This window comes from Pseudomonas sp. PS01299, from assembly GCF_029960145.1.
GTDB lineage: Bacteria > Pseudomonadota > Gammaproteobacteria > Pseudomonadales > Pseudomonadaceae > Aquipseudomonas > Aquipseudomonas putida_A.
On sequence record NZ_JASCPO010000030.1, the window covers coordinates 1 to 43417 of the forward strand.

A 43417-nucleotide genomic window follows, 5' to 3' on the forward strand; every position below is an offset into this window, starting at 1 on the left:
ATAGGAACCGAGTGTTGGCTGCATGAAATACCCGTTTAAAAGGCTAGATCTGGTGCTCACTTAAATTTGAGTGCACACGATGTCTTGGCTTTGCGGGGCTGGGTAGATGACATGGCCGGACGGTTACGAGCCACCAGAGCTAAAAGTAGGATCGACCCAATTTAAGCACGTGGCATCTAAAACGAATTTCGCGTTACGTCTGCCCGTAGGCTGTCATTTGATTATCAAGATTGTATGAAGGGGCTATCAATTATTTATTAAGGGCTGGATATTCAGAGGCCTGGGCGATGAATGGCCGATCAGATTGCGGTCAGCATTCGAATGCGAGCTTTTGGCAAAGACTTGAGCTTGATCACTAGACATTAATTTGCTGGCCGGGGGAGGCGGTTGGAATCTTAAGCATACCGACCCGGTCTTGGCCCAGATCTACTGTAGATCAACATGAGCCTGTTTAGGGCGCTATGAGTCTGAGAGCTCCTAGTGCCAGCGCAGCCATTCGCCACGCCGCCGGAATATTTAACATGTGTGTGTCTTTGGTTATACGATATTTCTTTATAAATCAATTGGTTAGTAGTTTTAGAAAGGCTGAAGTTAGTTGTAAATCAGCACCTTGACGAAATATTGACAAAAGCTCGACCGATTATTCAAAAGATCGAGATAGTTTAGAGGCCATGATCATAAAAAGAGGTGTTGTGATGGCCCAGATGTCCAAGTTCGAGCGCTCGCTTATTATTAGCAAGCTTGAGTTGTACGCCGAACGGCTTGCCGAGCTAGCGTTCGATCTTAAGCGTTCTAGCCAACCACACAATGGGGTGGAGCTTATGGCCCAGGTGGAGCAGTTGATAAATTTAATTGATAGCCTTAAGGCGATAGATATCGATTAATCTGCGTGTTGCGCTCAGGTTACGCCTTGTCGTTTCGAGGTCATTTTAAGAATCTACGCGTCGCTGGTTTACCTTTTGTTAGGGTAAGCGCCGGCCAAGTGACCTACCTAAGCTAAAGGTTTGTGGTTACTGCATGAGATCGAGTACCAGGAGGACTACCGTTGCTATTGAGCATCGAGCCGATCGCACTGTGAGTGCTACGCCTGTAAGCATCCTGTTGCCTGTCCATCTGCACAGCGCTTTTTTCCGCTGGGAGAGGTGCGAGTGTCTCCTCAAGCCTAAAGCTGTCGGTGCTGATCTGTCTCTCCTAGAGTATCAAGTCCTAGCCGGACGCTTACGTCAAGATGAGTTGGCCGTACGCTTAATTGTTAGGCCCTGTACTACAGGGTGCAAGTGTTGGTGACAATGGTTATCTAATAGAATGCATTCGCATGCATGCAACGGTTAGCATTTTTGGGTAAATGTTCGCCGAACAAGCCTAGCGTAGCTAAGCGGAGTGTCACTCGATCGGGATCGTCCTGTTCTAGTCTCTGAGTCTCTGAGCAATGTGGGGCGGGCGGGTAGGCGAAAAAGACCGGCAGTTAGTCGGGGGCCACGATCTCGGACTCAAACTGGTGATTGTATTAGGCCGTTACTGCGCAGCGGCAAACCAGCGGCAGCGATCATGAGCTTGATCCAGTCTGCACGGCTGGATGGGCATGAGCCGTATGCCTATTTGAAGGGCGTTCTCACGCGTCTACCGACGCAACGGGCAAGTGATATATTGTAGCTATTGCCCCATCGGTGGTGCGTTGGCAGCATACAGTAACCGTTGCCCTCTCATAAAAAAATCTCCGGTGCTAACATTTACAGTGAAACTCTTCGGAATGTTTCAGGATAGTCGAGTACAAGGCTGTGCTCATCCACTTCGAGATCAGCAGTAAATGCCCGAAAAAATCCCTCATATCGGTACTGTCGATTGAGTATTAGGCACCTATAGCGTTGCTGGGCAGACCTAGGTAATAAATCACCTGTAACTTGGGAAAGTAAAGGAACATACGCTACAACGATATCTTCACTAGCCTGCTCCCGTAATTTGAGGCGCTTGATAGGCAGCGTGTTCGTTGCAGGTGTCACGCCGATATCGACATCCAAACAACCCGCTAATGATGGTATTGACTCGTCGCGAAGCAGATCGTGCCAGCGCCCCTCGCCATCAGCGCTTACGTGCATACGTGGGCCGCCGACATACTCGACCCGCACCTCGCGTGTGCGGAAATGAGCGTCAGTACGGACATAGTAGTGCGCACCGTAATCTCCTTCGCGAGTACCGATGACAACGCCTTCAAGGATTGAATGATCACCACCCTCAAAAAACGAGCAATGATCCAGGCCATGCCCGGCCCAATCGCACCATTGAGCAACTGTCTTCATCCGTTTCTTCCTTTGCGGAGCGTGTTAGCAATGTTACTAGGTGAGCGAAGCTTGCAGCGTAGAGAGGCTCATGGGTTTGATCCTATCGCCGCGTCTGAACTTAGATGATACGTATGGGGCGCCGCAGGAATACCTCGCACAACTGGTGAGAAGTAATGCAAAATTACTGCCGAAATTCGTTATCGATAAAGCACGCAAAGTGAGTCGGCTGGTCGCTTACCGCCCTTTCCCTCCGAGCTTGGCCTATCTGTGAGCCATCGGTCGCATCGAAAATTGGACGCGACCGACGCCCGCTGTCGCCTATCACCGGCCCGGGGAGGGCGTTATGGTGGAGCGCTTTCGATTAAGCGCTTGCTGTAAGTCTAGACGTGGTGTTCTTTTTCCTTGTTGGTAATCCGCTCCCCGATGCTGCCTGCGAAAAGTAGGTCATACAATACCGGGATCAACCCTAATGTGACTAAGGTGCCTAGCGCCAAACCGCCAATTAGCGTAATCGCCATGCCTGTCCACAAAGGGCCGGCGAACATCATCAACGGGATCAGTCCGACAATGCAGGTCAGTTTGGTCATCAAGATCGGCCTTAGCCGTTCTACGGCTGCCGTCAGTACAGCATCATGGCGGGATTGGCCTTCGGCGACACCCACCTCAATTCGCTCCAGCAGCAAGACCGCATTATTCACAATGATCCCTGCCAAGGACAGTAATCCAAATGTCGCCATAAATCCAAACGGATAGCCGGTCACCACCAATGCCAGTGCGGCTCCAATAAGTACAAATGGGATGCTGGCGACGATGATCAGCAGTTTTCGGAACGAGTTGAATTGCCAGACGAACAGTAACAACATCGACAATACGGCAACTGGCATATATTGCACTAACGACTCATTGGCCTCTGCGGACTCCTCCATTTCCCCGCCAATTTCAATGTGATATCCAGGTGGAAGTTTAAACTCTGCCACCTTCGGCGCAATCTGCGCGACTAGGGTCGCCGCCGTCAGCTCGGGATTACGGCCTGAGATGGTAATGGTCCGATTTAAATTCCGACGCTGAATCGCAGAGGGCTCTGAACTGAGTGTCACCTGCGCTACAGCAGCCAGCGGAACCGGCGAGCCGTTCGCTTGCGGATAGATCAATGTGCTACCCACGTCTTCAGCTTGGTCACGCTCAGTCGTCGACCCACGTAGCATGATGGGCACCGTCGTGTCATCGTCATGGATCTGAGACACCTGTGCGCCTGAGTACCGAGTCTGTAGCGCTTGAGCGACATCGGCGCTGGTCACGCCAGCGCGTCGGGCGCGCACCTGGTCAACCACCACTTCGTAACGTGAGATTCGAGCATCCCAATCGTCCTGCACGTTGACCGTGCCTGGCAGACCATGCAAAGCCCTAGCTATATGGTCGGCCGCTGCACGTAATACGGTCTCGTCCGGTCCGCTGACGCGATAGACCGCCTTTCCAGATTCGGTAGTGCCAAGGGAAAATCGTTTTGGCTCAGCACGCACTTGCGGGTAGGTCTCAAGCATATGATTGCGCACGCGCGCGATCACCGCATCCATGTCGCTACCTTGGCGCACACTGATGGTGAAGTAACCGGCGTTCGTCGCAGGCAGCGGTGGATTCAATCCCAGTACGATACGTGGGCCACCGTCTGAGACATAGCCGATGCTGTCGACAATTTCTGGATTTTCCTGGTCATTCGCTAGCCAGTTGCTGATGTCCTTGACGGTCTGCAGTGTCTTACGAGAATCGGTACCCGGTTCTAGCGTCAATGGCATCTGAAATTGCAACCGATCTGACTCAGGCAAAAAACTGTAGGGGAGGGACGCGAGTACCGCAACGGCTCCAGTCAGCATAACCAGCATCACGGCAATGAACATCAGTTTATGGAGCATGAGCGCTTGGATAACGCGTCGATAGCCCCGATACAATTTTGAATCGTAGGCAGCCTCATTATTGTCTGCTGGGGCGTGAGCCTTGGCAAAGTAAAGGCACAACAAGGGTGTCACCGTCAGGCTCAATACCCACGACCCCAGCAGCGTTACAGCGAGCACTATCGGAAGTGATCTCAAGTACTCGTTTGTGCTGGTCTGACCTAGGAAAAAAGGTGAAAACGCCAACACAATAACCAAGGATGAAGTCAACAGTGGAATGGCTAACGTACGCCCTGCCTCTATGCAGGCGGAGCGGCGCTCCTCTCCAGCCTGAAGACGTCGTTCAATGTCTTCGGCAATCACAATGCCGTTATCCACCAGAAGTCCCAGGGCGATGATGATCGCTGCGATGGACACCGTTTGCAGTTCGACCTTCAGAGCGCTCATAACAATTAATGACCCGAGAATGGTTAGCGGCACGATTGCTCCCACCACAAGCCCGGTGCGCCAGCCCAGGAATAACATCACCACAGCCATCACGATAATGACCGTCTCGGCCATCACGCTGTTCATCTTGCCCATTTCACGCTCAACCACGTCGGCCTGGAAGGTCACGACGTGTTGGGAAAAACCGGCAGGCAGTTGCTTGGCGATTTCGTTCAATCGTTGACGTAATTGGAGGCCGAAAGCTGCAATGTTCTGGCCGGATGCCATCGAAACGGCAAGTACGACGGCCGGTTGCCCCTCATAAATTGCCGCCGTTTCCGGCGGATCGGCTGGCATCAAACGAACGTCTGCCAATTCACCCAATGCCACAACTGTTGTGTCATTGCCCCTCGGTGCGGAGATTAGAAAGCGACGCAGGTCGTCCAGAGTACGCATCTCACCGGTAGTCATAACGGTGAAAGCCGATCCGGAAACAGAGGGCAGTCCTCCAGGTGTCACAACGTTTTGAGTACGCAGTTGCTCCAGTACAGCGTTGGGACTTAGCCCGAGGCCAGCCAGGCGCTGGCGGTCAAATTCGAGGTAGATGCGTTCTTCTTGCAAGCCGTATATAGAGACACGTTCAACACCTGGTAAAGCGTAGAGCTGCTCACGAGTATTTTTAAGCTGCTCGCGTATTTCGCTCATGCTAAAACCGGGTGCCGTGACTGCGACTGACGCTACCGCCACGCGGCCGAAATCATCATCGACAAACGGCCCGAGGGTGCCCTGCGGGTATCCTGCAGCTGCCTCGTTCGCCTTAGCGCGTACTCGCTGCCACAGCGCGCTAAGATCTTTGACCTGGTCGTAGGCCGTGATCTGAATCATTGCGCTTCCGGGGCGCACAGTTGTGATGATCTTTTTGATGCCCGCCAGTTCACGTAACTTTTCTTCGGTCGGTCTGGCTAGCAAATTTTCTATGCGCTCTGCCGGCATACCCGGGAAGTAAATTGCGACAAGCGCGTCACGAATGGTGATCGTTGGCTCCTCTTGAGAGGGGAACCGAAGAAACGTTAGTACGCCGCCTATCAAAATCAGAAGTGCGGTAAATAAAGTCAGCCGGCTCGCGCCGAGTGCGCTTCGCGTCAGGTTCATAAGGCTTTGTCTCGGCCAATGTGGGTGGCGGGTTGATACAGACGCACCTCCTGACCATCAACCAGGAATGCGGCGCCTGCAACCACGACGGTTTCGCCGACGGCAAGGCCTTCATGTACAAGCACTCGACCGTTCTCCACCGTTTCGGGGGTGACCTCACGACGGCTGACTTTGGAGGTCCTTGGGTCATACACAAAGACACTCGCTTGTTTGCTCTGCGTTTGTGGGAGAAGTGCTGTCACCGGTACAGAGGGTGATTGTGCTTGCGCTATTGGCAACGTAATTAGGACTGCCTCGCCGCTTCGCAGCTCGCTGTTAGGCTCGACGGGACGAAAGATGGCTTGTACCAGCGCGCCATTTTCCAAGCGACTGGACAGGCTTTCCAATCGGATGGAGACAACTCGCGTGGGGTTTGTATTTGTATAGGCTGACGCGACATCCCCAGGCTTGAGTTTAGTGACCAATGTCGCGGGAAGCATACCGACGACTTCAGCCTTCTCGGCGCCCTCAATCTGAAGCACGCTTTGTCCCGCTGTCACATCTACGAAGGGCTGAACTGAACGAGCGACTATGCGTCCATTAAATGGCGACACAATGGCGCTGGTGCGCACGGCTCGACTGGCCAGGGCCTCTGTTGCCTTTGCGCTGTCCAACTGCTCGTTGGCACTCAGGTAGGCCGCACGCGCACCAGCGAGGGTAGCGGGTGAGATCACGCGATCATCAAACAATGCTTGTTGCTGGCGAAAATTCAGCTCTCGTTCAGCTTTTTGCGCTTTTGCAGCGCTCACATCCGCACGGGCTTGTTGTAGTTTAAGTTGTGCAGGCTCTGGATCCAGCCGTGCGAGTGTTTGTCCGCGCCGAACCGTATCGCCAACATCCACGGCGATGGAAGCTATACGGCCTGAACCTTCAAAACTCAGATCAGCGCGTTGTTCAATCCGGATCCGACCCATAATAGGGAGGCGATTGCCATCGCTATCACGCACGGTTTCAACCTTCACCGAACGAGGTGGGGGTTGTGGGGGCGGTGTTGAACGACCGCATCCAGCAATTAGACTTAACATCATTATTAAAGGTACAAGAGGCGCGCGAGGGGCATGGATCACGACATGTATTCCCGATGTTTGATAGTTGAGCGGCTGCCGTCTAGCAGGGTCAGAACGTATAACTAATGGAGGTAACGGCGCTCACAGCGCCTTTGCGTTCGATTAGAGGGCTGTCCTCAACTTTTCCGCCCAATTCCGATGCGGTTACCAGCACATACGTTGACCAGTTTTCGTCAAATTTATGAGTCCAGTTCGCGTTCAGAGCGTACTGATTCAGGCCGCCCCCAGGGGTAAATGCAGTAAACCTCGATTGCTGAGATTGCTGGCCAGTTACGCCGAAATAGGCCTGGTTGTAGCGATGATCGGCAGCTCGGACGTCAAGCCCAAGCACAATGATGTCTCTGGACTGGTTCAATACCGTCGCTTCGAGCCCGGCGCGATAGCGTGTGCCCCTTTCTCCACCATCCAGCGCAAATTCGGCTTCGCCATTGACCGAGAGCCACGGCGTCACTTGCTGACTTAGATACAGAATACTGGTTGCTGTGTTGTTGACTTCGCCCATGCCTGAGAGTCGGTTAGACCCAGGCCTGAAGTCGTTATTGCGATCATCCCTGCCAGCGTCGTAGAAAAATGACTGACTGATGTAGAAGCCGGAAGGCGACTGCCATTGCAAGCCTAACCCTCGGTAGGTATCAACAAAAAAAATGCCACGGCTCAGCGAGAGCACCGGGACCGGCACACTTCGGTAGTCCTTTGAGCCCATGTAGCGGGGCCCACCCGCAACACCGACACCGATGCTAGCTTGAGTTTCGCCACCAAAGATGCTGTCGGTAATTGAGGCCGTTTCAGCCTGCACTTGAAGCGCCAACGGCAAGGACATGACCGTACCGTAGAACACGTGGGCAGCTGAGCGTCGTAATGCGTATGCAGAAAGTTTTTTCATGATTTTTTTCCTAACGTTGCTGGAGCGTTCATGCTTACGCCATAGAAGGCGTGGAAAAGGGCGATACGATTAAGGGCTAAGTCCCGTTGCGCGAAAATACCGTCGATGCGGGTTTGGTGGAGCCGCAGGCGTGCCGACAATAGCCGCGGTTGGTCCTCCCATCCCGCGTCGAAGCGCGCAGTCGCTCGCCGAACACGTTCATCCTCTGTGATCCCCAGTCCACGCTCGCTACGCACTCGTTCAATCAGCGCGGTGCGGGCAATGAGCGCATCGGATACTTCTCGGAACGCTGATTGCACGGTTCTTTCGTAGTCGGCCACTGCCGCCTCTTTACGTAGCTGGGCCAGATCGAGATTGGCGCTGTTGCGGCCATAATTGAAAATGGGCAGTGTGATTTGAGGAATGAAGGTCCAAACGCGGCCACCTGCATCGAACAGGTTTCCCAGACCATCGCTAGCAGTACCCAATGAGGTACTCAACGTAATTGATGGAAAGAACGCGGCTCTGGCCGCGCCGATGTCAGCATTGGAGGCCCGCAGTTGCTCCTCCGCCTGAAGGATGTCGGGACGTTCCAGCAGTACCTCAGAAGGCAACGAATTTAGCCAGTCGAGCGACTCATTCGGATTGGCCAACTCTTCGACCTTTCCTGCGGGGGGCGCGCCGGCGTAGCCAGTCAGCAGCTGCAGCGCATTTCGTGCGCCAGCCGAGTCGGTTTGAGCCTGCTGCATGCTTGCGTATGAGTGTTCGGTGTCGCTGCGTTGCAGGTTCACTTCATCTTCAGATAATGTCCCAACGTCTCGTTGGCGTTCGGCAAGATTGAGCAGGGTCAGCGTATCGAGATATGCGTTTTGCAGTTGTTGTGCTTGAGCCGCAGCTGCGCGATCAATGACGTAGGCACGTAGGACTTCTGAAATAAGAGCACCGCGAAACGCGCGCTGTCCTTGAGCACTTGCCAAATACCGATGCCTGGATGCGTCGGAAAGGCTGCGGACCCGACCGAAGAAATCCAGCTCGAAATCCGATGTACCAATGGTCGCAGCACTCAATTTCTGTCCGTAGCGAGCGTCGAGGCTGGGATCATTGAATTTCTGACGGAAGCGTTGGACTGAGGCATTCACGCTGGGCAGCTGTTGTGCGCGATCAATGCGATTTAGCGCGCGTGCTTGTTCGACCTGGAGCGTCGCGACTTTAAAGTCACGATTGTTAGCCAAGGCACGTTCGACGAGCGGGACAAGATCATCGCTTGTCGAAAACGCCGTAAGGAAAAGGCGCTCCTGGGTAGAGAGCGGTTCCGATCTTCCTTCCGGAGCCTTAGAGGAGGGAACCGTCGAAGTATCAAATCTTGCAGGAATCGGTGTTTCAGGTCGCTGGTACGTTGGAGCCAGTGAACATGCAGATAGACTGATGACTACAGGGAGCAGCACCCCGAATACGAGTGTCCCACCGCGTCGGAAGAAACCGGTCTGATTCTCTGTTGGTAAGAAAGTAGCCATCAACTCAACCATTCGCTGTTATCTTGGAAATAGATGGTTGCATATGACTTTCAAGAAACGTTGCGGAAATTATCAAGGTTTCATCAAGAGGCTATTATGGTAGGCAAAAAGGTGCTGGTGGTTGAGGACGACGCCTTAAGTGCAAACACGCTCGAGGCATATCTTCGTCGTGATGGGTTTGAGGTGGCTATCGCCGAGGATGGCGAGCGCGGTGTAGAAATGCATGCCCGTTGGAGACCGGATTTGGTCCTGCTGGATGTGATGCTGCCTAAACTTAGTGGTACAGAAGTTCTTTCAATCATTCGCCGTTTGGGAAATACACCCGTAATTATGGTGACTGCGATTGGTGATGAGCCAGAAAAATTAGGTGCACTTCGTTACGGTGCAGATGATTATGTAGTTAAGCCTTATAATCCTAAGGAGGTGGTTGCCAGGGTAGTCGCAGTTCTTCGTAGAACAGATGCCGGCGTCCTTGCGCCAAAAAATCAACTTCGAGACGGTTCCCTATTGGTTGATCTCCAAACATTTACCGCGCATGTAGAGGGAGGAAAAATGGGGAGCGCATTGTTGGATCTCACTCCGACTGAATTTAATTTATTAGCAACCTTGCTCCGCGCCCCATTCAAAGCATTTACGCGCAATGAGTTGTTAGAGGCGTGCTTGCCTGAAAGTGGAGCTTTAGATCGCGTCATAGACACTCATATTCACAATCTTCGCAAGAAGTTGGAAGTGAATGGTATAACTGATGTGTTGGTCACCGTCCGAGCCGTCGGTTATCGGTTTCGGAGGGCACAATGAAATTCCCCTTTTCGCGTAAAACTCGCTCGACACTTTGGTATTGGGTTTGCCTGCGCATGAGCTTGCTTGCACTAGGTGTAGTTTTCAGTATTACATTTGGCATGTGGCTGCGATTCGCGATTTGGGACTACACGACGACTCAGCAGATCCCCGCGTCGGTACGGCCCGAACTCGAAGAACTTCGCGCAGATCCAAATTACAATCAAGCTCGATTGTGGGAGCTATTTCAACGTTATTATGACGTAGGAGACTTTCTCCCAGGTATGGCAAACCGTGATTGGTGGTGGCTTGCACTATTTGTCATGGTCTCAATTCCGGTCGTGATTTTAGGTGGCTTATTGGCTTCTCGGCCATTGTCTCAACAATTTTCAGATGTTGCCCGCGCTGCCCGCAAAGTTGCACAGGGGGACTTTTCGGTACGGGCGCCAAGTGTCCCTGGTGCTCCCGCCGAGCTTAGAAAACTGGCGAAAGACTTCAACAGGATGACTGCGAAGCTTGAGCAGTATGAGCGCGAGGTTCGTGTGTCCAGTGCGGTGCTCGCCCATGAGCTTAGAACTCCGCTCAATGCAGCGATGGGGCGCGTGCAAGGCATGCTGGACGAGGTGTTCCCCAGTGATCCTCAACAGCTAATGCTGGTTAAAGGTCAGCTTGACCAGCTGAATCGACTGGTGGGTGATTTGCATTTGTTGTCTCTGGCCCGGGCTGGCCAGTTGGCCATGGAGAAATGCCGGTTTTCCATGAATGAGCTGATTTCTGAGCGCCTTGAATGGGCTGCGCCTCAGATTGTCGCTGCGGGTGTTGTGGTGCAGGTTAATGCTGTACGTGAATTCACGCTGATGGCTGATCGAGATAGGATTGGCCAGGCGTTGTCGATTCTGATTGACAACTTGCTGCGCTATGCCGCTCAAGGTAGACATTGCGAAGTGACAGCAAGTCAGTTTGACGGTGCTTTTTTCTTGGTTGTCGCCGATAGAGGCCCAGGAGTTGAGGAGGATCAGCTATCACGCATGTTTGACCGTTTCTGGCGAGCTGAAAGTTCTCGCGCCCGGCCTTGGGGCGGTACGGGGTTGGGGTTGTCAATTGCCTCGGCGATTTGTGAGGCACACGGCGGTAATATCAGTGCGTCCAACCGCGAGGGTGGGGGCTTGGCTATTCAAATATCAATCCCGGCGCTTAATTGAGAACCTCCACACGGTGATCGTGGCGTTCGCCGCGCACTGCCTCAGCGAGTATTGCTACATCTTGATAAAATCTTGATATTTTCTGAATCGTTTATTGAAAAGCGCAGTGTAGCCTTGCCCTGTGCTTTTCAAATTAGACCATTGCTCCTCATTTACTGACAGCTTGTGGGTTCCTGGTTAAGAATCTTTGAGTGTTCTATACGTTTACGTAGTCATTCAGTAAGAGTGAATGGTGTGTCGAACCCACGTTTAGGAAAACTTACATGCAGCAAAATTCTGACTGGATTATCTGTGAGCATTGCGATTTAGTTTTCGAATCTGTAATGCTGGAACCTGGTCAGACCGCGTTTTGCACACGGTGCGAGGGAGTGCTTCAACAGGGTTCATCATTTACGATTGAGCAATTGTTTGCCGTCTCTATCGCCAGTGCGCTTTTGTTCGTCTTTGCCAACGTGTTTCCTGTCATAGATGTGAGTTTTGAGGGGGTGGGTAATCAGGCAACACTGTGGTCTTCGGTTTGGGCATTAGCGCAAGGCGAAGTTACCCCGATCGCTTTTGTGGCTGGGTTATGCATTATTTTGGCTCCGGGTCTGCAAATCGCTTTACTGTGCTGGTTGCTTGGATTTGCTAACCGACATCGACGTGCGCCTGGTTTTGAACGCTGCATGCGACTGTTAGTGGATTTAAAACCTTGGAGCATGCTCGAGGTATGCTTGCTGGGTGTTTTAGTCGCGCTCATTAAACTGAATGGGTTGTTAGATGTTCAGCCAGGAGTGGGGCTATTGGCGTTAGTGTTGCTTTGCGTTATCAGTATTGTTGTAACCAATAAAAGCATTCAACGGTTATGGGGCGAGGCGCACTACTTATGATGACTCGAAGTCCTCCAAGCGCGTCGGAACTACAATTGGTTCTTTGTCACACCTGTAAAAAGGCGTGCTCCATTGTCGCGATTATTTGCGATCGTTGTGGCGCACAACTTCACCACCGTAAGCCCAATAGTCTTATTCGAACGTGGGCGCTGCTCCTCACTGGAATGATTTTTTATGTGCCGGCTAATTTAATGCCGGTCATGCGTACTGATATTTTAGGTCATGGTCGTGACAGCACCATCATGAGTGGTGTGATCGAACTGTGGAAAAGTGGTGCTTGGGACATAGCGTTATTGATATTTGTAGCCAGTGTGGTAGTGCCGTGTATGAAGTTTCTTATTATGTTCCTGCTACTCACAAGCACCCAGCGCCGCAGCCGATGGCGCACATTAGAGCGATCTAATCTCTACCGCATTGTTGAACGCATTGGCTATTGGTCCATGCTCGATGTGTTGGTCGTCGCGGTGCTGGCTGCACTTGTACAATTTCAGTTATTGAGCAATATCGAACCCAGAATCGGGATCGTTTTTTTTGGCCTCGTGGTGGTCTTCACCATGCTGGCTTCTATGAGTTTTGATCCCCGACTTATTTGGGATTCTGAGGTAGAAAATGTCTGATCAAGTGAGTGTCAGTGCTAACCGAGCGCCTGAAAGGCCTCATGTAAAAGATCGAAGCAAGGGCTTCTCACTGGTTTGGTTGCTTCCTATAGTTGCGGCGTTGATCGGCGTATCGATGGCCGTGCATAACCTTCTGTCAGAGGGACCAGAAATCCAAGTCAGTTTTTCAAGTGCCGAAGGTCTGGTGGCGGGCAAAACTCAGGTGAAATACAAAAATGTAGTCATCGGCCAAGTCGCTAATATTTCTTTGAGCGATGATCGTGATCACGCTGTGGCGACTGTTCAATTAGAGCGTTCAGCTAAAGCGTTTACAGCTCAAAATTCGCGTTTTTGGGTTGTTCGACCTCGCGTCGGTGCACAGGGTATTTCGGGCATCGATACGCTTTTGTCGGGCGCTTTTATTGGCGCAGATCCCGGTGAATCAAGTGAAACTAAGGTGGCTTTCAAGGGATTGGAAAGTCCGCCGCCAATTACCTATGGGCAGAAAGGGACGCGTTTTACATTGAGCGCGGATGATCTTGGCTCGCTTGACATTGGTTCTCCCGTTTACTACAGACGCATCGAAGTCGGGCAGGTTGTCTCTTACCAGCTGTCTGTTGATGGCAAAGGTGTCGAAATCGAAATTTTCATTAATGCACCAAATGATAAATTTATCACCTCTGGAACTCGATTCTGGAATGCCAGTGGGGTAGACGTAAGTTTTGGCGCAGAAGGGCTGAAGGTTAATACCCAGTCAGTCGCATCCATCGTATCGGGCGGCATTGCTTTTATGGAACCGCCCTATGGTGCCGATGCTAAAAATACTGAAGAGCGTAGCGCCTTCCCGTTATTTAAAGACCAAGCAACTGCTTTGGCTCCACCAGATGGTGAGCCCTTCTTCATTCGAATGCATTTCGATCAGTCAATGCGTGGTTTAGCGGTAAATGCGCCTGTCGAATTCTTAGGCGTGAACATTGGAAAGGTTGTGTCTACCGATCTGGACTTCAACCCTTCAACCAATAGTTTCGCGGTTATGGTTGGCGCGGTTATTTACCCCCAGCGCTTAGGCCAGGCTTATGACCAAATACTAACGGCGTATGGTACAGGCGAAGATGAAGATGGTAAAAAGTCAGCACAGTTAATATCAGCATTCGTCAAAGAGGGGCTGCGTGCTCAAGTTCGCACTGCAAACTTATTAACGGGGCAACTTTATATTGCACTTGATTTCGTTCCAAATGCTCAGCCTGTACGTTTCAATTTAGCCGCTCGTCCTATGGAAATGCCAACGGTTCCCGGGAGCTTAGACAAACTGCAAGACCAGGTTCAGCGTATCGTGGAAACGATTAGTAAAGTTCCGTTCGAGCAGATTGCAGGTAACCTCAATAAAAACTTAGTAGAAATGCGTAAGACATTGCAGCAGGTTAATGGACAGGTACTGCCGCAAATGCGTGATGCGTTAGGCCAGACGCAAAGAACGCTGACCATAGTCAATGAGAGTTTTGCTGAGGACTCCCCACAGCGCCAGCAATTTGGTCAGGTGATGGATGAAGTACAGCGTTCTGCACGGTCAGTGCGTGTACTTAGCGACTTGCTGAGTCGACACCCAGAAGCGTTGATTCGCGGCAGAGTGAAGGATGGGCAACCTGATGGTATTCGCTCCAGCAATTCCTCGTCACCCGCCCTATCTTCGGAGTCATCTGAGTGAAAATAGGTTTTTATGTCCTCGTAGCGTGCTTAACACTGACTGCTTGCAGCTCTGCGCCCACGCATTATTACACGCTGATGCCTGCAACGGATTCACCGACCACCCAAACAGTGGTGCCGTTTCAGTATGAACTGACGACCGTTAACGTACCGGCTCAAGTTGATCAGCCTCAGATAGTTGTTCGTCAAGGAGAGAGTGGCGTCCAGATACTGGAGACAGAGCGCTGGGCCTCGCCCTTGGCAGATGAAGTGAGATCTGCGCTACGTCATCACCTAAGACTGCAGATGGGGCGGGCGGACAGGGCAGGTGTCGCCCGCGACTCAGGTTTGCAAAATGTGTCCATACAGGTCGACATGCGTCGTCTCGAGATGGTTCCAGGGCGCTATGCTTTGATTGAGGCAGTTTGGAGCCTGAGAAATACTGGGGGCGCTGGTCCACGCAGAAGCTTGAGCTGCACATCAGTGATTCGTCAGGAGGCGACCGCTGAAATGGGCGCGTTGGTTTTGGCGCATCAACAATTGATAAGGGAGCTCAGCGTCCGCATTGTTCAGACGGTGATACCTTGGATGGCAAGCTCGGACTACGCTTGCTCAAATTAAATCTTGGATTTCTACAAACTCTGGCTGTGCGGCGGCTACAGCAAATTAGCTAACGAGGAAACCGAATGAAACAGTGGATATGGCTTGTTATGGCGATAGTACTTGAGGTTGTGGCGACGCTCTCACTCCGCGCTGCGGTGGATAATCCTCAGTGGATCGTTATCGTTATCTGCGGCTATATGGGGGCGTTCGTAGCGCTTTCCATGGTGCTGCGAGAAGGAATGGCTATTGGCGTCGCCTATGGTATCTGGGCCGCTTGCGGAGTGGCGTTTACCGCCGTGGTGGCGCATATTTTGTTCAGCGATCCCCTTACTTGGATTATGGGATTAGGCATCGTTTGCATCATCGCTGGCGTCTGGCTAGTTGAAGCGGGATCTGTCGCATCTCATCGCAAAGTGGAGGAATGACAATGAGTTGGATCTACTTGATTGGCGCCATTTTGTTCGAAGTCGCAGGCACGCTCTCAATGCGTGCTTCAGATGGTTTTCGCCGTAAATTTTGGATTTTACCAGTTCTGGCTTCCTATTTAATTGCGTTTTCATTGCTCAGTTTGACTCTTGCTGAAGGGTTGAGTGTCGGAGTAGCTTATGGGATATGGTCTGCATGTGGTGTGGCCCTGACTGCAATTGTTGCGAACTATCTTTTTAAAGATCCACTTACTAAATTAATGGGGTTGGGTATTATCTTAATTGTTGGTGGGGTTTTGCTAATTAAACTAGGCGCTCAGCAGACTGGTTGATTGTGTCATGCTCGCAGTTAATGCTGGTCATGGGGGATGCAGTAGGATAATTTTTCACTAGTACTACGCATCTCGGAATATCCCCTGGCGGTATTTTTATAGAAAAATCTAAAGTGATGGAAGAGTTAGATATCTGAGATTAAGGGGTGTAGGTATGAAAAGAGCCATCATGGCAACACTTCTGTTTTTATTTTTTTCCTCTGCCTCGCAGGCCGTTGAGTTGTCCTCGTCTGTTGGTTCGACAAGTCAGGGCGGCCTGACTGCTCGCGCTGGTGTGAACGTGAATTGGGGCAGTTCATGGTTGCAGAGTCGAATGGGGAAACTTACAGGATATTGGGATTTTGGTTACACCTTTTGGGAGGCTGGTAGAAAAGCTGGTGCTAGACATTCCTTATCTTCTGCTCCCGTTTTCGTCTACGAATTTGGCACCTCTCACATCAAACCTTTCATAGAGTTGGGGGTGGGTTTAGCCGTTTTCTCCGGAGGAAATGCAGGTGATAGGGCTCTGGGGTCCGCTTTTAACTTTGAGGATCGTCTAGGTGCTGGCTTGAAAATCGGTGAGACTCAAAAAGTTGGTGTTCGGGCAATACATTACTCAAATGCTGGGATAAAAGAACCGAATGATGGAATTGAGTCTTTTTCTTTATTCTATAGTCACGATTTTTAGTCCACCTATGCAATTTTTTTTGAGTTGTGCTGATCAGTCTGCTGGCTAAATTTATAACGTCTGATATCTGAAGTTTCTAGATATAGTTTCTTACACAGTGATTGTTGTTTCGGCTTGTTCAATGCGAGGCGTGCGATCGCGCTGCATCCTGTTTTTTACGAGCGTTGGTTTTGTGTGTTCGCGCTATTTTTGCGCGAGACCAGGTGTATCAATCATTAAGGGCTAATATATGAATGCTTCAAAGAGTGCGCGGCGTGCAAGTTTGGTATGTGGGGCTTCGCATAAAGTCTCAGATAAAATCCGTTATTTTGGGAAAGGCTGTTTTTTGATCGCGGCGGTTTTCGGTATTAGTGCGTGTGCCTCGCATACTCCACTAAAATCTGACCAGGCGACGTCTTATCAGGGCTTGGCAGCAAGCGGTGAAAACGAGATGTCGATTCCTCCCCAGCCAGCCGATTTTGGTCGGTATAGAGTGGCCGTGATAGAGTCGGTGCAGGTTGCTCCTGCCGTTGCCAAGGAAATATCTCCTGAGGTCTGCACAGAAATTTCAGGCGTGCTGCGTGATGATATTAATGCGCAGATGCGAAAGAAGTTTGATTTGAAGGGTGACCCTGCTACTGAGCCTGTTCTTCGTATAAAAATTCGTATTACACGAATTACAGAGGCATCTCCTGTGATCAATACCGTAACTTCCCTGGCCATAGGACCGCTACTGAACGGCGCCTTGGCTGTCGAATTGGAGGCGTTGGATGGCAATACTGGCGAGCAAAAGGCAATGTTGTTGTGGGCGGACTCGGGAGGACTTAAGGAGTTTTTTGGGAACTATAGCCGTACCTCCCACGCTCGTACGCTAGCTGGACGCTTTGCCGTTGATGCTACCTCGTTTATCTCCCCGTTGAGTAAACGCTGACGATGAGCCGATTAGGCGGTGAATTAATAATTGGAAAAGGTGGCGTGTGATAAAAATTTTCAATGATGATGTAAATACTGGCGGCCTCACACGTATTACTAGCAGGATGGCTGCTAGTGATACTAACAACAAAGATGCAGCAAAGTTACAGCTCTCTGATGTAGCACCTGCCAGAGGTGCGAACAGTTCAGAAGCCGATAAAGAAACGAATAGGGGAGAGGGCAACTCTGGCGCTTCATAATCTGATATAATGTCGCAATTGAAACGTCAGATAGCTGAGCTTCAAAAACAGCTCCAGCAAGAACAACAACAGCTACAAAAAATTCAATCTAGCCAACAGGCTGCCGAGTTGAAAGCGGCCGCCGTTGGCGCTGTTCAGACTCAGATATCAAGCACGTCAGCAGCGTTACAGACTGTAATGGCTGCATTGTTGCAAGCTGTAAAAGGCGCTGGGAGTGAAAATTCTGGGAATATGGTTAACGTCACTGCATAAGAGAACGGCCACTCTCATTAGAGAGTGGCTTTTTTACGGTGACCCTTGTGGCTTTTGGAAACCTAGCTCGCTGCTAATGCTAAAGCTGCAATGCAATAATAATTCTCGATATTGCGTTTCAATTCCGACGGGATCCATTACTGCATCGGGCCCTGACAGATTGATAGCGGCCACTACTTTCCCGCTATAATCTTTTATTGATGCTGCAATAGCTGTCGAATAATCGGACCGATGCAGTACCCAGCCTCGTGCTCTGTCTTCGGCAATTAAGCTTTGTAATTCCACTAGTGTACGGGGTGCTGGGTTCGGATAGTCGTCCAGACGGATGTGTTGATAAAGTTGTCCTAGCTCTATTTCGTCCAGCGCGGTCAACAGCATGCGGCCCATGGCGGTGCAGTGACAGGCGATGCGCGTGCCCACCGGAATGTTCACGGACAGTCGTTGCGCCGCAAAAGCGCGATACAGGTACAGGCTGTCGGTCTGCTCGCGGATGCTCAGGTGGCAGGACAACGACGTCCGATCACGCAGCTCGTTGAGGTGCGGCATCGCCACTTCAACGATGTCGCGGCTGGCCAGATAACTGAAACCATCGCTGATGACCCGTGCGCCGAGTTCATACTGGGTGTTGTGCTTGTTCAGGTAACCCATGTGGGTCAGCGTGAACAGAATGCGATACACCGCCGAGGTGCTGACCCCCAACCGCTCGGCGATTTCCTGAATGCTCAGGCTGCGCGTGCGGGCGTTGAACATGCCCAGCACACTGAGCCCGCGGGCGAGGGCAGGGACGCTGTAGTCGGTGTCTTTGTCGGGCGTTTCAGCCATGTTCATCGGGTGGCTCCTTGATTACAGCCCTCATCGCACTTAGCACCACGGCGTTCCGGCGTTGACAGATTTGAAGTGGCCAGCCCCTGCAGGGTTGGCGCGGCTTCCGATCAATCCAGCGCTTCAATCCCCAGCACCTGCCCATCGAACTCGGCCATGGCATCCAGCACCGCGCCTTTGAAGTACGCAAGCGAGGCGCGGTCGAACATGATCTGGAACGCCGGTTGCCCCTTCGAGCCCAGGTTGATCACGATGACGTTGATGCGCGCCGCTGAAGTCTGCGCGACGGCGCCTAGCGGAAATGCGGCGGGGCGCAGGTCGACGCCGCAGAGCTTGGCCATGACCTCGGCAATGCACACGCCGCTCAAGTGCAGCCAGGCGTGGCTGTCCTCTCGGGGCAACAGGTAGTTGGCGCTGTGATCCAGCTCCCAACGCGCCTCCTCGTCGGCGATGCGTTCGCCACGGTCCGCAAGGCTGCCAAGGATGAAGTACTCGGTTTGCGACAGGCGCGCCACATGGCTGCCGTCTGCCTGGGTAACGGCCTGGTTCGGCGCATCCGGCAGAGTAAACCCTCGCGCCTGCAAGTACGCGGCGCTCTGTTGACCGCGAAAGCCGACCCTCGGTACGTCGGTCAGATCGACCAGCACGCATTGGTGTAAAGCTCCGAGCTGAAGCGGAGCGGGTTCGATGTAGGTTTCTGTGTTGAGGCTCGACATGTCAGAGCTCCTGGCGCTGGTTTTCAGGATCCAAGAAAGGCAGTTTCACCACCGTGGCCTGGACGATCACACCGTCCTCGACGCGGATCGGGATGTGCTGCCCCGGTTGGCTTTGATCGAATGCGGCGTAGGCCAGGCCGATGATCTGGTCCAGGGATTGCGAGTACTCGCAGGAGGTCACGTTGCCGCTGATGTCCGGACCGCTGAGCACCAGATGGCCTTCCAGCGGTTGCGGGCTGGCCTTGGGCAGCGTGAAGCCCACCAGTTTGCGTTTCTGCGGCTGGGCTTCGAGGATATCCACCGAGCGCCGGCCGACGAAGAACGGCTTGGTCCGGCTCACCGCCCAACCCATGTCGATTTCGCCGGGATGGGTCATGCCGTCGGTGTCCTGACTGATGATCACGTGGCCTTTTTCCAGGCGCAGCAAGCGTTGAGTTTCAACGCCGAACGGGCGGATATCGAACGCCTTGCCGGCTTCCATCAAAGCGTCCCAGAGCTTCAGCGCATGGCGCGCCGGAACGTGAATTTCATAACCCAGCTCGCCGACGAACCCGACCCGCAGCAAGCGCACCTTGATCCCGGCCACGGTGCCCTGACGCACCCCCAGATAAGGAAAACCTTCAGCGGACAGGTCCAGGTCGTGGCAGACCTTTTCCAGCACTTTGCGTGAATCCGGGCCTGCCACGTTGACCGCCGAAATCGCCGCCGTGACGTTGGCGATGTCCACATCCAGCCGCCACTGTGCATTCCACTTGAGCATTTGCTGGTAGATACGATCGACACCGCTGGTGGTGGCTGTGACGTAAAAGTGGTGCTCGCCGAAGCGCGCACACACGCCGTCGTCGATGACCATGCCCTGCTCGTTGGTCATCAGCGCATAACGGGAGCGACCAATCGGCTGCTTGAGGAAGGCGAAGGTGTACATGCGGTTAAGCAGTTCGGCAGCATCCGGGCCACGGACATCGAGCCCACCGAGGGTCGAAACGTCGATGATGCCGACCTTGTTGCGCACGTGCAGCGCTTCGGCCTGCATGCAGGTATCGCGCTCGCTGGCCTTGCCGTAATACGCGGGACGCTGCCAGATACCGGCGGGCATCATTTTCGCGCCCGCTTCCACATGCCGTTTGTGCATCGGCGTCTGCCGGTACGGATCAAATGCACGTCCTGCGACGTGGGCCAGTTTCTCGGCTTCAAAAGGCGGACGTGCCGTGGTGACGCCGGTTTCGCTGACGCTGCGTTGCGTAGAGGCGGCAACCAGTCGTGCGGTTGGCAGCGCCGAATGACGCCCTTGGGACGGGCCCATGCCGACCGTGGAGTAGCGCTTGACCAGTTGGATGTCGCGGTAGCCGATTTTGGTGGCGTTGACGATGTCACGCACTTGCAAGTCTTCATCGAAGTCGACGAAGTCCTTGCCTTTGGGGTGCGGGAAGATCGGCCACGGGAAGTTGACCTGGGCTTCCGTGCGCATCGCCAGCGGTTTGGCCGCCAGCTCCAGATCCAGCGCAACAACGATGTCGGCGGCGGCATGAATGGCATCGGCCAGCACGTTGTCCAGCGCGTGATAGCCGTGGGCCGAGCCAGCAACGGTGAGATTTTTCGGCAGACCGCTGAGGGTGAATTCCGCCAGTTGATCGTCGTAGGCCAGCTTGCCGCCGGCCTGGCACAACAACTGATAGACCGGCATGTAGCCGCCGGACATGCACAGCAGATCGCAATCGATGATAAGACCGCCGTTCGCGACCTGACCTTGCCCGGTGATCTTGCGGATGTCTGCGCCGCTGACGTGACGCATGCCTTTTTCGTGCAGCGCCTCAAAAACGGTGCTGCCGAGATGACAGGTGATGCCGCGCTTTTCCAACGCCAGCAGCAGGGCGCGGTTGGCGGGGTTGCTGCGCATGTCCACCAGCGCGGCCACTTCGACGCCTTGTTCGTACAGGTCCAGCGCAGCCAGATAACCATCGTCGTTACCCGTCAACACCACCGCGCGTTTGCCCGGTTTGACCGCGTACAGCTTCATCAGGCGTTGTGCGGCACTGCTCAGCATCACGCCGGGCAAGTCGTTGTTGCGGAAGATCACCGGCTGATCGAACGAGCCGCTGGCGATCAGGCATTGCGTGGCGCGCACCTTGTACATGCGCTTGCCCTGAATCACCGGCAGGTAGTTGTCAGTGAACCAGGCGTTGCAGGTGGCTTTTTTCAGCACGCGAATATTGGCGTGGCCTTCGACGGCGTCGACCAGTTCACGACGCAGGGTCTCGGCGCGAGTGCCTTCGAGGTCGAAGCGGGCGTACGTCAGCGAGCCGCCGAGGACCGGCTGTTGCTCGATCAGCAGCACCTTGGCGCCCGCGTTGGCGGCAGTCAGGGCGGCCTGAAGACCGGCCGGGCCTGCGCCGATGACGGCCAGGTCCGCGAACAGATAGGCTTTGTCGTAATACTCGGGCTGGAATTTCAGGTCGAGCACGCCCAGGCCGGCCTTCTTGCGAATGATCGGCTCCCAGAGTTTCCACGCGCCCTTGGGCTTGTAGAACGAGCGGTAATAGAAGCCCACTGGCATGAATTTGGAGAACTTGCCGAGGTAGGCGTCCTTGTCGTTGTCCAGCGAGCCGTTGAAGTTCTGCCCGGTGACCTGCACGCCGCTTTCCAGCAGGTGACTGTCGGCCAGTACGTTGGGTTCACTGGGCAGTTGCACCAGCGTGTTGGCGTCTTGCCCGGCCATGGTCAGTGGCCCGCGTGGCCGGTGGTATTTGAACGAGCGCGACAGCAGAAAACGGCCATTGGCGAGCAGGGCGCTGGCGATGCTGTCACCGGCAAAGCCTTGATACGGCTTGCCATCGAAACTGAAATCGAGTGGCTGACTACGGTCAATCAGCAGCCCCATCGGGGCGGGAAGGCGGCTCATCGGGTGGTCTCCCTGGCGGCAACAGCGGTGAATTCCACGCGGGCGTTGAACAGTTCTTTCGGGTCGAAGGTGCGCAGGATTTCGTCGCTGCCGGTGTGGCGCTCTGCCAGAAACCAGTAGCTGGAGGGGTTGTGCATCCACCATTCGCGCACCACGCCCAGAGTGTCATCGCTGTTGAACACGTAATCGGCCCACTCGGCGTCGCTGCAAGTCTGCGGATCAGGCATCTGCTTGAACTCGCCGCCGTAGGTGAATTCGCTGATGTTGCGCGGCCCGTTGAGCGGGCAATTCATCACTTTCATGTCCTGCTCCTCAGTGACTGGCGGCTGTCGCGCCCATTTCGTTGACTTGCTGGAAGGTCGAAAAACGCTCCAGACCAAAGGGTTTGATCAGATCCGGCACCTTCCCGCCGCTGGCCACCAACTCGGCCATGGTCTTGCCGCAGATCGGCGTGGCCTTGAAACCCCACGTCCCCCAGCCCGCATCCAGGTAGTAATTCTTGACCGGCGACAGGCCCATGATCGGACTGTAGTCCGGGGTCATGTCGGTAATCCCGGCCCACTGGCGCATCAGCTTGGCGTTGGCCAGAAACGGGAACATCTCGATGGCATGCGCCAGCAGGCTTTCTTTCAGGTCGAGCGTGGAGCGGGTGTTGAACAGCGGGTACGGATCGGATCCGCCGCCGAACACCACTTCGCCTCGGCTGGTCTGTTGCACGTAGCAGTGCAGCGCAGACGAACTCACCAGCGGGTCGAGGAATGGCTTGAACGGCTGGGTCACCATGGCTTGCAGCGGGAAGGTCTGGATGGGCGAGCGAATCCCGGCCTTCTTCATCAGCTGCGAGCTCATGCCTGCGACGGCCTGTACCGCGCAGCCGCACTGGATGGTGCCGCGATTGGTTTTGACGGCGGTGATGGTGCCGTTTTCGATGACCAGTTCCTGGACTTCTGTCAGCTGATGAATCTCCACGCCACGCTTGGCCGCCTGCTTGGCGTAACCCCAGGCCACGGCATCGTGCCGCGCCGTGGCGCCGTCGATGTGCCACAGGCCTGCGAGCACGGGAATGTGCCCCGGATCAAGATTGAGTGACGGCACCAGTTCGCGAATCTGCTGGCGGTCGATCATCTCGGTGCGCCCACCGAAGTGTTTGTTGACCTCGGCACGCTGACGGAACGAACGCACGGTGGCGTCGGTGTGGGCCAGGGTCAGCTGGCCCCGGTGCGAGTACATGATGTTGAAGTCGAACTCGTTGGAGAGGCCTTCGAACATGCGCACCGATTCAGCGTAAAAACGCACGCCTTCGCTGGTCAGGTAATTGGAGCGGATCACGGCGGTGTTACGCGCCGTGTTACCGCCACCCAGATAGCCTTTCTCCAGTACCGCGATATTGGTGATGCCGTGGTACTTCGACAGGTAGTACGCGGTGGCCAGGCCATGGCCGCCGCCGCCGATGATCACCACGTCGTAGGAGGATTTGAGTTCTTTGGGCGCAGGCAGATCGACCTCGACCGGGTATTCCGAGCTGAGCCCGTATTTCAGGAGATTGAAAGGCATACGGCCTCCGAGGGGCTGCTTTGCATGTGGGAGTGCTGCGCCTGCTGAAGCGCGGCAGTCACGGTGTTTTTCATCAGGAAGGCGATGGTCATCGGGCCAACGCCGCCCGGTACCGGCGTGATGGCGGACACCTGTGGCAGGGCACTGTCGAAATCGACATCACCCACCAGGCGACTGCGACCCTCTTCTTCAATACGGTTGATGCCGACGTCGATGACCACCGCGCCGGGCTTGAGCCAGCTGGCGTCGATCATCCGTGGACGGCCGACGGCGGCGACGACGATATCGGCCTGTCGGCACAGGCCCCTGGCATCGGCACTGCGTGAATGCACCACGGTTACCGAGCAGTGGGCCTTGAGCAGCAGGGCGGCCATAGGTTTGCCGACGATGTTCGAGCGGCCGATGACCACGGCGTGTTTACCGCTCAGGTCACCGCAGGCGTCTTCGAGCAACTGCATGCAGCCGCTGGGCGTGCAGGGCGTCAGCACATCGCGGCCCTGACTCAGACCGCCGACGTTTTCACTGTGAAAACCGTCGACGTCTTTGCCCGGCGCGATGGCCTGCAGGGCGCGGGTTTCCTCGATGTGGGCAGGCAGCGGTAACTGCAGCAGGATGCCATTGACGCTGTCGTCTGCATTCAGCTCGGCAATCAGTTTGAGCAGTTGCGACTGGGAGGTGTCTGCGCTCAGGCGGTGCTCCAGCGAGCGAATCCCGGCCTCTTCGGCGCGCAGGATCTTGTTGCGCACGTAAACCTGACTGGCCGGGTCTTGACCCACCAGAATCACCGCCAGCGCAGGCTCGATGCCTTGGAGTTTCAGTGTCTGCACGTCGGCTTTGACGTGGGCGAGCACGCGGGCGGCCGCGGCCTTGCCATCGATTATTTTGGACGTGTTCACCGGAAGATCACCGTTCTGTCCTTGTTGAGGAAAACCCGGTGCTCCAGGTGGTATTTCACCGCCTTCGACAGGGCCACGGTTTCGGTGTCACGGCCGGTGGCCACCAGATCGTCAGGCAAATAAACGTGATCCACGCGCTGCACTTCCTGCTCGATGATCGGGCCTTCGTCCAGGTCGCTGGTGACGTAATGCGCGGTGGCGCCGATCAGCTTCACGCCACGTTCGTACGCCTGGTGATACGGCTTGGCGCCTTTGAAACCGGGCAGGAAGGAGTGGTGAATGTTGATGGCCCGGCCCGACAGTTGCTTGCAAAGGTCATCGGAGAGGATCTGCATGTAGCGGGCGAGGACCACCAGGTCGGTGGCGGTTTCGTCGACCACTTTCATCAGCGCCGCTTCCTGCTGGGCCTTGGTGTCTTTGGTGACCGGCAGGTAGATGAAGCGGATGCCTTCACGTTCGGCCATCGGGCGCAGGTCCAGGTGGTTGGAGACGATGGCGGTGATGGTCATGTCCATCTCGCCCTTGTGGTAGCGATAGAGCAGGTCGGTGAGGCAGTGATCGAACTTGCTCACCATCAGCAGCACACGCATGGGCTCGCGGGTGTCGTGCAGTTCCCACTGCATGTCGAACGCCTTGGCGACGTCTTCGAAACCGGCCTTGAGCTGGGCGATGTCGCCGGCGTGACCGTCGTTGAAACGGAACACCGCGCGCATGAAGAATTTGCCGCTGAACTCGTCGTCGAACTGCGCCATTTCACCGATGTAGCAGCTGTTGCCCGCCAGGTACGAAGTGACCGCCGCGACGATACCGGAGGTCGCCGGACAGCTGATCTTGAGAATGAAATGGTTCTTTTCGTGTTGCATGGCATGTCCTCTGGAATGTGGCGGCAGTTCAGCGAATGGCTAACGATCAGCGCGAATATTCAGGGGTGAACGGGTATTTCGCTGATGAATAAAAATTCCTATCAGGAAATAAATATTCTTGAAGGTTGTTTTATAGGCGAAAGGAAATGAAGCGTCCAGAGGTTTCTGGAAACTTTTTAAACTGGTGGGAAAATTTTTAAGGTCGTGGGCCGCACGACCTGAGGAAGGTTGCCAATCTAGATCAAAGTCACCAGGTCAAAGCTTCTGGCGCTTGAATGAACAACCGGTTGATCTCTGGATGCGCCGCATGCGACCTTTTCATCTCGGCCCATACTGCTGGATTTGCCATCGCCTTCAAACCGGCAATCAGTCTGAGCAATTCAGCGTCTTCGGCGCCGTCGTCGCGTTTATGGATGTACTCAAAAAGCCGCGCTCGGTATGAGCCGAACGCTACACGTCGGGCTTCAATGAGTACATCACGATTGTTCAGCGCCAAAATCTTGCAGGTATAGGTGGCCCTTCTCTCCGAAAGGGTTCCTGGATCAGCCAACGCGACAAAGTTGAACGTATCGACAATATCCAGCCATAAGAAGTCTTGAGGGTTTTCCAATCGCGGGTTGATCAGCGCGTGTGTTCCACCCATAGGAGGGGTGACTGCAGCACCCTTAGCTCGATTGACTGGCTGTAGCTCGCCGTTGGCTGTTACGACCGCGTACTGGCTGCCTTTTGGGCTGTTGCACGGCCCGCAAGCATATAGATAGTTCTGCCAGTCAAACACCCGTTCAGGGTAGAGGTCTTTGGGCGCGATATGCTCGACTTCGTCCGCCATCGAATCTTCGCAATAGCAGCAGCGGCGGGTGTTCGTGCACATCCTCGACAGTGCAGCCCGCACTTCTTTGAATACCATGTTGGTTTTTTTGTTACGTGCGGAAAACTCGGATTTGGCCTTGGCAACTTGCTCCGCATACGAGGTTTGACTGTCGACAACCCTCTGGTAGTCGGCCAAGCCAGAAAGCATTTCCTGCGGAACATCCGTGTAAGGGAGCTGAATCATTCCACCTCCAGTCCCGACCGTTCGGCCACCGATGCCGTAGTGGGCATCGTTGCACGCAACGTGGCTATTCTAATGGACTCGTCTTCGGTCAATTCACCAAATGCGTGCTTGCGATTAAGCTGCGCCAACTCCAGCAACTGGGAGCGCGAGGTTTCGGAGCGGCTCACATCGGTTCCAAAAAAGGAAGTGTCGTAAGCTTCAAGAATGTTGCCGAAGATCAAACGATTGAGTGTATCGCCTTGGATTTGCCCACCCGATTCATCAGTGCCTGGTGTCGGTAGGCGCCATACGGAGCCGTGTTCGGCGGCTTGACAGATGATAGGGCTGTGAGTGGTCACGATGAATTGCAGCCTAGGAAACACGCTCAAGAACCAGGGTGCTATACGTTTTTGCCAGGATGGGTGCAGGTGCGCGTCGACCTCATCTATGACTACGATACCTGGCAGGCTTATGGCGCCGGTCTGAATTTCCTGTGCTACAGCCGCCTGGCCGTAACTGATGGTCAATTGGCGAATCAGCTCAAAGGTGAGGCTGAGAATTGAGCGATAGCCGTCGCTGAGGAAATCAACACTGACCTCGTTGCCGTTCCCATCGACAAAGATTATTTCCTCGGAGCTGATTCTGCTGATTCGTGACCCGTGGGGTAAAAGTTCGCCGTTGTTGATGAAGGCAATCAAACTGTCCAGGAACTGCGAGTCATCTCTGCTTTCGAGTTGTTTGATGTGCAGCGATTTAAGCCATTCCAAGCATTCAGTCAACGCGATGTCCTCACCAAAGGCGGTAAGGTGCGGTGCCAGGCGAGGGTTGGTGTAGAACATGCGCTCGTAATCACGATTGCCGCCGGTGAAGCGGCGAAATGGTCCGAAGGATGCGGAAAACCACCCACTGCTTCGGCCCCATAGGGTGCGTTCGAGCCCTTTCGACTTGTGCTTCCCCTCCACTAGAATTGCCCCGGTACTCAGGGCCTCGTCGTTAGATTCGATCATGATCTGGCAGACCAGCTTCTTAACCGGGGCACGGCCCTGACCTGTGATCGAATCAACGTCAGGATTCCATGTTAGATGAGCAGTCACAATGGCTTGCTCGCTGCCTGCTCTCAACCAAGTGCTCCAGTCCTGACGCAATGCTCGGGCCTCAGTTGGGCCTGCCAGCGCCAGCGCCAACGATTTAACAAAGCTTGACTTACCGGCGCCGTTATCACCGAGGATAACGTGCCAACCCCAAGGTTTTTCTTCGGGTACTTGGAACACGAAGTTTTTGTGAGAGCGAATGCCGGAAATTTCGAGTTTTGTTAGGTACATGATGCAATCCGGTTCTAGGCTAGAGGGGCATTTTGCGTCACGCTGAGAGGATGGTCCATCAGCAACCGCTACAAAACTATGCGATATCCCTACGTCGAGGCCCTGACTTACTCTCCCTGTGCGCCGTAATTCATGATTGATAATAAGCGGATTGGCACCTGCACCAGCTCTTCCGGACCATGAGGGATGTCGCCGTCGAAGGTCAGGCTATCGCCCGCTTCCATGTGGTACAGCTGATTGCCGTGGCGATACACCAGTTCGCCTTCCAGCAGATGCAGAAACTCGGTGCCGGGGTGAGAGAAGGTCGGGAACTCTTCGCTGGCGTCGTCCATGGTCACCATGTAGGCCTCGAAACTCTTCTTCGGCCCCCGGGTATGGTTGAGCAGGTGATAGGTGTGGCCTTTCTCGGTGCCGCGTCGCACCACTTCCAGTCCTTCGTCATGCTTGACCAGCAGGGCGCTACTGCCTTGCTGGTCGTACTGACTGAACAGCTTGGACATGGGCATGCCGAGCACGTCGCACAGGCGGCTCAGGTTATCCAGGCTGGTTGAGACTTGAGCGTTCTCGATTTTACTCAACATGCCCTGGCTGATTCCTGCGATGCGCGCAACATCGGACAGTTTCAATTCCTGAGCTTGCCGCTGGCGCTTGATTTGAATACCCAGATATTGCTCAAGCTTCAACTTCGGTTGTTGTTCTACGGGCGTATTCATCGACTGTGCACGGTTTCCGTTCAGTAATTTTAAATTCGCACCAGGAATGTGCGATGTGGGCTCTGACTGCTCTTTCTGTGACAGCATTATTCCCCTAATGAAAACGAGTTTCCCATATATGGAGGGGAAATTCCCCTTTATCAGCCTTCGTTGCGCGCGGTGCCAAGTTGGCAAGCTGCTTGCATTCCTTATGAGAAACTAAGTTTCCTGGCTGGAATAAATCCCATCAGGCAACAAAACTCTCATGCGTATTTTTTCACCAGGAGTGACTGAACATGTTGCCACCCGATACACAACGGCTGATCAAGGAGCACGGCATCAAGTACGTGCTGGCCCAGTTCGTCGATATCCATGGATCGTCCAAGACCAAATCGGTGCCGATATCGGGTCTGGAAATGGTCGCTGAAGATGGTGCCGGTTTCGCCGGGTTTGCCATCTGCGGCATGGGCATGGAACCTCACGGGCCGGACTTCATGGCCAAAGGCGACCTGTCGTCCCTGACCCCGGTGCCATGGCAGCCTGGCTACGGCCGGGTGGTCTGCATCGGTCACGTCGAAGGCAAGCCATGGCCGTACGACAGTCGTTACGTGCTGCAGAAGCAGGTCGAGCGACTGAGTGATCGTGGCTGGACCCTCAACACCGGTCTGGAGCCGGAATTCAGCCTGTTCCAGCGTGATGCCGGGGGCAAACTGCAACTGGTGGACGCCAGCGATAACCTCGACAAGCCGTGCTACGACTACAAGGGCCTGTCGCGCTCCCGGGCCTTTCTCGAACGCCTGACCGAAGCCTTGCAGCCGGTGGGTTTCGACATCTATCAAATCGACCACGAAGACGCCAACGGTCAGTTCGAGATCAACTACACCTACAGCGATGCCATGGAGTCGGCAGACCGCTTCACCTTCTTCCGTATGGCCGCCGGCGAGATCGCCAATGACATGGGCATGATCTGCTCGTTCATGCCCAAGCCGGATCCGAAGCGCGCCGGTAACGGCATGCACTTCCACCTGTCCATCGCCAGCGCCAGCAACAAGAACCTGTTCCACGACGCCAGTGACCCGAGCGGCATGGGCCTGTCGAAAATGGCCTATCACTTTGCCGCCGGCCTGCTGGCTCACGGCCCGGCCCTGTGTGCCTTCGCGGCACCGACGGTCAACTCCTACAAACGCCTGGTGGTCGGCAATTCCCTGTCCGGCGCGACCTGGGCTCCGGCCTTTATCGCCTTCGGTTCCAATAACCGCTCGGCCATGGTCCGCGTGCCCTATGGCCGTCTGGAATTCCGCCTGCCGGATGCTGGTTGCAACCCGTATCTGGTCAGCGCCGCGATCATCGCCGCAGGCCTGGATGGCATCGACCGCCAACTGGAAATCGACAACGTCTGCAACGAGAACCTCTACAAATTGAGCCTCGAAGAAATCGCCGCACGCGGTATCCAGACCCTGCCGCAGTCGCTCAAGGAAGCCTGCGACGCACTGGAAGCCGACCCGTTGTTTGCCGAGGTCATGGGCAATGAAATTGTCGGCGAATTCATCAAGCTCAAGCGCATGGAGTGGGTGGAGTACAGCCGCCATGTGAGTGATTGGGAAGTTAAGCGTTACACCGAATTCTTCTGATCCGTTTTTAACCAATTCGATTTTCGACGCCCTGCGAATGGTTAGGGCGTCTTCTGCCCAGGAGTTATGAATATGTGTGGAATCGTGGGGCTTTATCTCAAGAACCCGGCGCTGGAATCCCAGCTCGGCAAACTGTTCGAGCCGATGCTCGAAGCCATGACCGATCGTGGTCCGGATAGCGCAGGGTTTGCTATCTATGGCGATGAAGTGGGCGATGGCTGGGTCAAGCTGACCCTGCAAGCAACCACTGAAGGCTATGACTTCAAGGCGTTGATCGCAGCGCTCGACGGCAAGCTGAGTGCGCCGCTGGACTGGTTCCAGAACGCCAGCGCCATCGTCCTGAAGATCAAGGCTGAAGAAGCCGCCGTGCGTGCCGCGCTGGGTGAACTGGCGCCGACCGTGCGCATCATGAGCGCGGGCAAGAGCATCGAAATCCTCAAGGGCATGGGCTTGCCGAAAGAGATTTCTGAGCGCTTTGGCCTGGGCAGTATGAAGGGCAGCCACATCATCGGCCACACCCGCATGGCGACCGAAAGCGCCGTGACCATGGAAGGCAGCCATCCGTTTTCCACCGGCGCTGACCTGTGCCTGGTACACAACGGCTCGTTGTCCAACCACTTCCGTCTGCGTCAGGAACTGCGCCGCGAGGGGATCAACTTCGACACCGAGAACGACACCGAAGTCGCCGCCGGTTACCTCGCCTGGCGCCTGCAGCAGGGCGACTCGCTGAAGACTGCGCTGGACAGCTCGCTGGAAGCACTGGATGGATTCTTTACCTTCGCCATCGGCACGCGTAACGGTTTTGCGGTGATTCGCGATCCGATTGCCTGCAAGCCCGCGATCCTTGCCGAGACCGACGACTACGTCGCCATGGCCTCGGAGTATCAGGCGCTTTCGAGCCTGCCGGGCATTGAAAAAGCCAAAGTCTGGGAACCCGTTCCCGCCACAATGTACATCTGGGAACGCGAGTCGGCTTAAGGAGCACGCACATGAAAACCATCGATCTTTCCACTGCCAGCGTGCGCGACCTCAACCAAGCGCTGCACGATCAAGTCAAGAACCTTGAAGAACGCGAGTGGGTGGTGACTCACCCCAACGGCGCTCACAACCTGGCCGTCGGCGTCAACGAAGCAGTGTCCGTCGATATCCAGGGCCACGCCGGTTACTACTGCGCGGGCATGAACCAGAAAGCCTCGGTCACCGTGCACGGCAATGTCGGCGTCGGTTGCGCCGAAAACATGATGTCGGGCTATGTGCGCGTCAAGGGCAGCGCCTCGCAAGCGGCAGGCGCAACCGCCCACGGCGGTTTGTTGGTGATCGAAGGCGATGCCGGTGCCCGTTGCGGGATTTCCATGAAGGGCATCGACATCGTGGTCGGCGGCAGCATCGGTCACATGAGCTGCTTCATGGGCCAGGCCGGTCGGCTGGTGGTCTGCGGCGACGCGGGCGATGCCTTGGGCGATTCGCTGTACGAAACCCGCATCTACGTCAAAGGCAAGGTCGAGTCACTGGGGTCGGACTGCATCGGCAAAGAGATGCGCGCCGAACACTTGGAAGAGCTGCAAGAGCTGCTCAACCGCGCCGGTTTCAACGAGAAGGCTGCGGACTTCAAGCGCTATGGCTCGGCCCGTCAGCTGTACAACTTCAAAGTCGATAACGCTTCCGCGTACTGATTCAGGAGCAAGAACATGAGTGACTCGCAAACCCCAAAGGCACCTCCAGTACTGCGTGAATCGGCCACTTTCGACCGCCTGACAATTCAGGAAATCCAGCGTGCTGCCGAAACCGGCATCTACGACATTCGCGGCGGAGGCACCAAGCGCAAGTTGCCGCACTTCGATGACCTGCTGCTGCTCGGCGCCAGCGTGTCGCGTTATCCGCTGGAAGGCTACCGAGAGAAGTGCGGTACCGACGTGATCCTCGGCAACCGCTTCGCCAAGAAGCCGCTGCACCTGAAGATCCCAGTGACCATCGCGGGCATGAGTTTCGGTGCGCTGTCGGCCAACGCCAAGGAAGCCCTGGGCCGTGGCGCGACCATCGCGGGCACCAGCACCACCACCGGCGACGGCGGCATGACCCCGGAAGAACGCGGCCAGTCCCAGCACCTGGTGTATCAGTACCTGCCGTCGCGCTACGGCATGAACCCTGACGACCTGCGCAAGGCCGACGCCATTGAAATCGTCCTCGGTCAAGGCGCCAAGCCGGGCGGTGGTGGCATGCTGCTGGGCATGAAAGTCACCGAGCGTGTGGCGGGTATGCGTACCTTGCCCGTTGGCGTGGATCAGCGTTCGGCCTGCCGTCACCCGGACTGGACCGGCCCCGACGACCTGGCGATCAAGATTGCCGAGATCCGCGAAATCACCGACTGGGAAAAACCCATCTACGTGAAGATCGGCGCCAGCCGCCCGTACTACGACGTCAAGCTGGCGGTAAAAGCCGGTGCCGATGTGATCGTCCTCGACGGCATGCAGGGCGGTACGGCGGCGACTCAGGAAGTGTTCATCGAACACGTTGGCATTCCGATTCTGCCGGCAATTCCGCAGGCAGTTCAGGCGCTGCAAGAGATGGGCATGCATCGCAAGGTGCAGTTGATTGTATCGGGTGGCATTCGCAACGGTGCCGACGTGGCCAAAGCAATGGCGTTGGGTGCTGATGCCGTCGCCATTGGTACGGCCGCGTTAATCGCCCTGGGCGACAACCATCCGCGTCTGGACGAAGAGCTGAAGAAGATCGGTTCTGCGGCGGGTTTCTATGACGACTGGCAGAACGGTCGTGACCCGGCCGGCATCACCACCCAGGATCCGGAGCTGTCCAAGCGTCTTGATCCGGTCGAGGGCGGCCGCCGATTGGCCAACTATTTGCGTGTGCTGGTCCTGGAAGCGCAAACCATGGCCCGCGCCTGCGGCAAGTCGCACCTGCACAACCTCGATCCCGAAGATCTGGTGGCCTTGACCGTTGAATCCGCGGCCATGGCCCGGGTGCCACTGGCAGGGACTTCGTGGATTCCGGGGCAGGGGTATTAAAACCAACGCACCGGCTGCGGACTTTTACCGATATTGGCCGACACCGCCCCTGTAGCCGTGCGGCTTGCCGGCGGAGGCGATTTCAAGATTGCTACCGCCGGCAACTCGTACTGCTACGGGTTTTGTGCATGGCGATGCGGTGAGCTTGCGCCGAATGACGGACACTGCGCAATCGCCAGCTAGCCGGCCCCCACAGGATCTTTGTACAGCGCAGATGAGCGTCATGATTGCAGATTTCTTTTGCTTCGCTTCATCCATTCAAAGAGGCCAAACAGGCCCGGCGCTTCATCACATCGCTTTCTGCCAGACACTTTTCCATTCATTGCAGGAGCTTAGAAAATGGTTAACCGTCTTCCCGGCAAATCTCTACTTTTGTTAGTGGCGCTTGGCGCCTTCGCTCCTCTGGCCCAGGCGGCCGATGCTCCGACACTCAACACTGGCAGCACCGCGTGGATGATCACGGCGGCGGTGCTGGTGCTGTTCATGTGTCTGCCGGGCCTTGCGCTGTTTTACGGCGGTCTGGTGCGGGCCAAGAACATGCTGTCGCTATTTACTCAATGCTTCGGCATTGCTGGGCTGGTTGGTGTGTTGTGGGTGATCTACGGCTACAGCATGGTGGTCGACACTACTAACATGGTCGAAGGCCAGGTCAGCTTCAACAGCTTCGTCGGCGGCTTGAGTCGCGCATTTTTGGCGGGCATGACGCCTGAAAGCTTAGTGGGCGATATCCCCGAAGGCGTGTTCGTGACCTTCCAGATGACCTTCGCCATCATTACCCCGGCGCTGATCGCCGGAGCCTTCGCCGAGCGCATGAAGTTCTCTGCTGCGCTCTTGTTCATGGCGGTCTGGTTTACGCTGGTTTACGCGCCCGTGGCGCACATGGTTTGGGGCGGGGCGGGCGCGCTGATGCATAACTGGGGGGTACTGGATTTCGCTGGCGGCACCGCTGTGCACATCAACGCAGGCGTGGCGGCGCTGGCGGCATGCCTGATACTGGGCAAACGCAAGGGCTATGCAAACGCGCCGATGCCTGCGCATAACCTCAGCCTGACCATGGCGGGTGCAGCGATGCTATGGGTAGGTTGGTTTGGTTTCAACATCGGTTCGGGCGGTGGCTTGAAAGGTCTGTCCGGGATCGTCATGCTCAACACGCAACTGGGCGCCTGTGCAGGGATTCTCGGCTGGATGTTCACCGAGTGGTTCAAGGTTGGCAAACCCAGTGCTTTGGGTCTGGCCAGTGGGGCATTGGCGGGTCTGGTCGGCATTACCCCGGCGTGTGCGTACGTCGGTGTGGGCGGCGCGTTGGCGATTGGCTTGCTGTGCGGCATATTCTGCTACCTGAGTGTGACCGTGCTGAAAAAACGTTTCGGCTACGATGACAGCCTCGACGTATTCGGCCTGCACGGTATCGGCGGCATGATCGGCGCGGTGCTAACTGGCGTGTTCTGCGTGCCGTCACTGGGCGGTCTCGTGGAGGGCGTGACGTTGGGGGGGCAGGTCGTCGCCCAAATCAAAGGCGTGTTGTTCACCACGGTGTACTGCTTTGCGGTCAGCTGGGTCATCCTCAAAGTGATCAAGGCCATGATCGGTTTGCGCGCTGAGGAGCATGTGGAGGAGATGGGGCTGGATCTGGCTGAGCACAACGAAAGCGCTTACAACCATTAGCTTCTGCGCAACAAGGCGAGGCTTTTGTGTTCGTCTACAGCCTACTATTTGTTATCGCAGCTCGGCCCCATGGGTATGAATATGGCCCGCGACCAAACACTGCTTGAGAAATTGAATCAACAGTTCTCCGAAATCAAGCACGTGAAGTTTGCCAACTCGCAGCGAGCACATGAATTTCGAGCAGGTCAGCCTGCTCGATGACCTCATCATTACCGATATCACGGCATTTGGAGCAGAGATCAGATATTGCGAGCGGCGCCAAAGGCGGCCGAGAAAGCCAAACTCCAATCCCCGGTTTCAGCGCAGATCATTGATAGTGGGTATCACAACCGCTAGGTTTCTGGTTTACCTAATGATCGCCAACTTAGCCGACTATCTTCTTCAAGCTAGCGGCCGATTTTCGGCCGGACGGACTTGGCGATTCCGAGTTCAACATTGTCTCAGTGGAGGATATTATTGCTGTGCAGCTACAAGCACTGGTAGAGGCGCCGTCGACGTGGTGTTTTGGCAGCACCTCGTCGTAGTTTCACTCTACCTGGGCACGAAATCCGCGCACCCCGTAACAAGTTCCCTAAAAATACAATTCCAGTCGTACTTCATTAGATAATATCTATTCGATGTTATGAACAACTCCGTGGCGTGAGAACAGCAACCATTTTCCCTCTTGCGTCGCAAGCGCTGCAGTTAGTGATTCCTCACTCGGATCCTTAGCCTCTTTAAACGTGCGCCCACCGTCAAGGCTTTGCATCCGTAGGCCATCGAGCCCAATGGCAATTACTTCGAGACCGTTTGTATCGATAGAGGTAATCGAACCTGTCCTGTCCAGCTGTACACGCACCCAACTCTTCCCTGCATCGTCACTGCGGAGTAACGTTCCACGCTGCCCGCCGACCAGAAGTGTGCCGTCGCTTAACTGCGTCCCGCACCATAGAGACCCCTCGTATCCTGTATTCAAGTATTCCCAGGTAGACCCGGCGTCCCTCGAGTGAAGCAACCGACCTCGTTCGCTGGTAGCGTAGATATCGCTTTTAGTGCCAGGAAACAAGTTGAGTAAGTTCAAGTCGGACAATGCCTTATCCTTTGGATTGAGTTTTTGCTCAACCCAAGTCTTGCCACTGTCCTCAGTAGTTAATACCAACGACCATAACCCAACAGCTATGCCCCGTTTATCATTGAAGAAATGGACAGCAAACAGGGGCCGATCCTCAGTGACCACGAGCCGTTGGGTTTGCCATTTCTGGCCGCCATCAGTTGTTGCCAAAATAGCCCCCCAATGGCCAACAGCCCAGCCACTCTTCGCATCAGCGAAGCTCACTCCGGTCAATGTGGAGCTGATCGGCACCCATTGAGCTTGCCTAAAAGACTTTCCGCGGTTGTCGGACAGCAAAATGATGCCATTACCCCCTACACTTACTGCTCTCTGACCTGCCCAGGTTGCAGCGAGCATTGGTGCTTGAGTCGCTATAGGAGATAGTGACGCCGGCGTTGGCTGGAGTGGTGAGACGAGATCAGCATAGGTAGTTGCTGAGGTCGTGAGTGCTGCAGCGGCGATCGCAAAAGCGATCCCGAACCGATTTGACAATGTTTTCATATGATCTGCTCCGGTCATCAATGCGCTAACAAGCCAGGTGCACGCACTGGGCGGCTACGAGGGAACAGCCGTTCAAGCCAAACGGCGAAAGCAGGCAAAACTGTCACTGCCATTACCATGTTTACAATGAACATAAATGCCAACAATTTACCCATGTCAGCTTGAAACTTTAGCTCTGAGAAAGACCAAGTTGAAACACCTACTGCAAGGGTTATCGCAGTGAAGATTGTGGCGGTGCCGACTTCAAGTATCGACTGTTCCAGAGCCTTAACAACACCGACACCTTCGGCCATGTGAAGCTGCAGTCGATTATAAATATAGAACGCGTAGTCAACTCCGATGCCGACCGCGAGCACCATCACAGGAAGTGTTGCCACCGTGAGGCCTATTTGCAGTTCCTTCATAAACCAATAGCCGATGAAGGTTCCGATAGTGAGTGGGAGGCAGCACGCAAGAACAGCGCGAAAATCTCTGTAGGTGAAAAACACAAGTAAGATGATAGTCGCATATACATAAAGCATCATAGGCAACTCACTGTGCTCAATCTCTTCGTTGACTGCTGCCAGCAGACCGGCGTTGCCTGACGCTAAGCGAATAGTGACACCTGATAGTTTGTCATCGTTTCGGAATTTCTTCACCGCATCAATTACACGATTGATGGTCGTTGCCTTGTGATCAGTTAGATATATGTGCACCGCCGTCATGCTGCAATCTTTGCGCATGATCCCTGGAACTCGACCAATTTCAACACCCATTGAAGAGTAGTTAGCCGAATCGATCGGCACAACCGACATCTTTGGATTGCCTTCGTTATAACCTTCGTTGTACTGACGCATCAGCGAAGAAAAAGACAGGATCGACATGACGCCTTCAACTGGCTGCATAGCCCAGACAAAACGATCTTGGTAAATACCAACCTGGACATTCTCGCATGACATAGGAGGTGCTTCGAACACGACGGTCAACCAGTCTAGCCCTACGTCATAGCTCGACGCGATCGATACTGCGTCCTTATTGAATCGAGCCTCTGGCCGAAGTTCAGGGGCGCCTGCCTGCAGGGTTCCTATCACACGATCGCGACTCTGCCAAATAGCAGTGGCGAGCAAAGTTAAGGACAGTAAAAGAATCACCGCAGCGTTTCTAGGTGTTGCAACGCGCGCCAAAACGCGGAGCCAACGTGCTCGCTGTGCCGCTTTCATTTCTGCGCCCAATGCATACTCATGGCCGACTTTTAACATCGATGCGGCGACAGGTAGCATTATCAAGTTGGTAATAATCTTATACGCAACGCCAAGCGACGCAGTGATGGCTAATTCTCGGACCATTGGAATAGGCATTAGTATCAACGTGATAAACGATACAAGTGCAGTCACTAATGCCAGCGTTCCGGGTATCAATAGTCCGCTAAAACTTGATCTAGAAGCGGCATCCATTGATTGTCCGTTTGCAAGTTCGCGGACGATAAAGTTGATCTGTTGAACGCCGTGTGACACTCCAATCGCAAACACTAGAAAGGGTACAAGTACACCTAGCGGATCGAGCCCGAAACCCAGCAACCGTAAAGTGCCAAATTGCCAGATAAGGGACACAAGAGAGCACGCTAGTGGTAACAGCGTCAAACGAATCGAGCGACAGTACCAATAGACCGCGAGTGCTGTGAGCAACAGAGCAATGATGCAGAATTCAAGAACGGACGAGGCGCCCTCAGCAATGTCACCAATCTGCTTGGCAAAGCCTATGATCTGAATTTCAAACTCAGCATCTTCAAACTTTGATCGGATAGAGGCTTCGAGCTCTCGGTCAAATTCGACGTAGTCAATGTGATTATTTTTAACATCTAACTCGTTGACGTCCGCGGTAACCATCGCGCTTGTCTGATCACGAGAGACGAGGTTTCCGATGAAGCCGCCCTGCGCTGCGGATCCTGAAATTAAGGCAATGGTTTTAGCATCCAGATTTTCCGGGGTTACCGTGCCCGGAATAATCGGATCTGCCCTAAAGCCGTCCTCGGTGATCTCAGAGACGAAAGAATTGGGTGTCCATAAGGACTGAACGCTACTGCCCGAAACGTTCGGTAAAAATTTGAGTGCTTGAGTTACGTCGTAAAGCCGCTTCAATCCGCTTGGCGTCCAAATGGTGCCTTTCTTAGCCTTAACCACCACGCTCAAGCGGTTGGCCCCGAGTAGGTCTGACCGATACTGTTGAAATGTATCGACGTACTCATGACCAATTGGAAGCTGCTTCTCAAATCCAGCATCCATCCGTAGCTGGATCGCAAAAATACCCATCACAGCAGTGAAGCAAATTAGCACTCCGAGCACAGTCCGTTTGTGACTGAAGAGAGTGTCTTCCATTTTTTTTAATATCCGAACCATTGCGCTGGGGGGCGCAGATTCGTCACCGGTTATTGACTTCATATGGTGCCTCAGAAGTTTCGTGATACATTGATGCCGACGAAATCACGGTCGCGTAACGGATTGCTCAAAGGATCAGAAGGTCCTAGAAATTCGGTATAATTAATGCTTACCTGCCAGTCTGCAGGGTTTTGTATGAAATTTACATACATGTTTAGCGAGGTAACACCTTCCATGAATTGCTCGCTTACATTGGGTGTGTAGCCGAACATTCCCCTACGTACATATATGCCAGGATTTACCTGCCACCCGCCAATTAATGAACCATCGTAAATCCAGTTGAAATCAACATCGACACCGCCAGAATATTTAGTTCCCTTGGAATCGCCTGGGCTATTAAGTGCTCCAGTTACTGCCAAATCATTAGACTGATTGCCCCATAACCAGCCGCCGGCAGCAACTGGTGATCCACCATAACTATCGCGCAAACCAGGATACGCAATGACGACCGTTTCAGTCGTAAGGGAAGCGGTGTCTGCTCCTAGCAGTTTAAGTAGCCCTCCGGCGTTTGAGGGTTGAAGTGTGAAAAGTGAAGTCAAGTGCCATTGAAATTTTTTCTCGTCGACCCAGCACTTACCACCCTGTGCCACGCAGCCACTAGATCCATTTAAAGAAACCGCATCCTTCGGACGATAGGACAACTCTGTACCGATCGCCCAGTCACCGATAGGAAAGTTCGCGCTGATACCGAACATGTGACGATCTTCTGGATACATGTAGACTGTCGAGCCATTTGCATCAAGTGAGATTTGCGGAAGTTTATCGTGGTAAGTAATGGCGTAAACGCCGAGGCTGAGTGCGGCCCCTTCAGGTTGGTAACGTAAGGAAAGTCCATACTGCCCACCGTTGCGCGCTGCCTCAGTGCGTACGCCATATGCTCCACTTCCAGCCCCTACAGTTGAAGTTGACCAATAGCTACCAACTGGAGGGAGGTAGCTTTCGTCCCAACGACCTTGAATGTAAACTTCGGCATTGAATCCATTCCCGAGTCCGGACGCTACGCTCAGAATTGGGGCGGGCAGTACAAACTCTTTGATCTGTGCACCAGGTTGCGAGGCACGGTTCACATCAATGGCATTGGTCGCGTTGATACCGCCTACCTCGAAAATGCTTTCCCCCCAACTGATCACCTGATTGCCCACTCGAATCCTGGCTTGCTGATCGCCAATATCGACGGTTTTGCTTACCCACAGGTCAAGCAAACGAGACTGAAAACCCAACTTTTCTCGTGCGTGTGAGGCTAAACCATCTCTGATATCTGGTGGCTTCGTTGCAAAAGCGTCTTGTCCACTCGTATTTCCTGTTGTATCGGTTGCTGATACGTCACGTAACCAGGTTCCACGTGCCATGAACGACAGGCCTTCGGTTGGAATCTTGAGCAGTAGCTCGTGACTGCCTTTCAAATAAGTAGTGAACGCATCTCCTTTGTCATAGTTAATGTCACCTTGGTCACTCATGCCACTAAGTTGACCCATTCGCCCGCCGCCAGTCTGTGCGCCAGTGGCGGAATTATATGTTGGTGACACAAGGTTATTGCTCTGTGACTGAGTGCGAATACCGGTACCTGTTGATATTGTAGAGTCGAAGCTTCCGCGAATAGTGTCGGCATCGTTAGAAAAAGTAAATGCACTTACACCACTGCTGCCAGCAATAGATAGTACTGCAAACGTGATTTTTACTGAGCGGTTGTAAGTTTCACGGCGAAGGACCAAAAATCTTTTCATGATTATTTTCTCGTCTGCCTATCGTTCGCTCATTGCACGAAGATTTTCCGGTGTATAAAAACCCGGTTTCATATGAGGGTTTCCGCTTGCATCAACAATCCATTTTACATCCTTACCACTTCCAATCGGGGAGCCGTCAACTATATATCGACCTTCCGCTAAGTTGTATTGGACGAAAGCCAGAGAGTCGCAAGTTCCAGTTTCATATACAGGAATGACATACCCCTCTCGGACTTTTGAAATATTGCCTTGGGTGTCGTAGTCAATAGCGCCCAAAAGTGCCCAGCTGTCTTCGTCAATGTAGAAGTTGCGTTTAGGCGCGGAATGACGCATGCCTTGTTTTACCGTCGCTTCAATGACCCATACACGATGCAACTCGTAACGACGTTGTGAGGCAGCGACAAAGTCTGATTTCATTACGTCTTCGTGTTTGCTGTTAAAGTCATACATGCCGAGCGCGTTGTATGGGACAATTAATTCTTTTTTACCGACTAATTTCCAATCGAATCGGTCTAATAAACCTGAGAATGTGTAGGATTCATCAACGTTATATTGATTTTCATACCCAATCTGCGGCGCATCGTACGAGTATGTTGGCATGCGGCGAGTACGACGCTGGCCCGGGAAATAATAAAATACTTCCGGCGGTTTATCTGCCGAATTCAAATAGGTTGCGGCTTGACCAGCCAGTGCCACGGGTGATACGTAACCGAAGTAAGTCATACTTTCTATACCGCCGGTTTCAGCGAATTTGGTTCCGCTCTTAAGTCCCCATGGGTAGTAAGTGTATAAATCGGAAGTGAGCTTGATCCAGTCTGAACCGCCCTTACGCGGGGAAACGGATGTAATTAGGCGACTCAGCTCTACACCAACGCCGCGATAGCGCATCTTTGAATTCCACATGGCTTCGGCCCCGGTTTTGGGCTCGATAAATGGAATACCCGGCGTATAGGCATCAGCTAGGGCTGTACCATCTGCGCTCATCTTTGCAAAACCGATATTTTTCTTTGTATTCTCCGCAACAAAGTCAGGAACACCACAAGTACGTCGAGACGGGTACACGGGCATGCTGTAGCCCTTGATGCTCTTGATAAGCGCGATTTGGCCAGGATTTAACTGACTTGCATACTTGTCGATGTTACTGGCATCGATGGTGTACAGCGGAGCATCAGACTTATATTGGAAGAAATTCTTCCGAGGCTCGCCATAACTCCAACCTGGCGTCATAGGCTGCGGCGCGGACCATTCCGGAATCCCGCTAACAGTTCCAGCTTGCTCTGCACCAGCTGGGGTCAGTCCCGCACCTTGCGCCAAGACGGACGACGTCGCCAGAGCAAAGAGAGTAGTAAACACAGACGTTCTCGTAGCTTTATGGATAACTACGTTTTGGACACGATTTAGGAAGGGCACTGTTATCACGTTAATCACCTCGAAATCTTAGCAACTGAGAACTCTTAGGCACGATGGAAGTCATGCCAGTTAAGTCATTTTTTTTGCAGCAAAGAACACCCATCTGAGCATGGTCCATCAGTGTTGATAAATGTGAAACAAATCTTTTTCTGAGAAGCGTATTGTCAAAGTCTGGTATGTAGAACTGATCACTGTAATTGCGGGTTAGTCTATTATTCCTGATAGCCTTAATAGGCTATTTCTGCCGTCAAACTTGTCGGGTGCGCGGCCGCAGTTAAAGTCGCCATAGCTCAGATCTGTAGGTACGGTACCGATTGATCTGCATGGTCAAATTATTCGTTCTCACCTATTTCATTCCATGAAATAAAGCTAGCGCTGTGCTGGTTTGCTTTTATTTGTGCGCTCAAGCTTTGTAGAAATTTTAAATCAGATATCAATGGTCATGGCAGCTTGCTTTCTTCAAGATTTAAAGTCTTCTCCACAATTCTTCGCTGGCGTAGTAACTCAATCGTGGCCGCGTGGCTATGTCTGGTTACCCGGTAGTAGCAGAGGGCTGCAAGTGCCAAGATGTAAAATATAACGCCCCCTCCCACCCATGCTATACCCAAGTGTTCGATCACCAGAGGTTGAATGCCTTCCAAGTGCTCTTGTGGAAAATTTATGGCGTCTAGCAAAAGACCAGCAACAGCGATTCCGATTGCGCTGCTAGTCTTCGTTACTAGTGATTGAGCGCCATAAATCGTGCCCTCCTGTCGTCTTTCTGTCTTAACTTCAAGCTGTTCCGTCGCGTCTGCGAGCATTGCGCCTATCATGCCCATGATAATAATAAATGCGCCGGTGTCTACAAACAGGAATATGCTAAGCACAGCAAACTCTGGTACAGAAGAGTTCGCAGTCATTAGACCTGAGAAGTAAAGCGCGACAGGCAGTGTTACGCTTATGCAGATAGCTATCAACGACCATAATGCGATGGACTTCTTGTCGCCAACTCGAGTGATAATAAGCGGCGACAGCAGCACCAAGGCTCCATCTAGTAACCACAAAAGTTGGGTACCTGCCATTTGGTCGGAATTCAGCTTCCAGAAATACCCGAATTGGTAGGAGAAAAGTGCGGCATAGACTGTGAATCCGGTCGCAGTTGCTGCGGAGGCAAACAGGAGCGGGGCTATTGTCGGCTCGGCAAAGGACGAACGCCACCGTTCGAAAATTGCTGCTACACCTGTGCGTCCACCAGGCGATGGCTTTGCTAAGGATGCTCCGATCAACTTGTCGTGCAGCCGCGGCAAGTTGCAATTTTCCAGGCACCTACAGCGTCATTGGACGAAAAGTGACCGAAAAATCATGTACGGAGAGCTTTTTCGACCGGTTCTCCGTGTT

At 54.0% G+C, this 43417-nt stretch carries 37 protein-coding genes and 1 pseudogene; 18 read left to right on the forward strand and 20 right to left on the reverse strand.

Features of this window, described 5'->3' with window-relative positions; genetic code table 11:
• Positions 1-695 precede the first annotated feature (695 nt).
• Together QMX91_RS08265 and QMX91_RS08270 are read left to right on the forward strand one after the other, a co-directional pair.
• The gene (locus QMX91_RS08265; protein WP_221733723.1) at positions 696-884 is read left to right on the forward strand and encodes a hypothetical protein; all 189 of its coding nucleotides are present in this window, start codon (positions 696-698) and stop codon (positions 882-884) included.
• 634 nt (positions 885-1518) lie between these two features.
• Positions 1519-1653, forward strand: a pseudogene (locus tag QMX91_RS08270) (transposase domain-containing protein); the annotation flags it as partial.
• 77 nt (positions 1654-1730) lie between these two features.
• On the opposite strand, the gene QMX91_RS08275 reads toward QMX91_RS08270, so the two are convergent.
• The 5 genes from QMX91_RS08275 to QMX91_RS08295 all read right to left on the reverse strand — a co-directional run bounded on the left by QMX91_RS08275 (position 1731) and on the right by QMX91_RS08295 (position 9240).
• Positions 1731-2297, reverse strand: coding sequence for a putative glycolipid-binding domain-containing protein (locus QMX91_RS08275; RefSeq protein WP_221733725.1), 567 nt, complete (start codon positions 2295-2297; stop codon positions 1731-1733).
• Between the two features lie 362 nt (positions 2298-2659).
• Complete coding sequence (locus QMX91_RS08280; protein WP_221733726.1) at positions 2660-5746, reverse strand: efflux RND transporter permease subunit; 3087 nt, start codon at positions 5744-5746, stop codon at positions 2660-2662.
• Positions 5743-6813, reverse strand: coding sequence for an efflux RND transporter periplasmic adaptor subunit (locus tag QMX91_RS08285; protein WP_311775988.1), 1071 nt, complete (start codon positions 6811-6813; stop codon positions 5743-5745). The genes QMX91_RS08280 and QMX91_RS08285 overlap by 4 nt, the downstream gene beginning before the upstream one ends.
• Before the next feature lie 88 nt (positions 6814-6901).
• A complete protein-coding gene (locus QMX91_RS08290; protein ID WP_221733728.1) occupies positions 6902-7735 on the reverse strand; it encodes a MipA/OmpV family protein in 834 nt (277 codons plus the stop codon).
• Positions 7732-9240, reverse strand: a complete 1509-nt coding sequence (locus QMX91_RS08295; RefSeq protein WP_221733729.1) for an efflux transporter outer membrane subunit — start codon at positions 9238-9240, stop codon at positions 7732-7734. Before QMX91_RS08295 ends, QMX91_RS08290 begins: the two co-directional genes overlap by 4 nt.
• 84 nt (positions 9241-9324) lie before the next feature.
• On the opposite strand from QMX91_RS08295, the gene QMX91_RS08300 reads away from it, so the two are divergent.
• From QMX91_RS08300 to QMX91_RS08350, 11 genes are all read left to right on the forward strand, one after another.
• Positions 9325-10026: a response regulator gene (locus tag QMX91_RS08300; protein WP_153326090.1), complete on the forward strand. Its 702-nt coding sequence runs from the start codon at positions 9325-9327 to the stop codon at positions 10024-10026.
• Positions 10023-11207: an ATP-binding protein gene (locus tag QMX91_RS08305; protein ID WP_221733730.1), complete on the forward strand. Its 1185-nt coding sequence runs from the start codon at positions 10023-10025 to the stop codon at positions 11205-11207. The genes QMX91_RS08300 and QMX91_RS08305 overlap by 4 nt, the downstream gene beginning before the upstream one ends.
• A gap of 263 nt (positions 11208-11470) precedes the next feature.
• Positions 11471-12076 (forward strand): paraquat-inducible protein A, encoded by a 606-nt coding sequence (locus tag QMX91_RS08310; RefSeq protein WP_221733731.1) that lies wholly within the window; start codon positions 11471-11473, stop codon positions 12074-12076.
• Positions 12076-12693, forward strand: a complete 618-nt coding sequence (locus QMX91_RS08315) for a paraquat-inducible protein A (protein WP_153326087.1) — start codon at positions 12076-12078, stop codon at positions 12691-12693. The genes QMX91_RS08310 and QMX91_RS08315 overlap by 1 nt, the downstream gene beginning before the upstream one ends.
• Positions 12686-14377 carry an MlaD family protein gene (locus tag QMX91_RS08320; RefSeq protein WP_221733732.1) on the forward strand — a complete coding sequence of 564 codons (1692 nt, stop codon included), beginning with the start codon at positions 12686-12688 and terminating at the stop codon, positions 14375-14377. The genes QMX91_RS08315 and QMX91_RS08320 overlap by 8 nt, the downstream gene beginning before the upstream one ends.
• Positions 14378-14454: 77 nt before the next feature.
• Positions 14455-14976 (forward strand): PqiC family protein, encoded by a 522-nt coding sequence (locus tag QMX91_RS08325; RefSeq protein WP_221733754.1) that lies wholly within the window; start codon positions 14455-14457, stop codon positions 14974-14976.
• A gap of 65 nt (positions 14977-15041) precedes the next feature.
• The gene (locus tag QMX91_RS08330; protein ID WP_221733733.1) at positions 15042-15383 is read left to right on the forward strand and encodes an SMR family transporter; all 342 of its coding nucleotides are present in this window, start codon (positions 15042-15044) and stop codon (positions 15381-15383) included.
• 2 nt (positions 15384-15385) lie between these two features.
• Positions 15386-15715 carry a multidrug efflux SMR transporter gene (locus QMX91_RS08335; protein WP_221733734.1) on the forward strand — a complete coding sequence of 110 codons (330 nt, stop codon included), beginning with the start codon at positions 15386-15388 and terminating at the stop codon, positions 15713-15715.
• Positions 15716-15869: 154 nt separating this feature from the next.
• The gene (locus tag QMX91_RS08340; RefSeq protein ID WP_221733735.1) at positions 15870-16382 is read left to right on the forward strand and encodes an acyloxyacyl hydrolase; all 513 of its coding nucleotides are present in this window, start codon (positions 15870-15872) and stop codon (positions 16380-16382) included.
• A 229-nt stretch (positions 16383-16611) separates the two neighbouring features.
• On the forward strand, positions 16612-17292 hold the full coding sequence (locus QMX91_RS08345) for a DUF3313 family protein (protein WP_221733736.1): 681 nt from the start codon (positions 16612-16614) through the stop codon (positions 17290-17292).
• Positions 17293-17542: 250 nt separating this feature from the next.
• Complete coding sequence (locus tag QMX91_RS08350) at positions 17543-17785, forward strand: hypothetical protein (RefSeq protein WP_221733737.1); 243 nt, start codon at positions 17543-17545, stop codon at positions 17783-17785.
• A 33-nt stretch (positions 17786-17818) separates the two neighbouring features.
• Here QMX91_RS08350 and QMX91_RS08355 read toward each other — a convergent pair whose 3' ends face one another.
• From QMX91_RS08355 to QMX91_RS08400, 10 genes are all read right to left on the reverse strand, one after another.
• Positions 17819-18607: an IclR family transcriptional regulator gene (locus tag QMX91_RS08355; RefSeq protein WP_221733755.1), complete on the reverse strand. Its 789-nt coding sequence runs from the start codon at positions 18605-18607 to the stop codon at positions 17819-17821.
• 110 nt (positions 18608-18717) lie between these two features.
• Complete coding sequence (locus QMX91_RS08360) at positions 18718-19323, reverse strand: sarcosine oxidase (protein WP_221733738.1); 606 nt, start codon at positions 19321-19323, stop codon at positions 18718-18720.
• Between the two features lies 1 nt (position 19324).
• Positions 19325-22222: a 2Fe-2S iron-sulfur cluster-binding protein gene (locus QMX91_RS08365; RefSeq protein WP_221733739.1), complete on the reverse strand. Its 2898-nt coding sequence runs from the start codon at positions 22220-22222 to the stop codon at positions 19325-19327.
• The gene (locus QMX91_RS08370) at positions 22219-22524 is read right to left on the reverse strand and encodes a sarcosine oxidase subunit delta (RefSeq protein WP_221733740.1); all 306 of its coding nucleotides are present in this window, start codon (positions 22522-22524) and stop codon (positions 22219-22221) included. Before QMX91_RS08370 ends, QMX91_RS08365 begins: the two co-directional genes overlap by 4 nt.
• A 10-nt stretch (positions 22525-22534) precedes the next feature.
• The gene (locus tag QMX91_RS08375) at positions 22535-23776 is read right to left on the reverse strand and encodes an FAD-dependent oxidoreductase (RefSeq protein WP_221733741.1); all 1242 of its coding nucleotides are present in this window, start codon (positions 23774-23776) and stop codon (positions 22535-22537) included.
• Positions 23758-24672 (reverse strand): bifunctional methylenetetrahydrofolate dehydrogenase/methenyltetrahydrofolate cyclohydrolase FolD, encoded by a 915-nt coding sequence (folD, locus tag QMX91_RS08380; RefSeq protein ID WP_221733742.1) that lies wholly within the window; start codon positions 24670-24672, stop codon positions 23758-23760. The genes QMX91_RS08375 and folD overlap by 19 nt, the downstream gene beginning before the upstream one ends.
• Positions 24669-25535 carry a formyltetrahydrofolate deformylase gene (gene purU / locus QMX91_RS08385; RefSeq protein ID WP_221733743.1) on the reverse strand — a complete coding sequence of 289 codons (867 nt, stop codon included), beginning with the start codon at positions 25533-25535 and terminating at the stop codon, positions 24669-24671. Before purU ends, folD begins: the two co-directional genes overlap by 4 nt.
• A gap of 247 nt (positions 25536-25782) precedes the next feature.
• Positions 25783-26589 carry a hypothetical protein gene (locus QMX91_RS08390; protein ID WP_221733744.1) on the reverse strand — a complete coding sequence of 269 codons (807 nt, stop codon included), beginning with the start codon at positions 26587-26589 and terminating at the stop codon, positions 25783-25785.
• Entirely contained in the window at positions 26586-27890 is a 1305-nt protein-coding gene (locus QMX91_RS08395) for an ATP-binding protein (protein ID WP_221733745.1), read from the reverse strand. The genes QMX91_RS08390 and QMX91_RS08395 overlap by 4 nt, the downstream gene beginning before the upstream one ends.
• A 107-nt stretch (positions 27891-27997) precedes the next feature.
• Positions 27998-28603, reverse strand: coding sequence for a cupin domain-containing protein (locus QMX91_RS08400; protein WP_221733746.1), 606 nt, complete (start codon positions 28601-28603; stop codon positions 27998-28000).
• A 275-nt stretch (positions 28604-28878) separates the two neighbouring features.
• On the opposite strand from QMX91_RS08400, the gene glnT reads away from it, so the two are divergent.
• The 5 genes from glnT to QMX91_RS08425 all read left to right on the forward strand — a co-directional run bounded on the left by glnT (position 28879) and on the right by QMX91_RS08425 (position 34901).
• Positions 28879-30213 (forward strand): type III glutamate--ammonia ligase, encoded by a 1335-nt coding sequence (gene glnT, locus QMX91_RS08405; RefSeq protein WP_221733747.1) that lies wholly within the window; start codon positions 28879-28881, stop codon positions 30211-30213.
• A 72-nt stretch (positions 30214-30285) separates the two neighbouring features.
• Positions 30286-31191, forward strand: coding sequence for a glutamine amidotransferase family protein (locus tag QMX91_RS08410; RefSeq protein ID WP_221733748.1), 906 nt, complete (start codon positions 30286-30288; stop codon positions 31189-31191).
• An 11-nt stretch (positions 31192-31202) separates the two neighbouring features.
• Positions 31203-31886 (forward strand): protein glxC, encoded by a 684-nt coding sequence (locus QMX91_RS08415; protein ID WP_221733749.1) that lies wholly within the window; start codon positions 31203-31205, stop codon positions 31884-31886.
• A gap of 15 nt (positions 31887-31901) precedes the next feature.
• Positions 31902-33236 carry an FMN-binding glutamate synthase family protein gene (locus QMX91_RS08420; protein ID WP_221733750.1) on the forward strand — a complete coding sequence of 445 codons (1335 nt, stop codon included), beginning with the start codon at positions 31902-31904 and terminating at the stop codon, positions 33234-33236.
• Between the two features lie 339 nt (positions 33237-33575).
• Complete coding sequence (locus QMX91_RS08425) at positions 33576-34901, forward strand: ammonium transporter (protein ID WP_221733751.1); 1326 nt, start codon at positions 33576-33578, stop codon at positions 34899-34901.
• A 610-nt stretch (positions 34902-35511) separates the two neighbouring features.
• Here the strand turns inward: QMX91_RS08425 and QMX91_RS08430 are convergent.
• The 5 genes from QMX91_RS08430 to QMX91_RS08450 all read right to left on the reverse strand — a co-directional run bounded on the left by QMX91_RS08430 (position 35512) and on the right by QMX91_RS08450 (position 43326).
• Positions 35512-36492, reverse strand: coding sequence for a YCF48-related protein (locus QMX91_RS08430; RefSeq protein ID WP_221733752.1), 981 nt, complete (start codon positions 36490-36492; stop codon positions 35512-35514).
• A 17-nt stretch (positions 36493-36509) separates the two neighbouring features.
• The gene (locus tag QMX91_RS08435; protein WP_260456134.1) at positions 36510-38846 is read right to left on the reverse strand and encodes an MMPL family transporter; all 2337 of its coding nucleotides are present in this window, start codon (positions 38844-38846) and stop codon (positions 36510-36512) included.
• Positions 38847-38917: 71 nt separating this feature from the next.
• A complete protein-coding gene (locus QMX91_RS08440) occupies positions 38918-40630 on the reverse strand; it encodes a DUF1302 family protein (RefSeq protein ID WP_221733753.1) in 1713 nt (570 codons plus the stop codon).
• A gap of 18 nt (positions 40631-40648) precedes the next feature.
• Entirely contained in the window at positions 40649-41983 is a 1335-nt protein-coding gene (locus QMX91_RS08445) for a DUF1329 domain-containing protein (RefSeq protein WP_282412541.1), read from the reverse strand.
• Between the two features lie 497 nt (positions 41984-42480).
• Entirely contained in the window at positions 42481-43326 is an 846-nt protein-coding gene (locus QMX91_RS08450) for an MFS transporter (RefSeq protein ID WP_282412542.1), read from the reverse strand.
• Between the last annotated feature and the right edge of the window lie 91 nt (positions 43327-43417).

Coding starts and splice junctions, on each gene's coding strand:
- QMX91_RS08265 (WP_221733723.1), top strand. CDS start 696: ATGGCCCAGATGTCCAAGTTCGAGCGCTCGCTTATTATTAGCAAGCTT.
- QMX91_RS08275 (WP_221733725.1), bottom strand. CDS start 2,297: ATGAAGACAGTTGCTCAATGGTGCGATTGGGCCGGGCATGGCCTGGAT.
- QMX91_RS08280 (WP_221733726.1), bottom strand. CDS start 5,746: ATGAACCTGACGCGAAGCGCACTCGGCGCGAGCCGGCTGACTTTATTT.
- QMX91_RS08285 (WP_311775988.1), bottom strand. CDS start 6,813: ATGATGTTAAGTCTAATTGCTGGATGCGGTCGTTCAACACCGCCCCCA.
- QMX91_RS08290 (WP_221733728.1), bottom strand. CDS start 7,735: ATGAAAAAACTTTCTGCATACGCATTACGACGCTCAGCTGCCCACGTG.
- QMX91_RS08295 (WP_221733729.1), bottom strand. CDS start 9,240: ATGGTTGAGTTGATGGCTACTTTCTTACCAACAGAGAATCAGACCGGT.
- QMX91_RS08300 (WP_153326090.1), top strand. CDS start 9,325: ATGGTAGGCAAAAAGGTGCTGGTGGTTGAGGACGACGCCTTAAGTGCA.
- QMX91_RS08305 (WP_221733730.1), top strand. CDS start 10,023: ATGAAATTCCCCTTTTCGCGTAAAACTCGCTCGACACTTTGGTATTGG.
- QMX91_RS08310 (WP_221733731.1), top strand. CDS start 11,471: ATGCAGCAAAATTCTGACTGGATTATCTGTGAGCATTGCGATTTAGTT.
- QMX91_RS08315 (WP_153326087.1), top strand. CDS start 12,076: ATGACTCGAAGTCCTCCAAGCGCGTCGGAACTACAATTGGTTCTTTGT.
- QMX91_RS08320 (WP_221733732.1), top strand. CDS start 12,686: ATGTCTGATCAAGTGAGTGTCAGTGCTAACCGAGCGCCTGAAAGGCCT.
- QMX91_RS08325 (WP_221733754.1), top strand. CDS start 14,455: ATGCCTGCAACGGATTCACCGACCACCCAAACAGTGGTGCCGTTTCAG.
- QMX91_RS08330 (WP_221733733.1), top strand. CDS start 15,042: ATGAAACAGTGGATATGGCTTGTTATGGCGATAGTACTTGAGGTTGTG.
- QMX91_RS08335 (WP_221733734.1), top strand. CDS start 15,386: ATGAGTTGGATCTACTTGATTGGCGCCATTTTGTTCGAAGTCGCAGGC.
- QMX91_RS08340 (WP_221733735.1), top strand. CDS start 15,870: ATGAAAAGAGCCATCATGGCAACACTTCTGTTTTTATTTTTTTCCTCT.
- QMX91_RS08345 (WP_221733736.1), top strand. CDS start 16,612: ATGAATGCTTCAAAGAGTGCGCGGCGTGCAAGTTTGGTATGTGGGGCT.
- QMX91_RS08350 (WP_221733737.1), top strand. CDS start 17,543: ATGTCGCAATTGAAACGTCAGATAGCTGAGCTTCAAAAACAGCTCCAG.
- QMX91_RS08355 (WP_221733755.1), bottom strand. CDS start 18,607: ATGGCTGAAACGCCCGACAAAGACACCGACTACAGCGTCCCTGCCCTC.
- QMX91_RS08360 (WP_221733738.1), bottom strand. CDS start 19,323: ATGTCGAGCCTCAACACAGAAACCTACATCGAACCCGCTCCGCTTCAG.
- QMX91_RS08365 (WP_221733739.1), bottom strand. CDS start 22,222: ATGAGCCGCCTTCCCGCCCCGATGGGGCTGCTGATTGACCGTAGTCAG.
- QMX91_RS08370 (WP_221733740.1), bottom strand. CDS start 22,524: ATGAAAGTGATGAATTGCCCGCTCAACGGGCCGCGCAACATCAGCGAA.
- QMX91_RS08375 (WP_221733741.1), bottom strand. CDS start 23,776: ATGCCTTTCAATCTCCTGAAATACGGGCTCAGCTCGGAATACCCGGTC.
- purU (WP_221733743.1), bottom strand. CDS start 25,535: ATGCAACACGAAAAGAACCATTTCATTCTCAAGATCAGCTGTCCGGCG.
- QMX91_RS08390 (WP_221733744.1), bottom strand. CDS start 26,589: ATGATTCAGCTCCCTTACACGGATGTTCCGCAGGAAATGCTTTCTGGC.
- QMX91_RS08395 (WP_221733745.1), bottom strand. CDS start 27,890: ATGTACCTAACAAAACTCGAAATTTCCGGCATTCGCTCTCACAAAAAC.
- QMX91_RS08400 (WP_221733746.1), bottom strand. CDS start 28,603: ATGAATACGCCCGTAGAACAACAACCGAAGTTGAAGCTTGAGCAATAT.
- glnT (WP_221733747.1), top strand. CDS start 28,879: ATGTTGCCACCCGATACACAACGGCTGATCAAGGAGCACGGCATCAAG.
- QMX91_RS08410 (WP_221733748.1), top strand. CDS start 30,286: ATGTGTGGAATCGTGGGGCTTTATCTCAAGAACCCGGCGCTGGAATCC.
- QMX91_RS08415 (WP_221733749.1), top strand. CDS start 31,203: ATGAAAACCATCGATCTTTCCACTGCCAGCGTGCGCGACCTCAACCAA.
- QMX91_RS08420 (WP_221733750.1), top strand. CDS start 31,902: ATGAGTGACTCGCAAACCCCAAAGGCACCTCCAGTACTGCGTGAATCG.
- QMX91_RS08425 (WP_221733751.1), top strand. CDS start 33,576: ATGGTTAACCGTCTTCCCGGCAAATCTCTACTTTTGTTAGTGGCGCTT.
- QMX91_RS08430 (WP_221733752.1), bottom strand. CDS start 36,492: ATGAAAACATTGTCAAATCGGTTCGGGATCGCTTTTGCGATCGCCGCT.
- QMX91_RS08435 (WP_260456134.1), bottom strand. CDS start 38,846: ATGGAAGACACTCTCTTCAGTCACAAACGGACTGTGCTCGGAGTGCTA.
- QMX91_RS08440 (WP_221733753.1), bottom strand. CDS start 40,630: ATGAAAAGATTTTTGGTCCTTCGCCGTGAAACTTACAACCGCTCAGTA.